Annotated in this window: 38 protein-coding genes; 15 read left to right on the forward strand and 23 right to left on the reverse strand. The window is 70.3% G+C overall.

Annotated features, from left to right (window positions below):
* The first annotated feature begins 87 nt into the window (after positions 1-87).
* Positions 88-1,008 (forward strand): LysR family transcriptional regulator, encoded by a 921-nt coding sequence (locus tag VFR64_00295; GenBank protein HET9488180.1) that lies wholly within the window; start codon positions 88-90, stop codon positions 1,006-1,008.
* 29 nt (positions 1,009-1,037) lie between these two features.
* Here the strand turns inward: VFR64_00295 and VFR64_00300 are convergent, their stop codons facing one another.
* Complete coding sequence (locus VFR64_00300; GenBank protein HET9488181.1) at positions 1,038-2,060, reverse strand: EamA family transporter; 1,023 nt, start codon at positions 2,058-2,060, stop codon at positions 1,038-1,040.
* 4 nt (positions 2,061-2,064) lie between these two features.
* A complete protein-coding gene (locus VFR64_00305; GenBank protein ID HET9488182.1) occupies positions 2,065-3,114 on the reverse strand; it encodes a cupin domain-containing protein in 1,050 nt (349 codons plus the stop codon).
* Positions 3,115-3,219: 105 nt separating this feature from the next.
* Here VFR64_00305 and VFR64_00310 point away from each other — a divergent pair, with 105 nt between their 5' ends.
* The 6 genes from VFR64_00310 to VFR64_00335 are packed head-to-tail and all read left to right on the forward strand — an operon-like array spanning position 3,220 to position 8,824.
* On the forward strand, positions 3,220-3,375 hold the full coding sequence (locus tag VFR64_00310) for a hypothetical protein (GenBank protein HET9488183.1): 156 nt from the start codon (positions 3,220-3,222) through the stop codon (positions 3,373-3,375).
* Positions 3,372-4,556, forward strand: coding sequence for a CoA transferase (locus tag VFR64_00315; protein ID HET9488184.1), 1,185 nt, complete (start codon positions 3,372-3,374; stop codon positions 4,554-4,556). The genes VFR64_00310 and VFR64_00315 overlap by 4 nt, the downstream gene beginning before the upstream one ends.
* Positions 4,553-5,503 carry an amidohydrolase family protein gene (locus tag VFR64_00320; protein ID HET9488185.1) on the forward strand — a complete coding sequence of 317 codons (951 nt, stop codon included), beginning with the start codon at positions 4,553-4,555 and terminating at the stop codon, positions 5,501-5,503. Before VFR64_00315 ends, VFR64_00320 begins: the two co-directional genes overlap by 4 nt.
* 13 nt (positions 5,504-5,516) lie before the next feature.
* The gene (locus VFR64_00325) at positions 5,517-6,533 is read left to right on the forward strand and encodes a TIGR03617 family F420-dependent LLM class oxidoreductase (GenBank protein HET9488186.1); all 1,017 of its coding nucleotides are present in this window, start codon (positions 5,517-5,519) and stop codon (positions 6,531-6,533) included.
* A gap of 24 nt (positions 6,534-6,557) precedes the next feature.
* Positions 6,558-7,799 (forward strand): crotonyl-CoA carboxylase/reductase, encoded by a 1,242-nt coding sequence (ccrA, locus tag VFR64_00330; protein HET9488187.1) that lies wholly within the window; start codon positions 6,558-6,560, stop codon positions 7,797-7,799.
* The gene (locus VFR64_00335; GenBank protein HET9488188.1) at positions 7,796-8,824 is read left to right on the forward strand and encodes a zinc-binding dehydrogenase; all 1,029 of its coding nucleotides are present in this window, start codon (positions 7,796-7,798) and stop codon (positions 8,822-8,824) included. The genes ccrA and VFR64_00335 overlap by 4 nt, the downstream gene beginning before the upstream one ends.
* A 21-nt stretch (positions 8,825-8,845) precedes the next feature.
* Here the strand turns inward: VFR64_00335 and VFR64_00340 are convergent, their stop codons facing one another.
* Positions 8,846-9,367, reverse strand: a complete 522-nt coding sequence (locus tag VFR64_00340; protein ID HET9488189.1) for a hypothetical protein — start codon at positions 9,365-9,367, stop codon at positions 8,846-8,848.
* A gap of 2 nt (positions 9,368-9,369) precedes the next feature.
* Entirely contained in the window at positions 9,370-10,173 is an 804-nt protein-coding gene (locus VFR64_00345) for a transporter (protein ID HET9488190.1), read from the reverse strand.
* 182 nt (positions 10,174-10,355) lie between these two features.
* On the opposite strand from VFR64_00345, the gene pfp reads away from it, so the two are divergent.
* On the forward strand, positions 10,356-11,594 hold the full coding sequence (pfp, locus tag VFR64_00350; protein ID HET9488191.1) for a diphosphate--fructose-6-phosphate 1-phosphotransferase: 1,239 nt from the start codon (positions 10,356-10,358) through the stop codon (positions 11,592-11,594).
* A gap of 283 nt (positions 11,595-11,877) precedes the next feature.
* Here pfp and VFR64_00355 read toward each other — a convergent pair whose 3' ends face one another.
* Positions 11,878-12,648, reverse strand: coding sequence for a hypothetical protein (locus tag VFR64_00355; GenBank protein ID HET9488192.1), 771 nt, complete (start codon positions 12,646-12,648; stop codon positions 11,878-11,880).
* Positions 12,649-12,689: 41 nt separating this feature from the next.
* Here VFR64_00355 and VFR64_00360 point away from each other — a divergent pair, with 41 nt between their 5' ends.
* The 3 genes from VFR64_00360 to VFR64_00370 are packed head-to-tail and all read left to right on the forward strand — an operon-like array spanning position 12,690 to position 15,720.
* The gene (locus tag VFR64_00360) at positions 12,690-13,199 is read left to right on the forward strand and encodes a RidA family protein (GenBank protein HET9488193.1); all 510 of its coding nucleotides are present in this window, start codon (positions 12,690-12,692) and stop codon (positions 13,197-13,199) included.
* Between the two features lie 3 nt (positions 13,200-13,202).
* Positions 13,203-13,355, forward strand: coding sequence for a hypothetical protein (locus VFR64_00365; GenBank protein HET9488194.1), 153 nt, complete (start codon positions 13,203-13,205; stop codon positions 13,353-13,355).
* 22 nt (positions 13,356-13,377) lie between these two features.
* Positions 13,378-15,720 carry a xanthine dehydrogenase family protein molybdopterin-binding subunit gene (locus VFR64_00370; GenBank protein ID HET9488195.1) on the forward strand — a complete coding sequence of 781 codons (2,343 nt, stop codon included), beginning with the start codon at positions 13,378-13,380 and terminating at the stop codon, positions 15,718-15,720.
* Here VFR64_00370 and VFR64_00375 read toward each other — a convergent pair.
* Genes VFR64_00375 through VFR64_00405 form a run of 7 tightly spaced genes read right to left on the reverse strand, consistent with a single transcriptional unit; the run spans position 15,701 to position 21,270 of the window.
* A complete protein-coding gene (locus tag VFR64_00375) occupies positions 15,701-16,108 on the reverse strand; it encodes a pyridoxamine 5'-phosphate oxidase family protein (protein ID HET9488196.1) in 408 nt (135 codons plus the stop codon). The two genes, VFR64_00370 and VFR64_00375, sit on opposite strands and share 20 nt — an antisense overlap.
* 16 nt (positions 16,109-16,124) lie before the next feature.
* Positions 16,125-16,970, reverse strand: coding sequence for an aldo/keto reductase (locus VFR64_00380; protein ID HET9488197.1), 846 nt, complete (start codon positions 16,968-16,970; stop codon positions 16,125-16,127).
* A 25-nt stretch (positions 16,971-16,995) separates the two neighbouring features.
* A complete protein-coding gene (gene lon / locus VFR64_00385; protein ID HET9488198.1) occupies positions 16,996-19,440 on the reverse strand; it encodes an endopeptidase La in 2,445 nt (814 codons plus the stop codon).
* Positions 19,440-19,853, reverse strand: coding sequence for an Hsp20/alpha crystallin family protein (locus VFR64_00390; GenBank protein HET9488199.1), 414 nt, complete (start codon positions 19,851-19,853; stop codon positions 19,440-19,442). Before VFR64_00390 ends, lon begins: the two co-directional genes overlap by 1 nt.
* Positions 19,854-19,899: 46 nt before the next feature.
* Positions 19,900-20,709 carry a cobalamin-binding protein gene (locus VFR64_00395; protein HET9488200.1) on the reverse strand — a complete coding sequence of 270 codons (810 nt, stop codon included), beginning with the start codon at positions 20,707-20,709 and terminating at the stop codon, positions 19,900-19,902.
* Positions 20,706-20,888 (reverse strand): hypothetical protein, encoded by a 183-nt coding sequence (locus VFR64_00400; GenBank protein ID HET9488201.1) that lies wholly within the window; start codon positions 20,886-20,888, stop codon positions 20,706-20,708. Before VFR64_00400 ends, VFR64_00395 begins: the two co-directional genes overlap by 4 nt.
* Positions 20,889-20,901: 13 nt before the next feature.
* Entirely contained in the window at positions 20,902-21,270 is a 369-nt protein-coding gene (locus tag VFR64_00405) for a hypothetical protein (GenBank protein HET9488202.1), read from the reverse strand.
* A gap of 25 nt (positions 21,271-21,295) precedes the next feature.
* On the opposite strand from VFR64_00405, the gene polX reads away from it, so the two are divergent.
* Positions 21,296-23,014, forward strand: a complete 1,719-nt coding sequence (gene polX / locus VFR64_00410; GenBank protein HET9488203.1) for a DNA polymerase/3'-5' exonuclease PolX — start codon at positions 21,296-21,298, stop codon at positions 23,012-23,014.
* 22 nt (positions 23,015-23,036) lie between these two features.
* Positions 23,037-23,555: an RNA-binding protein gene (locus VFR64_00415; protein HET9488204.1), complete on the forward strand. Its 519-nt coding sequence runs from the start codon at positions 23,037-23,039 to the stop codon at positions 23,553-23,555.
* 9 nt (positions 23,556-23,564) lie between these two features.
* Here the strand turns inward: VFR64_00415 and VFR64_00420 are convergent, their stop codons facing one another.
* The 4 genes from VFR64_00420 to VFR64_00435 form a co-directional block, all read right to left on the reverse strand.
* Positions 23,565-26,786 carry an efflux RND transporter permease subunit gene (locus VFR64_00420; GenBank protein HET9488205.1) on the reverse strand — a complete coding sequence of 1,074 codons (3,222 nt, stop codon included), beginning with the start codon at positions 26,784-26,786 and terminating at the stop codon, positions 23,565-23,567.
* The gene (locus VFR64_00425; protein ID HET9488206.1) at positions 26,786-28,021 is read right to left on the reverse strand and encodes an efflux RND transporter periplasmic adaptor subunit; all 1,236 of its coding nucleotides are present in this window, start codon (positions 28,019-28,021) and stop codon (positions 26,786-26,788) included. The genes VFR64_00420 and VFR64_00425 overlap by 1 nt, the downstream gene beginning before the upstream one ends.
* Positions 28,022-28,166: 145 nt before the next feature.
* A complete protein-coding gene (locus tag VFR64_00430) occupies positions 28,167-28,670 on the reverse strand; it encodes a hypothetical protein (protein HET9488207.1) in 504 nt (167 codons plus the stop codon).
* The gene (locus tag VFR64_00435; protein ID HET9488208.1) at positions 28,667-31,075 is read right to left on the reverse strand and encodes a hypothetical protein; all 2,409 of its coding nucleotides are present in this window, start codon (positions 31,073-31,075) and stop codon (positions 28,667-28,669) included. The genes VFR64_00430 and VFR64_00435 overlap by 4 nt, the downstream gene beginning before the upstream one ends.
* Before the next feature lie 51 nt (positions 31,076-31,126).
* Between VFR64_00435 and VFR64_00440 the strand changes: the two genes are divergently transcribed.
* The gene (locus tag VFR64_00440) at positions 31,127-31,648 is read left to right on the forward strand and encodes a hypothetical protein (GenBank protein ID HET9488209.1); all 522 of its coding nucleotides are present in this window, start codon (positions 31,127-31,129) and stop codon (positions 31,646-31,648) included.
* Here the strand turns inward: VFR64_00440 and VFR64_00445 are convergent.
* The 4 genes from VFR64_00445 to VFR64_00460 all read right to left on the reverse strand — a co-directional run bounded on the left by VFR64_00445 (position 31,630) and on the right by VFR64_00460 (position 36,316).
* Positions 31,630-32,397, reverse strand: coding sequence for a carboxypeptidase-like regulatory domain-containing protein (locus VFR64_00445; protein HET9488210.1), 768 nt, complete (start codon positions 32,395-32,397; stop codon positions 31,630-31,632). The two genes, VFR64_00440 and VFR64_00445, sit on opposite strands and share 19 nt — an antisense overlap.
* Positions 32,394-33,068 carry a hypothetical protein gene (locus VFR64_00450; protein ID HET9488211.1) on the reverse strand — a complete coding sequence of 225 codons (675 nt, stop codon included), beginning with the start codon at positions 33,066-33,068 and terminating at the stop codon, positions 32,394-32,396. Before VFR64_00450 ends, VFR64_00445 begins: the two co-directional genes overlap by 4 nt.
* 31 nt (positions 33,069-33,099) lie before the next feature.
* On the reverse strand, positions 33,100-35,697 hold the full coding sequence (locus VFR64_00455) for an Ig-like domain-containing protein (protein HET9488212.1): 2,598 nt from the start codon (positions 35,695-35,697) through the stop codon (positions 33,100-33,102).
* A 139-nt stretch (positions 35,698-35,836) separates the two neighbouring features.
* The gene (locus VFR64_00460) at positions 35,837-36,316 is read right to left on the reverse strand and encodes an SLC13 family permease (GenBank protein HET9488213.1); all 480 of its coding nucleotides are present in this window, start codon (positions 36,314-36,316) and stop codon (positions 35,837-35,839) included.
* Between the two features lie 53 nt (positions 36,317-36,369).
* Here VFR64_00460 and VFR64_00465 point away from each other — a divergent pair, with 53 nt between their 5' ends.
* Positions 36,370-37,578, forward strand: a complete 1,209-nt coding sequence (locus VFR64_00465; protein ID HET9488214.1) for an acyl-CoA dehydrogenase family protein — start codon at positions 36,370-36,372, stop codon at positions 37,576-37,578.
* 13 nt (positions 37,579-37,591) lie between these two features.
* Here VFR64_00465 and VFR64_00470 read toward each other — a convergent pair whose 3' ends face one another.
* The 3 genes from VFR64_00470 to VFR64_00480 form a co-directional block, all read right to left on the reverse strand.
* Positions 37,592-38,986: a sigma-54 dependent transcriptional regulator gene (locus VFR64_00470; GenBank protein HET9488215.1), complete on the reverse strand. Its 1,395-nt coding sequence runs from the start codon at positions 38,984-38,986 to the stop codon at positions 37,592-37,594.
* Between the two features lie 14 nt (positions 38,987-39,000).
* On the reverse strand, positions 39,001-40,167 hold the full coding sequence (locus VFR64_00475) for an adenylate/guanylate cyclase domain-containing protein (GenBank protein HET9488216.1): 1,167 nt from the start codon (positions 40,165-40,167) through the stop codon (positions 39,001-39,003).
* Between the two features lie 2 nt (positions 40,168-40,169).
* On the reverse strand, positions 40,170-41,144 hold a 975-nt coding region (locus tag VFR64_00480), incomplete at its 5' end, for an ATP-binding protein (protein HET9488217.1).

Below are 41,144 nucleotides of genomic sequence, written 5' to 3' on the forward strand. Positions count from 1 at the left end.
TCGCTGGATTTCACGACCCTTGTTTTACGCCGGGCATTCGTATAGGGTCCAATATATCTTTCAGATTCTAAGAATCGGGAAAACCCGATGACACTGCGGCAGATCGAGGTCTTCCTGGCTGTGGCGCGGGAAAGGAGCTTCAGCCTGGGCGCCAGTCGCATCCATCTGTCCCAGCCGACGGCGTCCGAGCACATGCAGGAGCTCGCGAAGGAGCTCGGCACGGCGCTCTTCGCCCGCCGAGGGCGAGCCATCACGCTCACCGAAGCCGGGCGAGTGTTCGAGACGTACGCCGCGCGGATCATGTCCGACATCGCGAATGCCCGTCAGGCCGTCACCGAGCTGGAAGGTCTCGCGCGCGGATCTCTTCTGATCGGCGCGAGCACGACCCCGGGAATCTATCTCCTACCCGGTCTCGTCGGCGACTTCCGCGCTCGCCATCCCGGTATCGAGCTGCGGCTCGACATCGCGAACTCTGGGGTCATCGAGCAGCGCGTCAGGGCGGGCGAGCTCGACCTGGGCATCGTGGGCGGCCACGAGCTGGCCCGAGGCGAAGCGTGTCTGGCCGCCGGCCTGGTCGACGAGCTCGTCCTCGTCGTCCCGCCGCACCACCGGTGGGCACGTCGTCGTGACATTTCCCCAGCCGTCCTCGTGGAGCAACCTCTGCTGGTTCGGGAAGAAGGCTCCGCGACCCGCCGCGTCACGGAACGCTCGCTGGCGAACGCCGGAATCAAGTACACGGTGCGGATGGAGCTGGGCCACACCGAGGCGATCAAGCAGGCGGTGATCGCGGGGCTGGGAGTCGCGTTCGTGTCGGTCTACGCCATCTCTGGCGAGGTGGCCACCGGCCGGCTGGCCGCGCTACGGCTTCGCGGACTGCCGATCCGAAGGCACTTTCACGTGATCCACAAGGAGGGCCGTGCGCTCGGGGCCAGCGCGCGCGCCTTCATGCGGCACCTCGACACCGTTGAGAGCAAGCCCCCCAGTCTGGCTCCTTCACAGAAACACTGACAGTCCTCAGGATCCGCTGCCCAGCTCCCTCAGTGCGGCTCCCCGTGGTGGAGATCGTGTACGTGCGGATGCTCATGGTCGAGCGGGCCCGTCGCATGCGGGTGGCTGTGCGGCTCCGGGCCCTCCCAGCCCTCGTGGGCGTGCCAGTGGTGCTCGTCGTGGACGTGCCAGTGGGCGTGAACGCCGGCGGGGTGTCGGTGACGGTGCGTGTGGCGCTCACGCACGAGCAGCCAGAGCCCGACGCTCATCAGCGCGGCCGCCACGGCCAGCGACGGGGTGAGAGGCTCGGCGAGGAGCGTCACCGCGGCGGCGGCGCCAAAAAACGGCGCCAGGGCGAAGTAGGCCCCGGTACGCGCGGCGCCGAGTCCGCGCATGGCGAGGATGAAGAGCACGAGGCTCGTGCCGTAGCTGACGGCACCGAGCCCCAGGCTGGCGAGGACCGCCGACGCGCCCGGCATGGCGTCGCCGCGGCCCAGCCCCAGCGTCGTATTCACGCTGCCGGCTGCGAGGCCTTTCACCTGGGCCACGAGCACGGCATCGGCGTCGGCGACGAGACGGGTCAGGTTGTTGTCGAGCGCCCAGAGCAAGCAGGCGCCGGCCACGGCCAATGACGGCAGCGCGAATTCCAGGCGGTCGCCCGGCCACGCGAGCACCGCCCCGGCGATAGCCATCAACGTAGCCGCGCCGACCACTCGACGGCCCAGCCGTTCCCCGAACACCGCGCCGGCGAGGAGCGTCGTGAAGACCACCTCCAGATTGAGAAGCAGCGCCGTGGCGCTGGCCGGGCTGCGCGCCAGCCCCCAGAGCAGGAGTGGGGGCGCCAGGACGCCGCCAGTCGCCACGACGCCGAAGAGCGCCCACCGCTCACGCGGCCGCAGCCGCCGCGTCTGGGGGCGCGGGCCGACAGCTCGAACGAGGAAGAGAAAGACGCCGGCACCGAGATACAGCAGGCCGGCCAGTAACAGAGGCGAGACCTCGTCGAGCAGGATTTTGGAGATGGGCGCGCTCAGCCCGAACGTCAGTGCCGCAGCGATCGCTTGCAGGACTGGCAAAGCGCTAGGGGCGGATCTCCTCGTCCCAGAGCCCCAGGGCGCGGACGGCCGGCTCGTCGTTGAACTGGACCAGGCAAGCCGGGGTCGTGCGCGAGGCGGCGCGGTGCTCCACCCACGTGCAGGCGGGCACCACGAACGTGTCGCCCGGGGCCCAGGCGAAGGCGGCATTGCCGACGCGGCTCTCTCCCTCGCCTTCCACCACGTGGTAAACGGCGCTGGACGTCCGGCGCTCGGCCCGCGTCCGGCTGCCCGGCCGCAGCCAGTGGGCCTCGGCCCCCATGGTCGGCAACGGCGGCTGCCCCGTGGTGGGGTTGACGTAGCGCAGCACGACGGGCGCCCGCGCGGGCGCGCCGGCGGCCAGGTTGGCCAGCGCCTGCCGCACCGTCCGCCACGGCCAGCGCACCTGCGGATACCCGCCGCTCGGATAGCGCCACGATCGCGGGATCAGTCCGGCCGCCGTGAACTCGTCCGTCGAGGAATCGGTCTGTGTCACCGGAGCCGCGGCCGGACGCATCGGCGAGGCCCAGCTGGCGTCGAAGGCCCGCACCAGCGGGATGTCGAGCCCGTCCAGCCAGATCACCGGCGCCTTGCCCTCGTGGCCGTGATCGTGCCAGCGCATCGCCGGCGTGATGATCAGATCACCGGGCTCCATCACACACTTCACGCCCTCGACGGTGGTGTAGGCGCCCGTGCCCTCGACGATGAAACGCACGGCGGCCGGGGTGTGCTGATGGCTGGGCGCCGTCTCGCCGGGATTGATGATCTGCAGGCCCGCGAAGAGGGTTGGGGTGACGGCGTACTCGCCGCCGAGCCCGGGGTTGCAGAGGGCCAGCACGCGCCGCTCGGCCTGCTCGATCCCGATCAGCTGCGCGGCGCCCAGCAGCATGGGCCGGACGTCGCGCCAGCGCCAGTGGTAGGGCACGGCCCGGCTCTCGCGCTCGGCAGGCAAGAGCCGGTGCAGCGCCGTCCACAACGGCCGGAGCGAGCGCGCCTCCAGCGCCTGTGAGTACGCGGGCGGGAGGCCCTGGTCGGTGCTCACCATCGGCCGCGCCATCGTAGCGCGATTCTACCGTACGGCAGGCGTCCCCGGGCAGGCTCGTGGAGGGCCGCGCTCAAGGCCCGCCGCGCCGATTCCAGGGTTCTGCGGTAAGCTTCCGGCGTGCAGTTCGAGGTCGAGGTCTACCGGAACGAGGCCGGCGATTGGGTCGCCACCGCCATCGCCTATCAGGTGACGGTGACGGGGCACACGGAGAAAGAAGCGCTGGCCCGGCTCATGGAAGCCCTGGCCTCGCACCTCCGGAAGACCACCCGATGACGCGGGCCCTGGAGGGGTTGCGCGTCCTCGACTGCTCGCGGCTCGTCGCGGGCGGCGTGCTGGCGACGGTGCTGGCCGATCACGGTGCCGACGTGGTCAAGGTCGAGCACCCCCGCAGCGGGGATCCGCTCCGCACGTGGCTCAAAGAGCGCGGGCAGCTCTGGTGGAAAGTCTACGGGCGCGGCAAGCGCTCGGTCACGCTCAACCTGGCCGACGCGCGCGGCCAGGCGCTGCTCAGGCGGCTCGTCGCCGATACCGACGTGCTGATCGAGAATTTCCTGCCGGGGACCTTCGAGCGGTGGGGGCTGGGCTGGGACGCGCTGTCGTCGATCAACCCGCGACTCGTGTTCGCACGGGTCTCCGGGTGGGGACAGGACGGTCCCTACCGCGACCGGCCGGGGTTCGGCACGATGGTGGAGGCCATGAGCGGGTTTGCCGCGACGACGGGCGCGGCGGACGGCCCGCCCACGCTCCCCTCGTTCCCCATGGCCGACATGATCGCGGGCCTGTCCGGCGCCACCGCCGTGCTGACCGCCCTGCGCTGGCGCGATCAAGTGTCCGGACGCGGCCAGGTGATCGACATCTCGCTCTACGAGCCGCTGCTCTCGGTCCTGGGCCCCGACGCCGCCCTCTTCGCCCAGGACGGCACCCTGCGTGCGCGGCAGGGCAACCGCTCCGACAACGCCAGCCCCCGCGGCACCTATCGCACCCGTGACGGCAAGTGGGTCGCGCTCTCCGCCTCCACGCCGGCCTCGGCCGAGGCGCTGTTCACGGGGCTGGGCCTCGGTCACCTGCTCGCGGATCCGCGATTCACCACCAACGACGCCCGCGTGCGCCACAACAACCTGGTGGACGCCGCGCTCGCGGCCGCCATCGGCGAGCGGACGCTCGAGCAGATGCAGCACCTGTTCGAGACGGTCAACCTCACCGCCAGTCCCGTCTACGACATGGCCGACATCACGAAGGATCCGCAGGTGGTGGCCCGGGGGACGCTGCTGGATGTCCCCGACCCCGAACTCGCCAGCGTGCGGATGGTCGCGCCGACCCCGCGGCTGTCCGCTTCGCCGGCCGCCGTGCGCTGGCCCGGTCCCCCGCTGGGGGCGCACAACCGCGAGGTGTACGGGGCGCTCGGCATCGGCGAGACCGAGCTGGAGGGTCTGCGGCGCGAGGGAGTGGTGTGACGGGCGGTTTTGGACAGGGCACGGGCGATTTTGAACAGGGCACGGGCGCCCCGGCTGGCGCCACGCCCGTGCCCCGCCGGAATCGCGGTCGGCGGTGGTTCACGTACGCGATCAGCGTCGCAACAATCCTTGTGGCCACGCCCGTGGCGGCGGCGGATTATGCGGGGCCGCTGATCGATGCGCACTCGCATGTGCCGGACGCCCGGGCCATCGAGGCGTATGTCGCGGCGATGCAGCGGAACAACGTCAGCAAGGTCTTGCTCCTGGGCGTGGGCGGAATCCAGAAGAGCGACCCCGCCTTCATCGCGGCGGCCGTGAAGAAGCATCCCGATCGCGTGATCCCCGGTCTGCCCCTGCCCGACCCCCAGAGCGAGGCGGCCGCCGCCCGCATCGACGCCGAGCTCGCCCGGGGCTCGGCCCGGGCCATCGGCGAGGTGCACGTGCGACAGGTCTCCCGGAAGATCGACCGAGATCCGTCCGGGCCCGCCTTCCTGAAGATCCTCGGCGTCGCCGGTCGCCGCAAGGTGCCGGTGGTGATCCACCAGGACCTGAACGATCGCGCCGCCGGCGCCCTGGAGCGGGCCCTCCAGGCGGCGCCCGCGGCGACGATCGTGCTGGCCCACGCCGGCGAGAGCGGGCCCCAGCAGCTCGACGGGCTTCTGGCGCGCAATCCCAATCTCATGGTCGACCTGTCCGGCATGCACTTCGAGCGAAAGCCCCGTCTCGCCACGGAAGACGGCCCGCTCGATCCCGCCTGGAAGGCCCTGATCGAGCGCCGACCCGAGCGCTTCGTCATGGGCATGGACGTCTGGTCGCCGCGCTTGTTCGAGCCAGCCATGCTGGACCGGCTCATGCGCTGGACGCGGCGCATCCTGGGGGAGCTGCGCCCGGACGTCGCCGAACAGGTCGCCTATGCCAACGCGGCCCGCCTGTACGGGGTGAAGTGAGGCCCGACGACCGATGAAGCTCGACGTCGGCATGCTGACGCACGACCTGCGATCGATTCCCGATTACGCCCGGCGCGTGGAGGCGCTGGGGTTCGATTGCCTGTGGGCCTCCGAGACCCAGCACGACCCGTTCCTGCCCCTCGCCGTGGCGGCCACGGCGACGACGCGCCTCAAGCTCGGCACCGCCATCGCCGTCGCCTTTCCCCGAAGCCCCATGCTCACGGCCCACACGGCCTGGGACCTGCAGAACGCCTCCGATGGCCGCTTCATCCTGGGCCTGGGCTCGCAGGTGAAGGGCCACAACGAGCGGCGGTTCTCGGTGAAGTTCGAGTCGCCCGCGCCCAAGATGCGGGAGATCGTGCTGGCGCTGCGGGCCATCTGGGACTGCTGGCAGAACGGAACCCGGCTGAACTTCAGGGGGCAGTTCTATCGGTTCGACCTGATGACGCCCTTCTTCAACCCCGGCCCCATCGCGCACCCCAAGATCCCCGTGTACGTGGCCGGCGTGAACGCCGCCATGTGCCGGGTGGCCGGCGAGGTGTGCGAGGGGCTGAGCGTGCACCCGTTCAACAGCCCGAAGTACCTTCGTGAGTACGTGCAGCCCGCCGTCGAGGAGGGGTTTCGTAAGTCCCGACGCACGCGGGCTGATTTCACTTACAGCACACAGAGTTTCGTGATCATCGGTGATACCGAGGACGAGCTCAGGCCGCAGCGCGAGGCCGTCCGCCAGCAGATCGCCTTCTACGCCTCGACCCGAACCTACGAGCCCGTGCTGGCGGCCCACGGCTGGCAGGACCTGGTCCCTCACCTGCACCGCAAGTCCGTCGAGGGCGACTGGGCGGGCATGGCCCGGCTGATCACCGACGAGATGGTCGACACCTACGCGGTGACGGCAAGCTGGGACACCATCGCGAGCCGCCTCGAGGACCGCTACGCGGGGCTTCTGGACCGGACGGCGTTCTACCAGCCGCACCAACCCGGCCTGGACGATCCGCGCCTGGCCCGCGTGGTGAAGCAGTTCAACGGCTGAAGCCACCGCCAACGGGGGAGAGCAATGCAGGATCTCTACGATCTGGGAGAGCGGCCGCCGCTGGGCCAGGTGCCGGCACGGATGCACGCCTACGTGGTGCGCCAGGATCGGTTCGGAGAGCCTCGTACCGCCTGGCGGCGCGAGGTCATCCCCGTCCCGCCCCTGGCCCAGGGCGAGGTGCTCATCTATGTGATGGCCTCGGGGATCAACTACAACAACGTGTGGGCGGCGCTGGGCGCCCCGCTCGACGTGATCGCCGAACGCCAGCGGCTCGGGGAGCCCGAAGACTTTCACGCGGGCGGCAGCGACTGCTCGGGCATCGTCTGGGCGGTGGGGCCCGGCGTGACCAACGTGAGGGTCGGCGACGAGATCATCGTGCACAGCGGCTGGTGGCGACCCGACGATCCGTGGGTGCTCTCCGGCAAAGACCCGATGCTGGCCGAGAGCACCCGTATCTGGGGCTACCAGACGAACTACGGCTCCTACTGCCAGTTCGCTCGGGCCCAGGCGCACCAGTGCGTACCCAAGCCGGCGCGCCTGACCTGGGAAGAAGCGGGCTGTTTCCTGCTCTGCGCCTCCACCGCCTGGCGGATGCTCGTGGGCTGGCCGCCACACGTGGTGGAGCCCGGCGACGTGGTCCTCGTCTGGGGCGCCGCCGGGGGGCTGGGCAGCATGGCGCTGGAGATCACCCACGCCCGGGGCGGCCGGGCCATCGCGGTCGTTTCCGACGAGGCCAAGCGGAAGTTCTGTCTCGAGCACGGCGCCGTGGGCGTGATCAACCGCACGCAGTTCACCCACTGGGGTCCCTTGCCCGACACCAAGGACGCCCGGGCCTACGGGGAATGGGCCAAGGGCGCCCGCGCCTTCGGCAAGGCGATCTGGGATGCGCTCGGCGAGCGGGTCAGTCCCAGGATCGTCTTCGAGCACCCCGGAGAATCGACCCTGCCGACCTCCGGCTTCGTCTGCGCCACCGGCGGCATGATCGTGATCTGCGCGGGCACCACCGGCTACAACGTGACGATGGACCTGCGCTACCACTGGATGCGCCAGAAGCGCTTGCAGGGCAGCCACCTCTCGAACGATGAGCAGGCCGCGGCGGTGACCAGCCTCGTCGCCGCCGGCAAGGTCGACCCGGCCCTCAGCCAGACTTACCGCTTCGACGACATCCCCCACTGCCACCAGCTCATGCACGACAACAAACACCCCTACGGCAACATGGCCGTACTGGTGAACGCACGGGAACCTGGGCAGGGACGCGCCGGATGAAGGCCCTGGCGTTCACGGCGTTCGGGGGACCTGAGGAGTTGGCTCTGCGGGACGTCCCCGACCCCGTGGCCGGGCCCGGCGAGATCGTGGTCGGCGTCCGGGCCTGCGCGCTGAATCACCTGGACCTCCTCGTGCGCGCGGGCCTCCCCGCGCTCAAGACCCCGCTGCCATTCTGGACCGGCTGCGACATCGCCGGCGACGTGGCCGCGGTGGCCGCCGACGTCCGCGACGTGCCGGTGGGCCAGCGCGTCGTGGTGAACCCGAGTCTGTCCTGTGGCCGGTGCGAGTTTTGCCTGCAGGGCGAGGACTGCCTGTGCGCGGAGTACCGGCTCGTCGGCGAGCACGTCCCCGGCGGGCTGGCCGAGTACGTCAAGGTGCCGGCCGCCAACGTGCGGCGCCTGCCCGATCACGTCTCCTACGAGGAGGCCGCCGCCTTCGTGCTGACCAACATGACGGCGTGGCGGATGATCGTGACCCAGGGGCAGGTCCGGCTCGGCCAGGACGTGCTCATCCTCGGCGTGGGCGGCGGGGTGTCGTCGGCGGCGGTGCAGATCGCCCGGCTGTGCGGGGCGCGGGTTTGGGTGACCTCCTCCAACGACGCCAAGCTCGAGCGGGCCCGCCAGCTCGGCGCCGACGTCTGTATCAATTACGCGAAAGAGGACTGGGCCCGGGTCGTGCGCGACAAGACCGGGCGGCGCGGCGTGGACGTGATCATCGAAAACGTGGGCGCGGCCACGTGGAAACAGTCGCTGCGCGCGCTGCGCCGGGGCGGCCGCCTGGTCACCTGCGGGGCCACCACCGGCCCCATCGGCGAGACCGACATCCGGATCGTCTTCTGGAACCAGCTGCACATCGTCGGCTCGACGATGGCCAACCGGGCAGAGTTCGACACCGTCGTGCGGCTGCTCTTCGAGGGCCGGCTCGGGCCCATCATCGACGAGGTGGTGCCGCTCAAGGACGGCGCCGCCGCCCAGCAGCGCCTGGCCGCCGGCGAGCAGTTCGGCAAGATCGTGCTCCAGGTCTGACCCGCCGGAGGACCGGCGCGACTAGCGGCCGCGCCGGCCGACCCTCGGGGGCCGGGCCAGGCGGCTCGGAGGGCTGACCTTCGTCGGCTTCTCCACCTTCGTCGGCTTCTCTACCCTCGTCGGCCGCTCGACCGTCGTCGGCCGCTCGAACGTCGTGGGCCGCTCGACCGTCGTGGGCCGCTCCGGCGCCGTCAGACGCTCGACGGGCTGCGGACGGTCGATGCGATCCGGGACGGCCACCGGCTCGAAGGCGTCGAACCGCTCGGCCCCTTCGAGGCGCTCGAAGTCTTCCAGCCACTCGGTCCGCCGCGCGCGCCGCTTCTGCTGCTCGGGGTCACCCACGACGACGTCCGCCTCGTAGGGCACGCTGGCCGACACCTGAGGCGGCGTCGCCAGAACAGGAGGCATCGCCTGAAACGGCGTCGGCTGCGGTTCCTCGGCGAACGCCGGTCCTGAAGTGGCCCCGGCCAGGCCGGCAGCCGCCCCCGCGAACACGATCACGAGCAGCGCCCGTTGGACGCTGAAGCTCACGTTGTGATTCATGATTACCACCTCCCGAAGCGGTACGACATCTCGAACCCGAGGCCCCAGTCGGGGCTGCCGTCCGTCAGTCCAATGAACGCGTAGGGGGTGATGGTGGTTGTCGGCGAGGCCTTGACCGCGAGCGCGCCCAGCACCTCCAGCGGGTCGTCGTCGCCGGACAGCAGGGCCCGGCGCCAGTCGAGCATGGTGCTGGCGGTGACCGTCCCCAGCCGGACGGCCAGACCCAGGCTGGCGCCCGGACGGTCACGGAAGTCCTCGTCCGGGGGATCGCCCATGAACGTGTAGCTGACGTCACCGAAGACGAAGAAGATCTCGGCGAACTGCTTGTCGAACTCCACGCCGACGCCGAAATCATACTCGCCGGTCCCCAGCCCGCGGTCTTCGTCGCCGGTCGGCACCTTGACCTTGACGAACGGCGCCAGCGCGCCGTACCACGAGCCGGGTCCGGGATCGTCCACCAAAAAGTACCGGGCGCGGATGATCGTGTCGCCGAACCCCACGACCTGGTCTCGCCCGTCGCCCTCGCCGGTGAGGGTCGGCCGCCCGTCCACGATCGTGATACCTTCGGGCGAGTCGAGGTAGATGAGGAGGGCCGTCGCGCCCACGTCGAAGCGCTCGCCGAGGTAACGCAACGTGACGGGGGCGTAGGCGGTGTGCGTCGTCTCGGACGTTCCGAAATCGCCCTGGTCGTAGCCGGCGCCGACCTTCAGCTGGAAATGCTCGCGCTCGGCCCAGCCGGCCGTCGTGTCGAGCAGCAGCACCGCGAGGACCGGGCCGACAACGCGGAGTGTCCGCCGTGGAGCCACCGCCCCTCCTGACCTGTCGGGAATATGCGTCGGCCTCGGACACCGCGCGGTCTCGGAGCCGCCCTGCGACGCTAGCGGCAGTATAGTCCCGACCCCGAGGGCCGGCAACGCGGGCCCTCTCAAATTGTGCGGTCGGCGTTTGACGGATCCCGTACGATAGGCTGAGCAGGTTGGGATCCGGCATGAGCATCGACAACACGCTGGCCATTCTCGTAGGCGGCGGGCCGGCCCCCGGCATCAACGCCGTCATCGCCGCAGCGACGATCGAAGCTCGCAACCACGGGGTGCGCGTGCTCGGTTGCTACGACGGCTTCCGGTGGCTGGCTCAGGGCGATACCGAGCACGTCGTGGAGCTCGGTATCAACGACCTGTCGCGCATCCACTTCGAGGGCGGGTCGATCTTGAGAACCTCGCGGACCAATCCGACCCGCACCCCCGATGGCGTGGCCCAGGTGGCCGACGCCCTCAAGCGGCTCAGCGTCGACCATCTCATCACCATCGGGGGCGACGACACCGCCTACGCGGCTTCCCGCCTGGCCAAGACCATGCCCGGACTCACCGTGGCCCACGTCCCCAAGACGATCGACAACGACCTGCCCCTGCCCAGCGACATCGTGACGTTCGGCTTCACCACCGCCTGCAACCTGGGCATGGAGCTCGTGCGCAACCTGATGCAGGATGCCGCGACCACCGAGCGGTGGTTCTTCGTCACCGTGATGGGTCGCCACGCCGGTCACCTGGCCCTCGGCATCGGGGGCGCCGCCGGCGCCACGCTGACGGTCATCGCCGAGGAGTTCGCCGAGCCGCGCATCAGCCTGGACCGGCTCGTCGACGTGCTGGAAGGCGCCATCATCAAGCGCCGGGCGCACGGACGGCAGCACGGCGTGGCCATCCTGAGCGAGGGGCTGGCCGAGAAGCTGGACCCGGCCACGCTGGGGCCGGTGGAGCGGGATCAGTACGGCAACGTGCGCCTCACCGAGCTCGAGCTCGGCCGGATGGTCAAGGAGCGTGTGACGGCCAGCCTGCGGGCCCGCGACATCGAGGTCAGCATCGTGGACAAGGACCTCGGCTACGAGCTGCGCTGCGCTCCGCCGGGGGCCCACGACATCCAGTACTGTCGGAGCCTGGGCTACTGGGCCACCCGCTTCCTGCTGGAAGGCGGCAGCAACGCCATGGTCACCATCCAGGCCGGTCGGCTGGTGCCCGTCCCCTTCGGGCTCATGATGGACTCGCGCACCGGCCGGATCCGCGTGCGGTACGTCAACGTGGAATCCGAGATGTACCAGACGCTCAATGCCTACATGATCCGGCTCAAGCCGGAAGACCTGGACGATCCGCAGGCGCTGGCGGCGCTGGCCAAGGCCGGGAAGCTGAGCGAAGAGGCGTTCCTCGCCCGTTTCGGCCCCGCCGTCAAGCGCTAGGAGGAAACCGCTCGTGTATCTGAGGACGATCGACCGCGACGGCCGGGGCCGCTTCGCGTTTCTGGCCTACGATCAGGGGCTCCGGCCTTGCACACCCGCGATATCTGTCCCGAGGTGGGGTCCGGCGACCACGCGGTTGGCGTAGAGTGTCAGCGTAGCGCGGTCCACACCTCACGTAGCGCGTCGTCAGAGTTGTAGAGAAACGGGTCGCTCGGACCCCACCCCCCGAGCCGCGAGCTTCACCCCAGCCGACGATAATCTCCCTGGCCCGCGCGAACGTCAGTCAGTAATAGCCCGGGTCGCCGGGCAGCAGGGTTCGGGGCTGGCCTTCGCTCGTGAGCAGACGGGGACGGATCGGCGTCACCGGCCGCTCGCCGACACGGGCCAAGACCTCGGCGGTGCAGGCGGCGCCCTCGAACAGCTCCAGATTCCTCACCGTCGGCAGCCTGAGCGAGATCTCGCCGCGAGCACGCGCCTGCAGCGCTTCGGCCGGGGTGAGCCACCGCACCGCGATGATCTCGTGCTCGTCGGCTTCCGCGTCCTGTCCCGCGGGCATCGGGGCGGCGAAGAACCGCGTGTCGTAGCGCAACGGCCGCTCCTCGGGGGTGATCCAGTGCGCGAAGTAGACGAGCTGATCGGTGGCCAGCGTCAAGCGCTCGCGGCGCAGTAACTCCCAGAACGCCCGGTGGTCGCGCTGACAGGCCTGACGGTGGTCGAGCATCCGGGCGCGTTCCAGCGACGCCGGCCGGCCGCCGCCGCCGTACGCGAGCAGCACGCCGACCTCTTCGAAGGCCTCGCGAACGGCGCCGATCCAGTAGCCCAGGGCGCTGGTAGGGTCCGACAACCCCAGCCGGGCGGCCGCGGCCGCCGGATCGGGCCCGGCGCACCAGGCGTCGGCGTCGGCCGGAGTGTCGGCCCCCTCGATCTTGCCGCCCGGGAACACGAAGTCGCCGGGGGCGAAGCGGCTGCGGTGATTGCGCTGGATCAGCAGCGTCTCGACACCGCCCCCGGGGCGATCACGCAGCAGGACGAGGGAGGCCGCGGGCACCGGCACCGCGGGCGATGGTTTGACGGACACCCCGACACTGTGCCACGATGGCCGCGCTCTTTCATCACTTCTCGCTCGAGGGAGGACGCGCGACCATGGGCGCCGAGGCCCGTTTCAAGGAGCTCAACCTCACGCTGCCCCCGCCGGCTACGCCGCTGGCCAACTACGTCGGCGCCGTCCGGGTGGGAAACCTGCTCTTCCTGGCCGGCCACGGCCCTGTGCGCAGCGAGGGCAAGCCGGCGGTCCGCGGCAAGCTCGGCCGCGACCTGTCCGTCGAGCAGGGCTACAAGGCTGCCCGCGAGGTCGGGCTCAATCTGCTGGCCACGACGCGCGCGTCCCTGGGCAGCCTCGACCGCGTCAAGCGCGTGGTCAAAGTCCTCGGCATGGTGAACTCCGCCGAGGGGTTCACCGAGCAGCCCAAAGTCATCAACGGCTTCTCCGACCTGATGGTCGAGGTGTTCGGGGACGCCGGCAAGCACGCGCGCTCGGCCGTCGGCATGGCCGAGCTGCCCATGGGGATCCCCGTGGAGATCGAGATGATCCTCGAGGTGGAATAGCGAATGGACCTCCTCTTCGACCTCGCGGCCGTGGCCATCTCCCTGGTGTTCCTCGGCATCCTGGGCGTCATCACGGCCGTGGCGATCCCCGGCCTGTTCATCAGCGCCGTCGCGCCGTGGCTCGACTGGCTGCTGCCCGCCCGCCACAAGCCCTAGGGGCCGTCGCCGCCGCACGCTGATGGGCGCCAGGTATTTCGGAGCCGCCGTCCGCCGTCGCGAGGATCCGCGGTTCCTCCGTGGCGAGGGCCGCTTCATCGACGACATCACGCTGCCCGGTCTGCTCCATGCCGCCTTCGTGCGCTCCCCGCATGCGCACGCCCGGATCCGCGCGATTCGTACGGAGGAGGCCGCGCGCGCGGCCGGCGTGGCCGGCGTGTTCACCTTCGCCACGCTCGAGCGCGGGATGGCGCCGCTGCCCCTGTTCGGCGCGCCGCCCCCGGGCCTGGCCGCGGCGATCGCCTTCGAGTTCCGGCAGGCCCCGCAGTACGCGCTGTGCCGCGACCGGGCCCGACACGTCGGCGAAATCGTCGCGATGGTCGTGGCGGACAGCCCCGCCCGGGCCGAGGACGCGGCCGCGCGGGTTTCCGTGGAGTGGGAGCCCCTGCCCCCGGCCGTGGACGTGCGGGCGGCCGCCGCGTCCGGGGCGCCGCTGATCCATCCCGAGTGGGGCACCAACGTCGCCGTCGGCTTCACCCATGCCATCGGCGACACCGCCGCGGCCTTCGCCCGGGCCGACGTCGTCGTGAGCGAGACCTTCACCACCCAGCGCTACGTCGGCATGCCGGTCGAGACGCGCGGGGTCATCGCCCAGTGGGACCGGCGCGACGGCACGCTCACCACCTGGAACAGCACGCAGGTGTCCCACTTCGTCCAGCAGGGCCTGGCCGACATCCTGCGCCTGCCCCACCACAAGATCCGCGTCATTGCGCCCGATCTCGGAGGAGGCTTCGGCACCAAGGCCGCCGGCTACCCCGAGGACGTGCTTGTCCCCCTGGCCGCCATGGCCCTGCGACGCCCGGTCAAGTGGATCGAGGATCGGCGCGAGCACATGATGGCCGCGGCCCACGCCCGTGACCAGATCCACGAGATCGCGCTGGCGGCGGCCCGCGACGGCACGATGCTGGCCCTGCGCGACCGGATCTGGGTCGACCTCGGCGCTTACAACTCGTGGGGCATCGTGCTGCCCTACAACACGGTGGCCCACCTGATCGGCCCGCATCGCATCCGCGACATGCAGGTCGAGGTCCAGGGCATCGTCACCAACAAGACGACCAACGCGCCGTACCGAGGGGCGGGGCGGCCCGAGACGGTCTTCGCGATGGACCGCATCGTCGACCACCTGGCGCACAAGCTGGGAATGGACCCCGCCGAGCTCCGGCGGCGGAATTACCTCCGCGCCGACGAGCTGCCCTGGGACCTGGGCATGCCCTACCGCGACGGAAACTCGCTCGTGTACGACAGCGGCGACTTCCGCGGCGCCCTGGAGGCGGCCCTCGAGGCTGCCGACTACGAGACGTTCCGCGCCGCCCAGCCGCGCCTGCGCGCCCAGGGGGTCTATCAGGGTATCGGCCTCTCGGGCTACGTGGAGGGCACGGCCATCGGCCCCTACGAGGGCGCCACGGTGAAGCTCGACCTCACCGGACGGGCCACCGTCGCCACCGGCGCCGTCAGCTCCGGCCAGGGCCACGAGACCTCGTTCGCCCAGGTCGCCGCCGACGCCCTGGGCATCCCGCTCGAGTGGGTGACGGTGGTCGGGGGCGACACGGCCGCGGTGGCCTTCGGCGTGGGAACGTTCGCCAGCCGCAGCGCGGTCACGGCGGGCAACTCCATCGCCGACGCCTGCCACCAGGTGCGTGACAAGCTGGTGCGGGCCGCGGCCACGCTGCTGGAGGCGGCGCCTGCCGACATCGAGATCGACGACGGCATGGTCGCCGTTCGCGGAGCTCCGGCCACCGCGTTGCCGCTGGCCCGGGTGATCCAGGCCTCGCTTCCCACCTTCGCCCGCCCGGGCGTGGCCCCGCCCGACTTCGAGGCCAGCGCCTACCATCACGTGCCCACGGTGACCTACGCGAGCGCCGTCCACGTCGCCCAGGTCGAGGCCGACCCCGACACCGGGCGCGTTCGGCTGCTGAGGTACGTGGTCGCGCACGACTGCGGCAAGGTGATCAATCCGATCATCGTCGACGGACAGGTCCACGGCGGCGTCGCTCAGGGCGTAGGGGGCGCGCTGGGGGAGGAGATGGTCTACGACGGGTCGGGCCAGCTCCTGACCGGCAGCCTCATGGATTATGCCGTGCCCATCGCGGCCGAGCTGCCCTTCATCGAGACGGTGCACCTGGAGTTCCCGTCTCCCCGGAATCCCCTGGGCGCCAAAGGGCTGGGCGAGGGCGGCGCCATCTCGCCGCCGCCGGCCATCGCCAACGCCATCGAGGACGCCCTGGCCCCCTTCGGCGTGCGCATCACCAGCACCCCGGTGCGGCCGGCGGCGCTGTTCGCGATGATCAGTCGAGGCCCCAGGTGAAGACCTGCGTCGGCGTCACCTCCACGATGACGGAGTCGGAGGGCGACAGCGCGGCCTCCTCGGCGTACTGCGGATACTTTTCGTAGAGGCGCGCCCGCGCCGTCTGAAAGCGGGGACCGCGGGTGATGAGCGTCGCCCTGCCCAGGACCATGATCCCGGTGAGACGCGACCAGTCTTCGGAGTACAGGTCCACCGTCAGCGCGATCCGGTCGTTGGCGCGGAGGTTGGCGACCTTGCGGGCGTCGTCGCTGGACCCGAAGTAGAGCTTGTCGCCGGCCAGGACATGGCACACCGGGACGAGATGGGGCGTGCCATCGGCGCTGGTCGTGGCCACCCGGCACACGCGTTCCCCGGCGAGGAGCCTGCGGACCTTCTTCGTCAATCGCATGGCGGCACCTGTTCGTCTAGGACATCGGCAAGTGGCGGGGGCGGCGGCCGCGGGGGAAGGCCACGTCGATCTGGGCCAGCTCGGCCCCGGTCAGCCGGAGCGCTCCGGCGCCCGCGTTTTCCGCGGTGTGCTCGGGCCGGCCGGCCTTGGGGATCGCGAAGAGCGACGGCCGCCGCACCAGGAAGGCCAGCGCGACCTGACGCGGCGTCGCGTCGTGGTCGGCGGCGATCCGCTGGAGCACGCGGCCACCCCGGGTACGGGGGCCGGGGAAGCGTCCCTCGGCGAACGGGCTGTAGCCGACCACCGCGATGCCGTGCTCTTCGCACCACGGCAGCACGGCGTGCTCGATGGCCCGCTCGTTCACGTGGTAGAGCACCTGGTTGCAGACGGGACGGTCCTCACCGCCCAGCTTGCAGGCTTCTTCGAGGTCGGCGACGTCGAAATTGCTCACGCCCCAGGCGAGGATCTTGCCATCGCGCCGGAGCTGCTGGAACGCCGCGATCGTGTCGGCCAGCGGGTGCTGGCCCCGCCAGTGCAGAAGGTACGCGTCCAGGCGATCGGTGCGCAGGCGGCCGAGCGTCTGCTCGCACGCGGCCAGCGTGCCTTTGCGCGAGGCATGCTCGGGCAGGACCTTGGAGACCAGGAAGACGGCATCACGACGCCCGGCGATCGCCTCCGCCACGATCTCCTCCACGCGCCCCGAGCCGTACATCTCGGCGGTGTCGATGTGCGTCATGCCGAGATCGAGGCCCCGGCGCAGGGCGGCGATCGCGCGGGCCCGGTCGTCCCGCTCCAGGTTCCAGGTTCCCTGCCCGATCACCGCCACCTCGGGACCGCCGGAGACGAATCGGCGCCGTTCCATGGGAGGACGTGGCGGACGCCGCCCGCTAGCCCGCCGAGGGCACGCTCGCCGCGGCCGGCATGAGGGCCGCCCGCAAGACCTCGGCCGCATCGTTGACGAGGATGAACGACATGTCCCGGCGTAGCTCCTCGGGCACGTCCTCCAGGTCCCGCTCGTTGCGCTGAGGCAGGATGACCGTGCGAATCCCGGCCCGGTGCGCCGCCAGGACCTTCTCCTTGATCCCGCCCACGGGCAAGACCTTGCCGCGGAGCGTGATCTCGCCTGTCATGGCCACGTCGGGCCGTACCGGCCGGCCGCTGGCCAGCGAGGCCAGCGCGGTCATCATGGTGACGCCGGCCGAGGGGCCGTCCTTGGGAATGGCCCCGGCCGGCACGTGCACGTGGATGGTCTTGCCCTCGAAGAGCTTGGGATCGATGTCGAGCGCCTCCGCGTTCGAGCGCAAGTAGGACACGGCGGCCTGGGCGCTCTCGCGCATGACGTCGCCCAGCATGCCGGTAAGGACGAGCCGCTCCTCGCTGCTCGGCATCATGGTGACTTCCACGAACAGGACGTCGCCGCCGGTGGGCGTCCAGGCCAGCCCCGTGGCGACTCCCGGACGGCTGGTCCGCTCGATCGACTCGTCGAAGAACCGCGGTCGGCCCAGATACTCGACCACGTTGTCGGGGGTGATCCGCACCGGCTCCCGGTGCCCCTCGGCGAGACGGCGCGCCACCTTCCGGGCCACGGTGGCGATCTCCCGCTCCAGGTTGCGCACGCCGGCCTCGCGCGTGTACCCGCGCACGATCTGGCGCAGGGCTTCCGGCTCGAAGCTGAGCTCGGTCTCGGCCAGGCTGTGGGCGGCCAGCTGCTTGGGAATCAGATACTGTGTCGCGATGCCGAGCTTCTCCGCATCCGTGTACCCCGACAGCACCAGGATCTCCATGCGGTCGCGCAGGGGGCCGGGGATGGTGTCGAGCGTGTTCGCCGTGGCGATGAACAGGATCTGCGAGAGGTCGAAGGCGACCCCCAGATAGTTGTCGACGAACGTGTGGTTCTGGGCGGGGTCGAGGACCTCGAGCAGGGCCGAGGAGGGGTCGCCGCGCCAGTCGGCGCCGATCTTGTCGATCTCGTCCAGCATGAAGACGGCATCGCGCGTCTCGGTGCGGCGGATGCCCTGGATGATCCGGCCGGGCATGGCCCCGATGTAGGTCCGCCGATGGCCACGGATTTCCGCCTCGTCGCGGACGCCGCCCAGCGACATGCGCACGAACTGCCGGCCCAGGGCCCGGGCGATGCTCTGCCCCAGACTGGTCTTGCCGACGCCGGGCGGACCCACGAAGCAGAGGATCGGCTCCCGGGCCGGCGTGTCGCCGCTCACGCGGGGCGGCGTGGCCGGGGCCGGCGTCCCCGAGGCCTCGGGTGGCCGGCTCGCGCGTTCTTCGCGAAGCTTCTTGACGGCCAGGTACTCGAGGATCCGGTCCTTGATCTTCTCGAGATCGTAGTGATCTTCGTCCAGGACCTCCCGGGCCCGGCGGATGTCGATGGCGCCGCCGCTCAGCTTGCTCCAGGGCAGGCTGGCCAGCCACTCCAGGTAGGTGACGATCATGCCGTGCTCGGGCGACGCGGCCGGGATCCCCGCCAGGCGGCTCAGCTCGCGCTCGGCCTCACGTCGCGCTTCCTCGGGCAAGCCGGCCTCCTCGATCCGGCGCCGGAGCTCGGCGGCTTGGTCGTCTCCCCCTTCGGCCTCACCCAGCTCGCGCTGGATGGAGCGGAGCTGCTCGCGCAGATAGAACTCGCGCTGCTGCTTCGTGAGACGCTCCTGGGTCTCCGTGGTGATCTTGCGGCCCAGCTCGCGCACGGCCAGCTCGCGCTGCAGCAGATCGACCAGCCGGCGAAGCTTGGCCGAGAGGGGATCCGTTTCGAGCACGGCCTGCCGGGTGGCCACGTCGAAGGGCACCACCGAGGCGACGAAGTAGGCCAGGTGCCGGGAATCGCTCACATTCTCGGCGGCGACGGCCAGCTCGTCGGGCAGATCGGGGGAGACCTCGACGAGCCGGCGGAAGATCTCCGCCACAGCGTGCCGCAGCGGCTCCGACTCCGAGGCCTGGCCGTTCGGGTCCGGGACTTCCTCGATCCGCGCCACCAGGTAGGGCTCCGTGCCGACCCAGTCCACGATCCGGATGCGCTCGAGGCCCTGGACCATCAGGCGCACGCTGCCGTCGGGAACCCGGGCCAGCTGGTGGATCACCCCGACCGTACCGACCCCGTAGAGGTCTTCGGGGTTGGCGGGCTCCGGCTTGGCTTCCCGCTGCGCGACCAGGCCCAGGAGCCGGTTGCCGCGCATGACCTCATCGACGAGCTTCAACGACCGCGGCTGTCCCACGGCCAGGGGCATCGCCGTCAGCGGCAGCACCACGGCCTCCCGCAGCGGCAGGATAGGCAGCACGTCAGGAATGGCGATGCGGCCGGAGGGAGGCGGCGGGATGGCCATCAGTGGCGCTCAGATACCTTGGGCAGCGTGATGTGGAGCAGGCCGCGGTCATAGCGCACGTGGACCCGCTCGGCGTCCACCGGGCTCGGCAACGGCACCTCCACCCGGAACGGCCCCTGCCGGATGGTCGCCGCGTGGTAGATGGCTTCGCGCTGGCACGCGGGAAGGTGGCGGTCGCCTTCGACCACCAGCACGTCCTCGAACAGCTGCACCTCGACGGCGTCCTCCTCGACGCCGGCCAGGTCCACGATCACCTCGAGGGCGGTCGCCGTCTCCCAGGTGTCCGCGTCGGGGCGCCAGCGGGACTGCACGAGAAAGCGGGGGCCATGGCTCAGCCACAGATCGCCGAACGGCGCAGTGTGGCCCGAGCGCACCACCATCGTGTAGCGGTAGGTCAGGCGTCGATAGCGCATCGCGCGTGGAGTGTCCGCCCTGATTGTCTCACCCGGCCCGCTCAGGTCAACCGGGCCAGAGCAGGCGCGGCACGGTGCGAAGGGCCTCCGCGATCCGGGGCCCATGCCAGGAGAACGGCTTGCCGTCGACGAGATGGATGCGTCCGTTGGCCACGGCCGGGACATCGCCGAAGCGGGCGAAGTCCCGGCGATGGGCCTCGCGGAAGCGGAATGGCTCGTCGGGCAGCAGGATGAGCTGGGGCCGGCGTGCCGCCACCTCCTCCAGCGTCACGGCGGGGTACCGGTCATGGTCGGCGAACACGTTGCCGGCGCCGCAGACGCGCAGCATGTCGTGGATGTACGTGTCGGCGCCGATTGTCATCCACGGCTCACGCCAGATCGCGTAGAACACGGAGACGGGGGGGCGGCCGGCGATCCGGACGCCGACCTCGGCCAGCCGAGCGTCCAGCTCGTCGGCGAGCGCGGTGGCCCGGGCTTCCGTCCCCGTCACCGTTCCGAGCTGCCGGATCATCCGGATGGCCTCGGCGACGGTGCGCGGATGGGTGACCCACACCGGGATCTGCCATCGGCGCAGCGTGTCGATGTGCTCGCGCACGTTCTCCTCGATGTTGGCCACGACCAGGTCGGGCGCGAGGGCCCGGATCGTCTCGAGGTCGGGTGTCTTCTCGCCCCCCACCCGCGTCTTGCTCCGGACGATGGCCGCCGGCTCCCGACAGTAGGCGGTCACCCCGACCAGCGCGTCGGCCAGACCGAGCGCGCAGAGCGTCTCGGTGGTGCTGGGAATGAGCGACACGATGCGACGGCGCGGCCCCGCCGCGGCCAGAGCCACGCCGGAAGCGTCGACGAGCAGGCTCACCCGATGCGGCGGCTGCGCAGGCGCTCCACGAACGCGATGACGTCGCGCATCCGCTCGGCCAGCTCGGCGTCGAGCCTGGCCACCTCCTCCACCGGCGCCCGGCGATCGATGGCGTCTTCCAGGTTGGTGACGGCGATCCCAAAGACCTTCAGCAGGCGGCGCGTCCCGTCGCTGGGCATGGGTGCTCCTGGCTCAGTCCAGCGCCAGCTCGGGGACGTCTCGCCAGCGCGGCTCGCCTTCCGGTTTGAAGTTCTTGGTGCTGACGAAATGCATCCCGTGGTGCAGGTTCATTTTGAACTTGCCGCCGCCGTAGTGCGCCCCCAGCCACCCGGCCGGATCCTCGAGAAACGGCCCCATCTCCGCCGGCGTCAGGCGGGCCAGCCACTTGAAGCGGATCGTCCCCGCATGCGGCTCCTGCACGCCGACGGTGACGGTGCACGCCGGCCAGACCCGCCCGAACTCCTGGAGCAGCTGCGCGCGGGTGGGGCGCGCGATACCGCCGTTGAGAAGATTACGCCGCAGGTATGGCTCGATCAGCTCCCAGCACCAGCCGGCAATCACAGCGGCGCGAGTGTATCATGTGGCCGTGAAAAACTTCGAGATCGCCCGCCTCTTCTACGAGATGGCGGCCCTCCTCGAGGTGAAGAACGAGAGCCGGTTTCGCATGCGCGCCTATCAGCGAGCGGCGCAGACGCTGGAGAGCCTCACCGAGGACGTGGCCGCCGTGGCCGCCCGAAGCCAGCTCACCACGCTGCCCGGAATCGGCCCTGACCTGGGCGCCCGGATCGACGAGTACCTCGCCACGGGACGGCTGGCCCGGCTCGAGGCCATGCGGGCGGATCTTCCCCCCGCCTTCCTCAGCCTGCTGGAGGTACGCGGGCTGGGGCCCAAGACGGCCAGGCTCCTCTGGGACCGGCTGGGCGTGGACTCGGTCGATCGCCTGGAGCAGGTGTGCCGGTCCGGGGAAATTCGCGCGCTGCCCGGCGTGCGCGAGAAGACGTGCGAGAACATCCTCAAGGGCATCGCCGCCTGGCGGGCCGGGCGCTCCCGCACCCTGCTGGTCCGGGCCCGGGCGGTCGCCGCCCAGGTCGTCGAGGCGCTGCGGGCCCACGGCGGCGTCGAGCACATCGAGGTGGCCGGCTCGCTGCGCCGCTGCCGGGAGACGGTGAAGGACATCGACATCCTGGTCACCTCGACCGAGCCGGCTCGGGTCATCAAGACGCTCGTCACGCTGCCCTCGGTCCGGGAGGTTCTCGCCCACGGCGACACCCGGGCGTCCGTGCGCCATCAGGAGGGGCTCCAGATCGACCTGCGCGTGGTGGAGCCCCAGGCGCTGGGGGCCGCGTTGCAGTACTTCACGGGGTCCCGCGAGCACAATGTCCGGCTGCGCGAGCTCGCCCGCCGGCAGGGACGGAGCATCAGCGAGTACGGGGTGTTCGACGAGCGCACGGGGGCGCGGCTGGCCGGGGCTACCGAAGAGGACGTCTACGCCGCGGTGGGGCTCGGCTGGATCCCCCCAGAACTGCGGGAAGACGCCGGGGAGCTCGAGGCCGCGCGCGCCGGCCGCCTGCCCCAGCTGGTGACGGCCGAGGCGATCCGGGGCGATCTGCACGCTCACACCGACTGGTCGGACGGCCACCTGTCCCTGGAGAAGCTCGTGGAGGCCGCCGAGCGGCGAGGCTACGCGTACATCGTCGTGTCCGATCACTCGCAGTCCACGACCATCGCCGGCGGACTGGGCATCGAGCAGCTGCGGGCCCAGGTGGCCCGGATCCGGGAGCTGCAGCCCCGGTTTCGGATCCGCATCCTCGCCGGCACCGAGTGCGATATCCTGGCGGACGGCACGATGGACTTCCCCGACGAGGTGCTCGGCGAGCTGGACATCGTGCTGGCGGCGGTGCACGCTCGGTTCGGCCAGACTCGCGCCGAGATGACGACGCGCATCGTTCGCGCCCTGGAGAACCCGCACGTGGACGTCCTGGCCCACCCTACCGGGCGGCTCATCGGATCCCGGGAACCGTACGACGTCGACCTGGAGGCCGTGTTCGCCGCAGCGGCTCGGCATGGCAAGGCTCTGGAGATCAACGCCTCGCCCGATCGCCTGGATCTGAACGACGTGCACGCCCGCCGGGCCGCCGAGCTCGGCATCCCCATCGCCGTGAACACCGACACCCACTACCTGTCCAACCTGGACAACCTCGAGCTGGGCCTGGCCGTCGCCCGGCGCGCGTGGCTCGGTCCCGGGCACATTCTCAACGCGCGGCCGCTCGCCGACCTGCTCCTGGCCACCCACCACGCGCGTTGACCGTCGGGAAAGGAGCCCGCGCATGCCCGTGAAGCTGTTCGTCGGCGGCCTGTCGTTCACGACGACCAATGAGAGCCTGCGTGGCGCGTTCGAGCGCTTCGGCGCGGTGACGGCGGCCACGGTGATGACGGACCGCGCGACGGGCCGCTCCCGGGGGTTCGGCTTCGTGGAGATGGCCACGCCCGAGGAAGCCGAGCGCGCGATCAGCAACCTCAACAACACCAGCCTCGACGGCCGCATGATTCGCGTCGACAAAGCGACGCCGCGGGGCTCGGCGCCGCCTCCGCGCCCGGGTTCCAGGCCGGGCGGCCCGCCCCGCCCGTCCGCCCCGGGCAGTCCTCCGGGTGGTGGCTTCGACCCGCGCGCTGCGGGGGGCGGCTGGCCTCCGCGGGGCGGCGGTGGCCGCGGTCAGGGACGTCCGGCTCGACGCCGGCCCGGGGACGACGCCGACCGCCGGCCCCCGAGTCCGCGACGCAAGCCGGGGGGCGAACGCCGCGCCGGGGACAAGGGCAGGAGGAGCGAGGACGGCTTCCGCTGGTGAGCCGAGCGGTTAGGGCGCCCGGCGGCTGATCACCGCCTCCCGCGAGCGCGCCCGGAAGCGCCGCAGCCGGCGCTTGACCCCCCCACCGACGAGGCTCGGCCTCGGCCAGCGCAGGGCGGCGGCCAGGTCCTCGAAGAGCGAGTAGGCCACCGGGGTCACCAGCAGCGTGAGCAGCAGCGAGAGCGTCTGGCCGCCGATCACCACCACGGCGATGGCACGGCGCTCCTCGGCCCCCGGCCCCGTGCCCACCGCCAGCGGGATCATCCCGGCCACGAAGGTCAGCGTGGTCATGAGGATCGGGCGGAGCCGATCGCGGTTGCCCTGAATGATGGCGGCCAGCCGCTCCATGCCCCCGGCCCGCAGGTTGTTGATGTGGTCGATCTGCAGAATCGAGTTCTTCTTGACCACGCCGAACAGCACCAGGATGCCCAGCGCCGAGTAGAGGTTCAACGTGTTGCCGGAGGCCCATAGCGAAAAGAATGCGAAGGGCACGCACAGGGGCAGCGACAGCAAGATCGTCACCGGGTGGATCCAGCTCTCGAACTGCGAGGCCAGAATCATGTACATGAAGACGACCGAGAGCGCGAACGCGAGCAGGAACTCCCCGAACGAGCGCTCCAGCTCGCGCCCTTTGCCCCCGATGTCCGTGGAGTAGCCGAGCGGGAGGTTCATGGCCCGGACCTCGGCGCGCAGCGCCTCCATGCGGTCGGCCAGACCGTAGCCGGCCGCCACGTTGGCCCGCAAGCGCGCCTCGCGCTGCCGGTCGGAGCGGTCGATGCGCGAGGCGCTCTGCGCCGGTTCGATCTGGACCAGGTTGTCCATCCGCACCAGGCCTCCGCCGGCCCGGGCTACCCAGAGTCGCGAGATCGTGCCGGGGTCGTCACGGTCGTCCTCGGCCAGGCGGAGCTGTACGTCGTAGTCGTCGTTGACCGACGGATCGAGGAACTTCGAGACCTCCTCGTCACCGCCCACCATGAGGCGGAGCGCCGTGGCCACGTCCTGGGAGTCCACGCCCAGGTCGGCGGCCCGGGCTCGATCGATGCGGACGCGCAGCTCTGGCTTGTCGAGCTTGAGCGTGGAGTCGGCGTCGATGAGGCCGAGGTCGGGCGCCCGCCGGCGGAGTTGCTCGATGTAGGCGGCGAGCTGCTCGAGGTCGGGCCCGCGCAGGATGAAGTCGATGTCGATGAAGCTGCCGGGGAACCGGAACGACGGCAGGTTCACCACCCGGGCGCGCAGATCCCGGTACTTCCGGAGGCGGAGCCGGACCTCCTGCATCACGTCGCGCTGGCCATAGTTGCCGCGGAACGCCGCGAGTGGTTCGCCCGCCAGGATGCCCGACCAGAGACGGCCGAAGGAAAAGGTCCGCTCCTCGTGCGAGGCCAGCCGGACGTACACCCGGCCTTCGTTCACCGAGCCGAGAAAGGAGCCGCCAGCCGTGGCCAGGACGAGCCGGATGCCGCGGGTCGCCCGCAGCTCCCGCTCCACGGCGCGCATGATCTCGTCCATCGCGGCCAGGCTCGTCCCCTCCGGCGCCCTCACCCGCACCTCGAACTCGGCCTCGTCGACGTTGGACGGAATGTACTCCTGGCGCAGGAGCCCGTAGAGCGGCACCGAGGCCAGGACGACGGCCAGGGCCACCAAGGCCACCAGCGCGCGGTGACGCATGGCGGCGGCCAGGGTCACCGTGTAGCCGCGGTCGAGCCGGGCGTAGAAGCCGCCGCGCGAGCGGGCCGGTTCGTGCCCGGGGGCGGCCACGTTGCGGAAGAACCGGGCGCTCATCATCGGCGTCAGCGTGAACGAAACGAGCAGGCTCACCATGACCGCGGCGGCCGCCGTGATACCGAACTGGTAGAGGAAGCGGCCAGCGATCGAGGACATGAACGACACGGGGACGAAGATGACGACCAGGCTCAGCGTGGTGGCCATGACGGCCAGCCCGATGTCGGCCGTGGCTTCCCGCGCCGCCTCGAAGGGCGACATCTTCTTCTCCTCGATGAACCGGAAGATGTTCTCGAGGACCACGATGGCGTCGTCGATGACGATGCCGACCATCAACACCAGGGCCAGCATGGTGACGCTGTTGAGCGTGAAGTCGAGGGCCCGCATCATGCCGAACGTGGCGATGAGCGAGGCCGGGATGGCCACGCCGGCGATGACCATCGACCGCCAGGAGCGCATGAAGGCCAGCACCACCAGGCTGGCCAGGATGGACCCCAGGACCAGATGCACGTTGATCTCGTGCAGGGCCGCGTAGATGAAGCGCGACTGGTCGGCGATGACGTGGATCTTCACGTCGGGGGGCAGCTGCGCGGTCAGGCGGGGCAGCCGCGCCTTCACGCCTTCGATCACCGCCACCGTGTTGGCTCCCGACTGGCGCCGCACCTCGAGCGTGACGGCCGGCACGCCGTCGAGGCGGGCCGCCGACCGCTGCTCCTTGGTGCCGTCCTCGGCCCGGCCCAGGTCCCGGATGCGGATGGGCGACCCGTTGTGGGTGGCCACGACCAGATTGTCGAAGGCCCGGGCGTCGGCCAGCCGGCCCATGGTGCGGAGCGTCTGCTCGCGGGCGCCCGCGGTGACGTTGCCCCCGGGCAGGTCGCTGTTCTGGCGGACCAGGGCGTCGCGCACCGCGGTGATGGGCAGCTGGTAGGCGGCCAGGCGATCGGCGTCGATCCAGATGTTGATGGCGCGCTCGAGGCCGCCGACGATGCGGACCTCACCGACGCCGGGTGCCCGCTCGATGGCCACCTTCACCGTCTTGTCCGCCAGCTCGGTCAGCTCGCGGATGGGGCGGTCGCCCGACAGGGCCAGCGTGACGACGGGCGCCGAGTCGTTGTCGTACTTGGAGATGACCGGCGGGGTCGTATCCTCGGGCAGGTCCTTGAGGATGGCGGACACGCGGTCGCGGATGTCCTGGGCGGCGACGTCGATGTCCCGCTTGAGGTCGAAGGTGGCGATGACGACGGTCGAACCCTGGCCGGCGATCGCCCGCAGCTCATCGATGCCCTCGACGGTGTTCACCGCCTCTTCGATGCGCTGGGCGACCTGGACCTCGATCTCCTCGGGCGAGGCGCCCGGTAAGGAGGTGCGGATGGTCACGGTGGGCAGGTCCACCGAGGGAAAGCGGTCGACCCGGAGCTGCGGATAGGCGGCGGCGCCGACCACGACGAGCGACAGCACGATCATGGTGGCGAAGACCGGGCGTCGGATGCAGACCGCGGCCAACTTCTGCATCAGCGCGCCGCCCCCGGCACCACCGTCACCTGCTGGCCGCCCACGAGATTCCCCGGCTGGACCACCACCGCTTCGCCCTTGTCGAGCCCGCTCACGACCTCGACGTGCTCGCCGAGCCGGCGGCCGAGCTGGACGCGCTTTTCGACCGCGCGGCCGTCGGCCACCGCGAGCACCTTGTCGATGCCGGCGAAGGTGACGATCGCCGAGGCCGGCACCACCACGACCGGGCGGCCGGCGTCGGTGGTGATCTCGGCCTTGGCGAAGGCGCCGGGTCGCAGCGCCCCCCGCGGGTTGGGGATCTCGGCCTCGACGAGCAGCGTGCGGCTCTGCTCCTCGATGGCCGGGCTCAGCCGCACCACGCGGCCCCCGTAGCTGGCGGAGTCTCCCTCGACGGTGAGCCGAACTTTCTGTCCGGGCCGCACATCGGCGGCGTCACGCTCGGGCACCGCGACGCGGAGCCGGAGCGGGTCGAGCTGCACGACCGTGGCGACGGGAGTGCCGGCCGCCAGGTACTGGCCGACGGACGCCCGACGCTCGCGGGCGGCGCCGTCGATCGGCGAGGTCAGCGTGGTGTCGGCGAGCTGCTGGCGGGCCAGCTCCAGCTCCGAGCGGCGCTGGGCCAGCACGGCCTGGCGATTGCGGACCTCCTCGACGGCGTCCTGGTATCGTGCCTCGGCGACCTGCAGAGCGGCCACGGCGGCGTCCAGCTGGGCGCGGGCCACCAGCTGCTGCTCCCAGAGCTTGACCATCCGCTCGCGCGTCAGGCGGGCCTCCACGAGGACGGCCCGGGCCTGGGCCACGACCGCCGTCTCCTCGATGTTCACGCGGGTGTCCGTGCCCTCCGGCGACAGACCGACCCGGACCCTCGCCTGCCGGAGGGCCGCCTCGGCCTGCTCGACCCGGAGCCGGAAGTCCGTCGGGTCCAGCCGGGCCAGAGCCTGGCCCCGCCGCACCCGGCTGCCCAGGTCGACGAGGATCTCGCTCAGGCGGCCGGCGACCTGGAACCCGAGCACGACCTGGTCCTCGGCGGCCAGGGTGCCCGTGGCGATCACCGTCCGGGCCACCTGTCGTTCACCGGCCGGCTCCACCTTCACTGCGCGCTGGGCTGGCGCCGGCGTCGCCGACTTCCTCTGGGGAGAGGCCGTGGCCGGTTGATCGGGCCCGCAGGCGCCGGCCGCCAGGCCGACCGCGACGAGAACCAGCAGGTTCAGAAGCGGCTGGGGACGCCCGGACATCGTCCGGACATTGTCCCCCAGAACGCCCCCAGACGCTAAGCCTGGTCACCGCGCGAAGTGATGCCCTAGTCTAGGCGAGCAGCAGCCGACCGACCAGGAGCGTGAGGGGTCGCGGGCTTGGCTCGGCGGCTGATCAACCTGAGTGTCAGGGAGCGAGACGGCCGGGTGCGAAGATCAGGATCGACTGGACGGTATCCGCGGCACTCTCGAGATTGAACGCGATGCCGGGCTCGGCGTACCAGTGCCGGCCGCCGACCGGGGGCCCGTAGCGCTCGGCCACCCATACCATCGGCGCGCCAAGCTCGATGCCCCGCACGGTGCGCGGCGAGCGAGCCGGGACCTGACCGTCGATGACCGTGAACCCGATCGCCTCCAGCCGCCCCGCCCGGGCGTGGACCTCCAGGCGGACGTGCGGCAGGATCTCATACCGCAAGAGCCGGCCCGCCAAGGGGGACGCCAGCGTCTCGTCGGGAGCCCCGAAGAGCGCGAGCACGGCGTCTTCCTCCTGGCCGAGCTGCAGACTCGCCGCGCTGGCGCCGTCGATCGCCGGCCAGTCCAGCGCCGACCGCCGAGGCGGCTCCTGGGCGAGCGCCGCACCGGCGAGCAGCAGCATGACCAGGAGCACCGCTGCCCTGAGACGCCGGCTCATGGCGCAGTCCGCCCGGTCACGTGGTACTCCCCGGCCGTCGGCCCGCCGGCGGCCAGCGGCCGCGGCCCCTCCAGTGGCTCGAGCTCGGCGCTCACGCGGTGGAACCGCAGGTCCTCCACGTTGAAGAGCCAGTACGGCGCGAGCAGCCGGTAGCGCAGGTCGATGCGGTCGAGAAACGTGAACTCGCGGGGCTCGGTCACCAGGCGCACCGAGCGTTCCAGGATCCGCAGGGGCCCGGTGGTCACGGTCGCCAGCAGCAGGGCACTCTCACCGTTCGCGCTCAGGAGGCTCACGTCGCTGGGCAGATCGGTCGGGATGTCGAGCCCGGCCAGCCGGGTCACCGTCCCCTCGGCTGGCGCCCACCGGTAGGGCACCCAGCGCTCGACGTTCTGGACGTGGATCCAGCCCAGCACGGCGAAGCGGTTGTCGGGGCCCGCCCGCACCACGCCCATGATCCCCAGTGGGGCCGGCGGCGGGATGTCGTAGACGGCGGTCACGAACGCGATCGCGGCGACGGCGCCCATCTGCTTGCGGCCCCCGGGGACCTTCGTGATGGTCGTCTCGTCCTGGCGCACGACCGTGAAGCTGTCCACGAAGCCGGCGGCGACGAGCTCGGGCCGGTGCAGCCCGGGCAACGTCCACTGCGAACTGCCGAGGGCCCCGGGCAGGGTCGCCACCACCGAGGGGTCGCCGGCCACCGTCGTCCCGGCGTACAGGCTGAAGTCGTAGGGATAGACCCAGACGCTGGCCTGCTCCCCGTCCTCCGCCGAGATGTGGGTGATGAAGGCGTCTACCTCGGTGAACTCGTCCTCGGTGGTGAAGGTCAGGTTGACCACGTCCCCGCCCGACTTGGCCACCACCGTGCGCTGGGTCAGGTTCACCAGGAAATGGAGAACCTGGATCGAGGGGGAAAACAGTGCGACCGCCCGCTGGCTGCTCGTGGGCCCCACAACACCCTGGGCGTCGTGGGCATGCACGGGCACGAAGAGCAGCCGCTGGTTGAGGCTCACCTGCACCAGCGCCAGGACGTCGCCCTCGCGGCTGACGAAGACATCGCTCACGAACCAGCCGTAGGGCCTGGCCGTCGTGAAGAACGGCAGCTCGGTGCGTGGCACGAACGTCTCGTCGATGGCAAAGGTCTGCGCGAACGGCACCGTCGGCTCGACGCTCAGCACTTCGCGTCGCTCGAGCGTCAGCAAGCCCACGGGCGCCCCCTCGCCGATGCTGACCTCCTCCTTGACGTGGAAGGTCAGCAGGTGCTGGCGATAGTTGTGGGTCCGCCGATAGTGCACCGCGGTCCCCAGCTCCACCGGGCTGGCGCCCAGGCGCAGGAGCGGCCCGACCGGGGCCAGATCGACCACCCGGCTGGCCGGGTCCAGTGGGTCCGCCTTGAGCGGCACCACCGGGGAGCCTTCCGGCCGGTTGATCCGGTAGGCTTGGAAGTGCATGTCGTTGGCGGGCAGGAACGTCTGGGCCAGCAGCAGGTTGTCGACGTCGCCCCACTGCAGCCGGCCGGGCGCCGTCCCGAGCCCGAGCGGGAAGATCCCGTCGGCCGTGCGCAGCATCCAGTCCGTCGCGCCCTTGAAGAACTGCTCGACCGCCCGGCCGCCGACCTTGCCGATGACGGCCTCCGGCTCCTGCCCGAGCGTGCCCTTGAAGACCGCCGTCAGCGGTTGCGCCTCCACGTCCCGAGCGATCGGGAAAGTCGTGAGCGGCTGATCCGCGGCGATCTGCCCGACGGCGGACTCGGCGACCTTGGTTCGATCGCCCGCGAGGGTATCGGCGTAGAGCTCGATGGTCCCGGGCCCCAGCGTCTCCCCGGAGCGGTTGGTCACCGTCACCTGCGAGGCGGTGAGGTCGCTCGGGTTGGCGCCGATCCCCAGGTCGAGCTTGCCGCGGAAGAAGTGGTTGATCAGGCCGGCCGAATGGCCGACCGCCCGCGGCAGCAAGATCTCGCCGGCCCGCCTGATGGTGAACCGGTTCACCGTGAACACCTCGTTTTCCTGCCGTCGCCGCAAGTCGCGGTCGAACAGTGAGTAGCTCGTCATCCGCGAATTCCGAATCACCGATCCGGTGAGGCGATCGTCGATGTCGTTGCCAAAAAACGTCACGGTGCCCTGCAAAGGACTGGTCGGAATGAGGGTTCGTATGTCGACCTCTTCACGCAGGCTGAGGGAGAGTCGAGGTAGCGGATACCCCCCGCCGGTGCTGCCATCGTCGGTACGGCTGACGTTCGTGTCCTCGGAGATGAAGTTTCGATTCGTAAACTCGGCAAACCCTCGGCCGTCACCGGTCCGCCAGAACTGACGCCCGTCCGTGAACGCGGGCACAGGATATCCGCCGAAGTCGTATTGCTCCTTCTCCTCGTCGATCTTCCCTTCGAAGAGACTCCCGACGAGATGCATATCGTTGCGCGTATGCTCGGGCGATCCCATGTCCTGAATGAGATGAATCACGTGCCCCAGGGTTTGAAAGGTCCGGGTCATCTGCGCTTCCCGCTGGCTCGAGGTCCCGGCGGTCAGGGCGTCGAAGAAATATCGGCGAGCGTCGCGCCAGGAAAAACCCTGGCCGGCAATCTCCTCCGGTTCCTCAAGGGCCCATTCGAACGCCCGGCGTCCCAGGAGAATCCCGACGCTCAGCCCCCGATCGAAGTGGGGATCGTAAAAGTGATGTCGGAATCTCAGTGGCTGGCGCGAGAAGAACGCGAGCGAATCTTCCCTGACGCTGCCCTCCTGCACCCAGCGCGACGGTCGCAGCCGCTGCCCATCCGTTCCCTGCAATTCCGCGCTCGGCGAGAGTGCCAGCTCTTGTTCGAGATAACCCTGCGTCAGGATAGACGCTTCGACTGCATGATCTGTGATGATTCGGTGTGTCTCAATCTCGAAAGCGGAAGTGGCAGCGGCCCCGACAAGCTGCAGGATGGTCGCAAGGGCCGAAACGGTTGGTCGCCCCTGTCCGATCATTTTCTTTTCCCTTGAAGTCGCGATTCGATATCCAGGAAGAATTCTTCTATTCGCTGCGGCCTCACCTCCCTAGGACTTACTGGGTTGGTTCGGAAATAGTCGCGCTCGGCGAGCAACGTCTGATAGAGCTGCCTCGCGTTGAGGGTATCCTCCCATTCAACCTGACTCTCGACGTGACGAAGATGTCGAAACCACTCCATCGGCGTACCCCGAAAGGGCTCGACCTGGATCGTGAGGCCGTTCCACATCGACTCCTGTACGACGTCGCTGGCTGTGCCCTCGTGCCACTGGGTGGCCTCACGCAAGTCTCGGGTCGACATCGTCCGGTAGTTCGGGTACGCCTTCTCGACCTCGCGGCGCGACTCGTTGTAGAGGACGAGAGGGACATACCCCCGTTTGAAGAACACGAGCCGTGGTGAGCTCCGGCGAAACTCCGTGAGTGGGGGACGCATCCTGGGCCCCCAGCCAGGTATCGAGAAGCGCCCTTGGTGGTCGGTGAGGGTCTCGCTCACCTGCAGGCGTGGACCGAGGCCGGAAATCGCCTTGAGTTGCCAGATGGCGACGACGATGACCCCGGACAGCGGGCTGCCGCTGACTTCGTCCACCACGGTGGCCTGGACTGGGTTCGCGGAATAGAACGGCGGCGCTATGGCCCACACGAGCACTGGGGCACTAACGAGATAAGTCAAGAGGAGGAGGGCGAAGCCGCGGATCCCAGCGAACCACCACCTGAGGTCGCTCGGCCGGCCCCAGATCGCGCTCACTTCGTCCCCTGATTCGCTTGTCGGCGCGCCCGCTGGGCCTCGTTGACCATCCATTCGAACTCTGGCCGCCCCATCCGTCCACGCCTGACGTCTTCCGGCAAGGTCTGCTGCTCGGCCTCGATTGCCATGACGATCTCCGGCAGCCGTGGCTCGGCGGCACTGATCACGATCAAGACGAGGCCCTGTAGGAGCTCTGAAAGCTCTATCGCTCGCTCGACAGGCGGGCCCACAAACAAGCTCAGCGGGATAGTGGGGACCTCCCGCTGGCCCACGAGCCTAGCCAGCGGAACAGACTCCACGCGATAGTCGCGCCGGAAAAGGATAACGCCCGAACGATCCAGGCTGGCTCGTTTGCCGCAGTCAGAAACCCATTTCGGTAAGATGAAGGTGCCATCGCCGGCGGACTTCGTCTCGGCGATGTGCAGCGTCACGCTGGATTGCTCGCTGAGCCAGACTCCGAAGACAGACGCTCCGGCGATTGGCAACCCGGTTCTGGCGGACACGACCTGGCCGCGCATCGCGGGGACCACGACCTGGCGCCCCACCGTCCCGGCAGCGGCCACCCCCATCCGGGAAGATGCCAAGGAGGGCCGCTGGTCGGCGCCGAGAGACGGACTGGCCGCGGCAAAGAGCAGGCCGGCAGCGAGAGGGGCGCTGATGAGCACACCCATGTGAGCTAGCGTCGCACCCACGGCGTCCGCTTCACATCGCCGCAATCTTCCATAGCCCGTCTTCATCGCGCATGAAGTAGACGAAGTGGACGAAGGTCGCGCCATCCCGGTCCTGGGTCGTCAAGTACTCTGCAGTCGCCCCGTCGATTGATTGCAAGACGAGATCACGTAGATCGGCCGCCATGGCCGGCAGATCCGTTCCTAACCGCTGGAAGGCCCCTCGATACTTCTCTCTCGCCGGCCCCACGATCATCGCCGCGGCCCCATCGATATCGCCGCGCGCCAGGGCCTGCCGGAATGCCGCCCATCGATCCTGGAAGACCGTGTCGAGTCCCGCGCGATCAAAGACCTCCACCACGGCCCCTAGTGTGGTGCGCTGGCCCTGCATATCCGTGACCATCACCGAGGCGAGGTACACTCCCGGCGTCGCGTAGGTGAAGCTCAGCCCTCGAAGGTTGGCCCCGACGAAGTCGGAAACGCCGTCTCCATCGGCATCAAGCTCAACGCTCGCCGGACCGGGGACACCGTGCAAAGCAAATGAAACCGTCAGCGGGCCGACGCCACGGCGCGGATCGGGCAGCAGCACGCGAGCGGAGTCGGCGGCACCGACCACAACGATGTCGATGGCGTGACTCGCGGTCGCGCCCGTGCCGGTTGCGGCAGCAGCGGTGAGACTAGTGGTTTCGGCGTCGACTGCAATCTGGGCTGCGAACACGGTCCCCTGGACAGCGGCGGGGACGCCGTTCACGGCGACGCCCACTTTGCCGCCGGCAGCATCGATCGTTCCACGCACGACAACGGCCCCGGCCGGGACAGTCACGCCGTCCGCGGGCTCGGTGATCGTCACGCGCAGGCTGCGGATCGTGAAGCCCCGTTCGGCCGCGGTGGGATCCTCGTTGCCCGCCCGGTCACGCGCCTTGACCCGGAAGACGTGCGCGCCCTGGACCAGCCCGGTGAACGTGGCGCTGGTGGCCGGCGCGAATGCCGACCACGGGCCGTCATCCAGGCGGTAGGCGAACTGCAGGTGCTCGGCCAGCGCCAGGTTGTCGGTCCCCGTGAACGCGAACGTCGCCGCCGTCTCCGAGGTGGCGCCGGTCGGGCCCTGGGTGATCTCAGTGTCCGGTGGCGTGTTGTCCACGATCGCGGCCCGGTTGACCGTGGCGAGGTTCTGGGCCCGGTCGGCCGCCGCCGCGCCGAGCGTGTGGGCACCGTCGCCGACGTTCGTGGTGGTCCACGACGCCGTCGCAGTGACGGACGGCGCCGGCGGGGCGGGGGCCAGCGCCGCCTCGAGCGGCTGGCTGTTCACGCTCAGGGCCAGGCTCGCGACCTCGCTACCGCCATCGCTGGCCTGCACCTGGAGAGTGACCAGTCCGCGGAGATGCGCTCCGGCGGGAGGGGACTGGAAGACGAGGCCGGGGGCGACGTCGTCGTGCCGGGTCGCCGGCGTCGCCGCCGGCGATGTCAGCCCGTCGCCCCCGTGCGGTGTGGCGAAGACTTCGAGATCGTTGGCGTCGTTCAGGACTAGTGGGACCGAGACATTGAAGGCGCCAGCCGTGCCCGAAGAGCCGGTCGCTACAGTCGTCGCCTCGTTGACCACGATGTCGATCCGGCTGTTGGGCTCGGTCGTGCCGCTGATAGCGAGCGGCGACCGGGTCGTGAACGCCGGCACGGCGGTGAGTGTCGGCGCCGGTGGGGCGCGGAAGCGCACCAGGCGGCCCGAGCGGCCATCGGCGAGATAGAGCGAGCCGTCCGGACCGAAGGCCACGCCCTGGGGGTCCTCGAGCTGCTGGGCGAACGTCGTGACGTGCAGGTCGGGACGCACCTTGCCGATGGCGCGCCGGGCCGGATCGACGTCCCCGAAGAGTTCCTTCGAGGATAGATAGAGGGCCGAATGGTGGTCCGGCACGATCCCCACTGGCTGCTTGAGCCCGGCGCCGACGAAGGTGACCGGGGCGCCGAGCCCGCCGCCGCCGAGGATGGGGTAGCGGAGAAGCGTGCCAGCCGAGTCGGGGCCGCTCTCGAGCCCCTTGGTGGCCGCGATCAGGCTGTCGTCGAGGAGCGCGAGTCCTTCGAGTCGCCGGATCCCCGTCGCGACGACGGCCAGAACGCCGTCGGGGCGCAAGCGCAGGATCTCGCGGCCTTCCGTCGTGTCCAGGCCGTCGGCGGCAAAGAGCCGGTGGGCGCTGATATACACCGCCCCGTCGGGGGCGACAACCAGCCAGCGCGGCGTCTTGATGCCGGTGGCGAGCACGGTAAGCGTCCCGCTCGGCTCGAGCCGCAGCACGCGCCCGGCCCGTTCCTCCGCGATCAGCAGGCGGCCGTCCGTGTCGAAAGCGAGCCCTGCCGGGCGATCCAGGCCCGTCGCGGCGGTAGCGAGCTGCGCCGAGGACGCGAGCCTGTAGATGACCCCGGCGCTACGCTCGGCGACGTAGACGGTGCCGTCCTCCATGACCGCCACGCCGACCAGTTCGACCTGGCCATCGAGAAGCGTCTCGAATGGCGCCAGCGCAGTGATCGGCTGGACCAGCGCGTCGCTCGTCGACGGGCTCAGAGCGGCGACCAGGACTGACGGGAGCGCGCGCAGGAAGTGCGGCCGACAACCGCGACGCCGTCTACCATCTCCAACCATCGGGCCTCCACACGGCTGCGCGGACGCGCGCTGCGCGTGCTGGTGAATGTTCTGTGGCAGGGTGAGCGAAACGATCTGACCGCGTCAAGAGTGTCACGTCCGATACGGCGCGCGAAGATACAGCTAGGCTTGACCGCGACTATTCGCGGACGGTCCGCCACGTCCGATCAGAGCAGCAGCCAGCCGCTGAGGAGCGTGAGCGGCGTGAGGGGGACGCCGACCCGGCAGTACTCGGCGAGCCCGATCCTGATTCCGGCGCCCCGGGCGACCGCACCAGACACACGAGGTCGTTGACGAACAGGGCGGACAGGACGCCGGCCGCGCCCGTCACCACCACCAGAGCGGCCATCGGCGTGCGGGCCCAGCGGAGCGTCCACGTCGTGACGAGGCGGAAGAACCCGGACAATCTCAGGTAGGCGGCCACGATCATCATCCCGAAGAGCAGGACGAGGGTGTTGGCGTCGACCGCGGCAACCGCCTCGCTCCAGGGAAGCGCGCCGCTGGCGACCATGGCGGCTGCCCCAAGACGGCCACGCCCGTGCGGTCGATCCGGAAGGGAGGCAGCCGACCGAGGCTCGGCGCGGGAGGCCGCGGTAGAATGGCGGACGCCCGGGCTCACGGGCCGTCCGACGACTCGATCCGGCCGGTGGCGAGCCGGCCCAGGAGAACCGCATGGACTTCGCGTACTCGGCGCGCACTCGGATGTACATGGAGCAGTTGACGGACTTCATGGGCAAGTACGTGTACCCGAACGAGCAGACGTTCGTGGAGCAGCTCGGCTCGGGGCCCTCCCGCTGGCAGGTGCCGCCGATCATGGAGGAGCTCAAAGCCCGGGCCCGTGAGCGCGGGCTCTGGAACCTCTTTCTCCCGGAGAGCGAGCACGGTGCCGGCCTCGCCAATGCCGAGTACGCCCCGCTGTGCGAGATCATGGGGCGCTCCCCCATCGCCCCGGAGATCTTCAACTGCGCGGCCCCCGACACCGGCAACATGGAAGTGCTCGTCCGCTACGGGACCGAGGAGCAGAAGCGACAGTGGCTGGCGCCCCTGCTGGAAGGCAAGATCCGCTCAGCCTTCGCCATGACCGAGCCCCGGGTCGCCTCCTCCGACGCCACCAACATCGAGTCGTCCATCGTGAGGGACGGTGACCACTACGTGATCAACGGCCACAAGTGGTGGACCTCGGGGATCGGCGACCCCCGCTGCCGGATCATCATCTTCATGGGCAAGAATGACCCCACGAACCCCGATCGCTACAAGCAGCAGTCCATGATCCTCGTCCCCCGCGACGCACCGGGGATCAAGATCGTGCGCATGCTGACGGTCTTCGGCTACGACGACGCGCCGCATGGCCACGGCGAGGTGCTGTTCGAGAACGTGCGCGTCCCGGCTGGCAACATGCTGCTGGGCGAGGGCCGCGGCTTCGAGATCGCCCAGGGCCGGCTGGGGCCTGGCCGCATCCACCACTGCATGCGGCAGATCGGCGTCGCCGAGCGGGCGCTCGAGCTCATGTCCAGGCGCGCCCACGAGCGGGTGGCCTTCGGCAAGCGGCTGAGCGAGAACGACATCACGCTGGAGCGGATCGCCCAGTCGCGCATCGAGATCGACCAGGCGCGGCTGCTCGTGCTCCATGCCGCCTGGCTCATGGACACCGTGGGCAACAAGGCGGCGCGCCAGGCCATCGCCGAGATCAAGGTGGCCGTCCCCAACGTGACCCTGCGGGTGGTGGACCGGGCCATGCAGCTGCACGGAGGCGGGGGCGTCAGCCAGGCCTTCCCCCTCGCCTTCTGGTGGGCCCACTCCCGCACGCTGCGGTTCGCCGACGGGCCCGACGAGGTGCACCGCCGTCAGATCGGCCGGCTGGAGCTCCGCAAGCACATGTGAGCCGCCCCGGCGGCTAGGCCTGCCGACGCCGCAGCATCTGCTGGAGGCTCTGGCGGCTCACGCCCAGCCGCTCGGCAGCACCGGTCTTGGAGCCGCACTCGCGCAGGGCGTCCTCGATCATCCGCCGCTTGAGCTGCTCGATAGCGGCGTTGAGCGTCAACGGGCCGGCGACCGACCCCGGGTCCTGGCGGAGGCGATCCGAAAGGTCGCCGGGGGCGATGAGACAGCCGTCGCCGGCCAGCATCACGGCGCGCTCGATCTCGTTCTCCAGCTCGCGCACATTGCCGGGAAAAGGGTAGGCGCGCAGGCAGCGCATCGCTTCGGGGCTGATCCCCGGCACCGCCCGTCGCGCGCGCTGTCGGCAGAGCTTCAGGAAGTGCTCGGCCAGCGCCGGAATGTCTTCCGGCCGCTCGCGCAGCGGAGGCAGGCGAATGGGGAACACGTTGAGCCGGTAGTAGAGGTCACGGCGGAAGCGGCCGGCCTCCACCTCGGCGTCGAGGTCGACGTTCGTCGCGGTGATGACCCGCACATCGACCTTGCGGCCGGTGCTGGCGCCCACACGCCGTATCTCCCCCTCCTGCAGCACACGGAGCAGGCGCAGCTGCATGGCCGGGGACGTCTCGCCCAACTCGTCCAGGAAGATCGTGCCGCCGTCGGCGTCCTCGAAGAGGCCCTTCCGCTCGGCGACGGCGCCCGTGAAGGCCCCGCGCACGTGGCCGAAGAGCTCGGACTCGAGCAGGGAGTCGGGCAGGGCGCCGCAGTTCTGGGCGACGAACCTGGCGCCCCGGCGCGGCCCGCTGTCGTGCAGCAGCCGGGCGAACAGCTCCTTGCCAGTCCCCGTCTCGCCGAGCAGCAGCACGGTCGTGTCGGCGTCGAGCACCCGACGGGCCAGCGCGACGGCTGGCCGGAGACCCGTTTCGGCCCCGATCAAACGGTCGAACGACAGGGGCCGGGCGCGGATCTCGCTGGCCTCCCGGCGCAGCGTGTTCAGCGCGAGCTCCAGCTCGTCCCGGAGGCGAGCGTTGTCCCGGGCGAGGGTGTACCGCTCGGCCCCGCGCCGCACGATCACCAGCAGCTCTTTGGGGTCCCAGGGCTTGGCCACGAAGTGATAGATGTGTCCGGTGTTGATCGCTTCCATGAGGCTGTCGACGTCGGTGTAGGCGGTGAGCACGATGCGCACGGACTCGGGGACGATCTCCTGGCTGCGGCGTAGCAGCTCCACGCCGGTCATGACCGGCATGCGGTAGTCCGTCACGATCACGGCGACGTCGGGCTCGGCCCGCAGCAGCGCGAGGGCCTCCTCGCCGCCCGGGGCGCGGAGGACCCTGAACTCCTCGGCCAGGATGGCCTCCAGCGCGTCGAGCACGCGCAGCTCGTCATCGACGATGAGGACGGTCGGCTGCTCCACGCTTCCTCCCGCCGTCAGCCCAGTCCCACCGGCGCCGACGCGTCGGCCGTGGCGCCGAGGATCTCGTAGAGCGTCGCGCGCTGGCGGATGCCTTTGAGCCGCGGCGTCCCGAGCTCCCGGTAACGGACGCGGTCCCGGACCTGACGAAACGTCTCCTCGCCGGCGATGATATGCGCCCCGAAGAGCCGTGTCATCCGCTGGATGCGGGCCGCGGCGATCATGGGACGCCCGACCACGACCAGCTCGCGGCGCTGGCCGGAGCCGATCGTGCCGGCCATGACCCGGCCGGAGGAGATCCCGATCCCGATGTCGAACACCGGCCGCCCCGCCGCCGCCCACCGCCCGGCCAGCAGGCGGACTTCGCCGACCATGTCGAGGGCCGCCTGTACCGCCCGGGCTGCCGCGTCGCCGTCCACTTCGTGCACGCCGAAGAGAGCGACGATCTCGTCGCCGATCAGCTGCTCGACAGTTCCCTGGTGGCGGAAGATCACGTCGATCATGGCGTTGAAGTACTCGTCCAGCAGGTGGATGACCACGGGTGCCGGCGTGGTCTCGGTGAGGCGGGTGAACCCCTGGATGTCGGCGAAGAGCACGGTGGCCTGCCGCCAGTCGCCGGGCAGCTCCAGCAGCGTGGGGTTGGCCAGCGCCAGATCGACGAGCCGGGGCGAGACGTAGCGCTGGAGCTGGGCGCGCAGCGCGGCCTCGCGGACGAGGTCGGCCTGGGCTGCCTGCAGGCTGGCCACCGCCGATTCCAGGGCTCGGTTCTTGACGGCGAGATCCTGGACGAGCTGCTCGCGTTCGCGCACCAGACGATAGCGCTCCAGGCCGCGCTGGACGATGTGGGTGAGCTCCCTGGGGTCCCAGGGCTTGAGGACGAAGTGATAGATGTTGGCGGCGTTGATCGACTCCATCAGCGCGTCGGCGTCGGTGAACGCCGTCAAGAGGATGCGCACCGTCTCGGGAGAGACCTCACGGCTCCGGGCCAGCAGGTCGGTCCCCAGCATGCCCGGCATGCGCTGGTCGCTGAGGATGACCGCTACCGGTTCCGCGGCGAGCAGGCGCAGGGCCTCGTCACCGCGGTCGGCCCGGAGGACCCGGTGCTCCATGGCCAGCAGCGCCTCCAGCGAGTCGAGCACGCGGGGCTCGTCGTCCACGACGAGCACGGTCGCCGTCTCGGCCACGGTCAGGCTTTCCGGTCCAGCGGGATGCGGACGGTGAAGGTGGCGCCCTGCCCCGGCGGGCTCTCGGCGGTGATCTCGCCGCCGTGCTTCTTGACGATCTCGTAGGAGATCGAGAGCCCCAGCCCCGTCCCCTCCCCGACCGGCTTGGTGGTGAAGAACGGATCGAAGATCCGGCCGATCGTGTCGGGCGCGATCCCGGGGCCGGTGTCGGTGACGCGTACGACCGCGAACTCATCCTCCCTCGCCGTCTCGATCGTGATGGTCCCCGGCCCCGCGATGGCCTGGGCGGCGTTGGCCAGGAGGTTCAGGAACACCTGGTCCATCTGCGACCGCACGCACTCCACCGAGGGCAGCGGACCGTACTTCCGGTCCACGGTGATGCGATCCTTGAGCAGGTGATTGAGCAGCGTGAGGCTCGACTCCAGCTCCTCGTGCAGGTCCACCGTCTGCCAGGCCTCGTCGCTGGTGCGGGCGAACACTCTCAGATCGCGCACGATCTTGCGGGTCCGCTCCGCCCCTTCGCGGATCCCCTGGATCATGGGATCGAGGTACTTGAGCGCGTAGTCGAGCTTGAGCGTCTGCCACTGCTCGGCGATGCGGGCGTGGTCGGACTCGCCGAGCGCGGCCGAACGGTACGCCTCCACGATCCGGCGCAGGCGGCTCACGAAGTCCTCGAGCGTCGACACGTTCGACGAGACGAACCCGATCGGGTTGTTCAGCTCGTGGGCCACGCCGGCCACCAGCTGCCCGACCGACGCCATCTTCTCGCGCTGGATGAGCTGCATCTGGGTGGCCTGGAGATTCCGGTAGGCGGCCTGCAGCTCCTCGTTGGCGGCCCGGAGCTGCTCGGTGCGCACCCGGACCTTCTCCTCCAGGCCCCGGCTGAGCTCCTCGATGGTCTGGAAGCTCTCGGCCCGGTCCACGGCCATGGCCACATGGTTGGCCACGGCCGCCAGCAGCTCGGCGTCGCTCTCGCC

Source organism: Candidatus Methylomirabilota bacterium (assembly GCA_035709005.1).
Lineage (GTDB): Bacteria > Methylomirabilota > Methylomirabilia > Rokubacteriales > CSP1-6 > 40CM-4-69-5.

Excerpts from the sequence above, each read along its gene's own strand:
- VFR64_00295 (HET9488180.1), top strand. The coding sequence starts at position 88 with ATGACACTGCGGCAGATCGAGGTCTTCCTGGCTGTGGCGCGGGAAAGG.
- VFR64_00305 (HET9488182.1), bottom strand. The coding sequence starts at position 3,114 with ATGGCGCGGCCGATGGTGAGCACCGACCAGGGCCTCCCGCCCGCGTAC.
- VFR64_00315 (HET9488184.1), top strand. The coding sequence starts at position 3,372 with ATGACGCGGGCCCTGGAGGGGTTGCGCGTCCTCGACTGCTCGCGGCTC.
- VFR64_00325 (HET9488186.1), top strand. The coding sequence starts at position 5,517 with ATGAAGCTCGACGTCGGCATGCTGACGCACGACCTGCGATCGATTCCC.
- ccrA (HET9488187.1), top strand. The coding sequence starts at position 6,558 with ATGCAGGATCTCTACGATCTGGGAGAGCGGCCGCCGCTGGGCCAGGTG.
- VFR64_00335 (HET9488188.1), top strand. The coding sequence starts at position 7,796 with ATGAAGGCCCTGGCGTTCACGGCGTTCGGGGGACCTGAGGAGTTGGCT.
- VFR64_00340 (HET9488189.1), bottom strand. The coding sequence starts at position 9,367 with ATGAATCACAACGTGAGCTTCAGCGTCCAACGGGCGCTGCTCGTGATC.
- pfp (HET9488191.1), top strand. The coding sequence starts at position 10,356 with ATGAGCATCGACAACACGCTGGCCATTCTCGTAGGCGGCGGGCCGGCC.
- VFR64_00360 (HET9488193.1), top strand. The coding sequence starts at position 12,690 with ATGGCCGCGCTCTTTCATCACTTCTCGCTCGAGGGAGGACGCGCGACC.
- VFR64_00365 (HET9488194.1), top strand. The coding sequence starts at position 13,203 with ATGGACCTCCTCTTCGACCTCGCGGCCGTGGCCATCTCCCTGGTGTTC.
- VFR64_00370 (HET9488195.1), top strand. The coding sequence starts at position 13,378 with ATGGGCGCCAGGTATTTCGGAGCCGCCGTCCGCCGTCGCGAGGATCCG.
- VFR64_00375 (HET9488196.1), bottom strand. The coding sequence starts at position 16,108 with ATGCGATTGACGAAGAAGGTCCGCAGGCTCCTCGCCGGGGAACGCGTG.
- VFR64_00380 (HET9488197.1), bottom strand. The coding sequence starts at position 16,970 with ATGGAACGGCGCCGATTCGTCTCCGGCGGTCCCGAGGTGGCGGTGATC.
- lon (HET9488198.1), bottom strand. The coding sequence starts at position 19,440 with ATGGCCATCCCGCCGCCTCCCTCCGGCCGCATCGCCATTCCTGACGTG.
- VFR64_00390 (HET9488199.1), bottom strand. The coding sequence starts at position 19,853 with ATGCGCTATCGACGCCTGACCTACCGCTACACGATGGTGGTGCGCTCG.
- VFR64_00400 (HET9488201.1), bottom strand. The coding sequence starts at position 20,888 with ATGCCCAGCGACGGGACGCGCCGCCTGCTGAAGGTCTTTGGGATCGCC.
- VFR64_00415 (HET9488204.1), top strand. The coding sequence starts at position 23,037 with ATGCCCGTGAAGCTGTTCGTCGGCGGCCTGTCGTTCACGACGACCAAT.
- VFR64_00420 (HET9488205.1), bottom strand. The coding sequence starts at position 26,786 with ATGCAGAAGTTGGCCGCGGTCTGCATCCGACGCCCGGTCTTCGCCACC.
- VFR64_00425 (HET9488206.1), bottom strand. The coding sequence starts at position 28,021 with ATGTCCGGGCGTCCCCAGCCGCTTCTGAACCTGCTGGTTCTCGTCGCG.
- VFR64_00430 (HET9488207.1), bottom strand. The coding sequence starts at position 28,670 with ATGAGCCGGCGTCTCAGGGCAGCGGTGCTCCTGGTCATGCTGCTGCTC.
- VFR64_00435 (HET9488208.1), bottom strand. The coding sequence starts at position 31,075 with ATGCATCTCGTCGGGAGTCTCTTCGAAGGGAAGATCGACGAGGAGAAG.
- VFR64_00450 (HET9488211.1), bottom strand. The coding sequence starts at position 33,068 with ATGGGTGTGCTCATCAGCGCCCCTCTCGCTGCCGGCCTGCTCTTTGCC.
- VFR64_00455 (HET9488212.1), bottom strand. The coding sequence starts at position 35,697 with ATGGTTGGAGATGGTAGACGGCGTCGCGGTTGTCGGCCGCACTTCCTG.
- VFR64_00465 (HET9488214.1), top strand. The coding sequence starts at position 36,370 with ATGGACTTCGCGTACTCGGCGCGCACTCGGATGTACATGGAGCAGTTG.